The following is a 57,671-nucleotide window of genomic DNA, read 5'->3' on the forward strand; positions in this document are numbered from 1 at the left end:
TAAACTTTATGAGAAAACCCCAAATTAAACACAAGATTAGATGATTCTTTGTTTACGTCAAATCCTATACCAACGATTTCAATTTTTTTAATAAACATATTTTTTAAACCTAAAATCATATTCGCTAATAAGGCTCTAGTAGTACCATGAATTTTTTTCATAAAAAAATCATTGTTAGGTCTAGAAATAGTAATTAAATTTTCTTTTACACTAATATTCAATAAAGGATTAAAATGATATTTTAAAATATTATCTGATGATCTTACTTTTATTAAATTTTTATCTTCAATATCTACTTTTATTCCTTCTGGGATTATAATTATCTTTCTTCCTATTCTTGACATTTATTTTTTATTATTAACTAATTACCAAATATAAGCTAATAATTGACCTCCAATCCTTTTGGATAAAGCCTCATAATCAGTCAAAACACCTTGAGAAGTTGAAATTATAGCAATTCCTAAACCATTCAATACTCTAGGTATTTTTTTTACTGAAACATATCTTGAAACTCTTTTTAATCCTAAAATACTTCTTTCCTTCAAAGAATTGTATTTTAATTTAATAACAATATCTTTTTTTTTAATAATAAAATCCTTTATGAATCCTTCTCTTTTCATAATTTCTAAAATTTTTAATTTTAACTTAGAATTAGGCACTAAAACTTTTTCATAATTCATTATATTAGCATTACGAATTCTAGTTAATAAATCAGCAATAGGATCTGTTACCATAATTGATTATTCACCTTTCTTTTAATTACCAACTAATCTTTTTAACACCAGGTATTTCACCTTTATTAGCTAAAAAACGAAATTTAATTCTGGACAAACCAAATTTTCTCATATAACCTCTAGATCTTCCATCTATTTGATCTATATTTTTTAAACGTACAGAAGATGATTTAATAGGTAATTTGGATAATCCTATATAATCTTTTCTTTTTTTTAATTCTAATCTTTTTTCCCTAAATTTCATAAATAATTCTCTTTGTTTTAGGTTTTGAACGATTTTAGATTTTTTTGCCATAATTTTCTAACACAAATATTCCTTTCTTTTATACAATATAATTTTTATTTAATTATTTTTTAAAAGGCATACCATAAAATTCTAATAATTTTTTAGCATCATAATCATTTTTTGCTGTAGTAACTATACAAATATCCATTCCTTGTACTTTTTTAACTTTATCTAAATCAATTTCAGGAAAAACAATTTGTTCTTTTATACCAAAACAATAATTTCCTTTTCCATCAAAAGATTTGTTTGATAAACCTCTAAAATCTCGTATCCGAGGAAAAACAACTTTAATTAATTTATTTAAAAAAAATTCTTTTTTGACTCTTCTTAAAGTAACTTTTAATCCAATTGGCATTCCTTCTCTTAATTTAAAGTTAGAAATAGACTTTTTAGCTCTAGTAATAACAGGTCTTTGTCCACATATTAAAGTAAGTTGTTCTGAAAAATCATCCATAACTTTAATATTTGAAATAGATTCACGAATACCCATATTTACTACTATTTTTTCTACTTTAGGCAATTGCATTAAAGATTTAAAATTAAAAATTTCTTTTAAAGTCAAAAAAGAATTTTCACTATTATTTAAAATATTATCTTTTTTCATTTATCCAAAACCTTACTTTGATTCAAAATTATCTAAAACATTTCCTGTTTTTTTACTATAACGTATTTTTTTATTAGATTCTATACGAAAACCAACTCTTGTAGGAATTTTTTTATCAGGATCTATTAAAGCAACATTAGAAATATGAATAGGCACTTCTTGCTTAAGGATACCACCTTTATCTTCCTTATTCAAGGGTTTTTGATGTTTAGTTATAATATTAACACCTTCGACTAAAACTTTTTGTTCTTTAAAAAAAATTTTTAAAACTTTACCAATTTTATTTTTTTTTATACCGTCTTTATCAATAAAAAAACGATCTTTTCCTGCGATAACAGCAACTATATCTCCGACTTTAATATACATTATCATTTCCCCTACTTAATATTTAGTTTTAAACTATGAACACTTTTTCTGCTAGAGAAAGAAACTTAGAAAAATTAATACTTTTTAATTTATTATTTCTTACTACTGGTCCAAAAATTCTTGTACCTTTAGGTGTTAAATCATCTTTAATAAGGATAACAGCATTATCACTAAATTTAATGTAAGAACCATCAATTCCATTAGCTCCTGACTTAGTTCTTAAGATTATAGCTTTTGATTTTTCACCTTTTTTAACTATACCAGAAGGAAAAGCTTTTTTAATAGAAACAATAACAATATCGCCTATATTCGCATAACGTCTCTTACTAGCTCCAGGAATATCGATAACTAGAACTTCTTTCGCTCCACTATTATCAGCTACATTTAAACGACTATTTCTTTGAATCATATTGTACTTCCTTATTTTTAATATTTTTAGATATATCTTTATGCAAAATATTCAATAGTCTAAATCTTTTATTTTTAGATAAAGGTCTTGTTTCTATAAATTCAACTAAATAACCAACTTTTGCTACTTCTGTTTCATCATGGACATAAAATTTACTAGTTTTTTTAATTTTTTTATCATACAAAAAATGTTTTTTATAATAATCTACAGCTACAGTTATTGTCTTGTCCATTTTATCAGAAACAACATAACCTTTTAATATTTTTCTACTATTACGCATATATTTTATTCTCCCTTCTTAATAAATTTTCTTATTTTTCATTTCTTTTTTTTGATTTCATTAAGAACTGTTTTCATTCTGGCTATTGTTTTTTTATACTTACGAATAACTGAAGTATCCTTTAATTTGGATAAATCTAATTTAATTTTTTTATCAAAAAGTTCTTTTTGTATAACAAAAATTTTATCTTCTATTTGTTTTTCTGATAATTTACGAATTTCTTCTATTTTCATGGATTATTCTTGACCTCTTTTTACAATTTTAGTCCTAATAGATAATTTATGAGATGCAAGTCTTAAAGCTTCAATTTCTAATTTATCAGAATTGTTCACATCACTTACTTCAAAAATCACTTTTCCTTTTTTAACAACTGCAACCCATAATTCAGGAGCTCCTTTACCAGAACCCATTCTCACTTCTAAAGGTTTTCTAGTTAAAGATAGATGAGGAAAAATATTTATCCAAACCTTTCCTTCTCTTTTCATATGACGAGTCATAGCTATTCTAGCAGCTTCAATTTGTTTATTAGATATCCAATTACCTGTTTTTGCAATAAGACCATAATTACCGTTAATAATTTTATTTTTACCTTTAGATTTTCCTTCGTAACTTAAACGATGAGGACGACGAAATTTTGTCTTTTTAGGAACTAGCATATTTTTACCTCTTTTTTTAAAATTAAAATCATTCTTTTAAATAACTAAAAAAATTAATTATTAATTAATAACTTCTTTTATTTATTATTATTATTATTTTTAATAGGCAAAATTTCATCATTGAAAATCCAAACTTGTATACCTATAACGCCATAAATAGTTCTTGCTTCATCAAAAGCATAATCAATATCTGCTCTTAATGTATTCAAAGGAACTAATCCTAAAGAAATATTTTCTCTTCTTGCTATTTCTGCTCCTCCTAAACGGCCTGAAACAGAAATTTTAACACCTTTAGCTCCTTTTTTTAGAGCTTTTTGAACAGCCATTTTTTGAGCAACTTTAAAAAAAACTCTATTTTCTAATTGCATAGCGATATTTTGAGCAACTAAAGAAGCATTTTTTTCAAACATTTTTATTTCAAAGACATTTATTTCGATTTTTTTTCTAATCAATTCTTCTATTTTTTTAATTAAATTATTTTTTGTTTTATTTTCGGCTCCTTGAATCAAACCTATTTTAGAAGTATAAATATCGATTTCTATCTGTTCACTATCAGATTTCTTTAAACGTTTTATTTCTATTTTACCAATAATTCCTTTAGGATAAAATTTTTTAATTAAATTTCTGATATTAAAATCTTCCAAAACTAAAATAGGGACTTTTTTATCATCAGAATACCATCTAGATTCCCAATTTCTAATAATACCCAATCTTAATCCATTTGGATTACTTTTTTGACCCATTGTTGATCTCCTTATTTTTATTTTCTACAGAAGAAACGGATATAGTTATATGACTAGTTCTTTTTTTTATTTTATCAGTTTTACCTTTTGCTCTCGGAAAAAATCTAGTTAAACGTAAACCTTCGTTAACAAATATTTGATTAATGTATAAATCATCCTCATTAAATTTATAATTGTGAACAGCATTAGCAACAGCACTTTTTAAAAGTTTCAAAACAACAGAAGATGCTGTTTTGCGAGTAAACATTAAAATAGATTGTGCTTCTTTAATTCTTTTTCCTCTGACTAAATCAATTACTAAACGAACTTTTCTAGGAGTAATAGGGATTTTATTTGCAATAGCTTTTATATTCATTTAAAATTACCTTCTTATTATTTTTTTGGTTTTTTCTTATCTTCTTTAGCATGGCCACGAAAATTACGAGTAGAAGAAAATTCAGATAATTTATGACCTACCATATCTTCTGTTATAGAAGAAATAATATAATCTTTTCCGTTATAAACAGCTATTTTATGACCTATAAAATCAGGCAAAATAGTGCTTCTACGAGATCTTGTTTTAATAACTTTTTTTTTTTTACTTTGATTTTGTTTTATTATTTTAGATAATAAATTTTGGTCACAAAACGGTCCTTTTTTTACAGAACGAGACATTTTAATTATACCTCTTTTTTTTATTTATTTATTTTTTTTTACGATTTTTAATAATTAATTGACTATGAACTTTGCCGCTTTTACGTGTTTTAACACCACGAGCTTTTTTACCCCAAGGAGTCATAGGAGATTTTCTTCCGATAGGAGCACGACCTTCACCACCACCATGAGGATGATCATTAGGATTCATGGCAGAACCTCTTACTGTAGGTCGAAAAGATAAATAACGTGTTCTACCTGCTTTTCCGTTTCTGATTAATTTATAAGATTCGTTTCCGACAACTCCTATAGTTGCTTTGCAAACTCCTAAAATTTTTCTAATTTCTCCTGAAGGTAAACCAATAACAACATATTTGTCTTCTTTTTTAATAATCTGAACTGACATTCCCGCACTACGTGCTAATTGGCCACCTCTTCCGGGTTTTAATTCAATATTATGTATAAAAGTACCTACAGGAATATTTTTTAAAGGTAAAGCGTTTCCAACTTTAATATCAACTTTAGAACCAGAACAAATTTTATTTCCTACTTTTAATTCTTTTGGAGCTAAAATATATCTTTTTTCTCCATCTATATAATGAATCAAAGCAATATAACAATTACGATTTGGATCATACTCTATTGAAGCAACTTTTCCAATAATATCATCTTTATTTCTTTTAAAATCAATAATACGATACTTTTGTTTTGCTCCGCCTCCTCTATGTCTTACAGTTATTTTTCCTTGATTATTTCTTCCTCCAGTTTTTTTTTGAAAAACTAAAAGTTTTTTTTCAGGCTTAGAAGTAGTAATTTCATCAAAACTTTGTAAACGCATATTACGATGTCCGTTAGATGTAGGATTATATTTTTTTATAGACATTCAAATAGTAACACCTTTCTTTTTTTAAAAAAAAATTAAATTTTTAATTCTTTTTAATTCTTTTATTATTTCAAAAAAATAAAAATAATTAAAAAAATTTTATTGATCATTGAAAAATATCAATTTTTTGACCTGGAAATAATTTAACCATAGCTTTCTTATAAGAAGAAGTATAACCAATATATTTCCCTTTTCTCTTTAATTTAGGCAAAACATTAATAGTACGAACTTTTTGAACTTTTACTAAAAAAAATTTTTCTATAGCTTTTTTAATTTCTTTTGTATTAGTTTTTTTTTCAACATTAAAACTATATTCATTTTGAAATTCAATTTTTTTATTTGAAGTTTCAGTTATAATAACAGATTTAATCAATTTATAATAATTAGACATCATTTAAAAACCTCTTCAAAATATAAAATAGATTCTTTAGTCATAACAAGATAATTTGTATTCATTATTTGATAAACACTAACATGAGAAACACTTTCTAAAGTTACATTAGACAAATTATTAGTAGAACGTATTAAATTTTCATCTAATTCTTTAACTATAAATAAAATCTTTCCTTTTACATTTATATTATTTAAAAAAATTTGAAATTCTTTTGTTTTAAAACTTTCCATTTTAAAATCATCTATAATAATCAAATTTTTTCTTTTTGTTTGTATGGATAAAGCAGAATAAAAAGCAATCTTCTTTACTTTATCATTAATTTTAAAATCATAATTTCTAGGTTTTGGTCCAAAAACAACTCCACCACCTCTCCATAAAGGTGAACGTATAGAACCGTGACGAGCATTACCAGTTCCTTTTTGTTTCCAAGGTTTTCTACCTCCTCCAGAAACAGAAGACCTATTTTTAGTTGAATGCGTACCTTGACGCATTGCTGCTCTTTGTTTATTTATTACATCATAAAGTACTTGCTGATTAGGTTTTATTCCGAATATTTTTTCTAATAAAACTATTTTAGATAAAATTTTACCTTCTGGATTTAAAACATCATATTGAAGCATTTTGAGACTCCCTTATTTTTTGTTTTATAGCTGATTTAATAACAATAAAACTTTTTTTAGGACCTGGAATATTACCTTTAATTAAAAAAAGTTTATTTTTAACATCTACAGACACAATTTTTAAATTTTGAATAGTAACTTTGGAGTTACCCATTTGTCCAGGAAGTTTTTTGCCTTTTATATTTCCTTTTATAGGACCCATAGAACCTGGTCTTCTATGATATCTAGAACCATGTGTTTCAGGACCTCTTCTCTGATTATGTCTTTTAATACATCCAGAAAAACCCTTCCCCTTGCTAATACCAGTTATATCTACAATATCACCAGATTTAAAAAGATTATCAATTTCTAAATTTTGTCCTTCTTTTAAATTTAATAATTTGTTGTTACAATTATCACAAGAAGAAAAACTAATTTCTTTTATAAAGTATTTTGGAATTGATTTTGTTTTATCAAAATGACCTAAAAGAGGTTTAGTTAAAGATTTTAATCTTTTAGTTCCGAATCCTAACTGAGTAGCTAAATAACCATCTTTTTCTTTTTTTTTTTGTTGTAAAACGATATTATCAGCTACATCTATAATAGTCACAGGGATAGAATAACCTTTTTCATCAAATATCTGAGTCATACCGATTTTTTGACCTAAAATTCCTTTTTTTTCCAAAATTAAATATCTCCATTTTCATTAAAATTTAAATTATTTATTATTTTATGTATTTTTCTTATGTTTATTTATATTAATTAACAAAAATTTTAACCAAAAACTATTTTTTTAAAAAAATATTTACAGCAGAGGATAAATTAATATGTTTTAAAGCTTCAATTGTTTGAGCATTAGGGTTAATAATTTGTATTAAACGTTTATGAGTGAAACGCCCAAATTGTTCTCGACTGTCTTTATTAACAAAAGGAGAACGTAAAACAGTAAAAATTTCTCTTCTAGTTGGTAACGGAATAGGCCCTTTTACTTTAGCCCCTGTTTGTGATACAACATAAATAATTTTTTTAGCAGCTTGGTCAATTAAATGATAATCATATGTTTTCAAAAGGATTTTGAAAATTTCCTGTTCTTTAACCATTTTTGGATACCTTTCATTAAAATTAAATTTACTGAAATCAATCTATTGAAACATTAAAATTTAACAAAACAAAATAAAAATTATAAAAAAAAAGCATAATTTGTCTAAAATACTAAGTTCAATAATAAAGTAAATCAATATAAAATAAATTTACAATTTGCGTCTTATCTTAAAAAAATAGAAAATTTAATATTTTATACTTTTCTATTTATACTGTTGTTTTAAACTTAAATTAACTTTATTTTTTACTTTTAAAAATTAAAAAATTCTTTTAAAATTTTATTAAATTTTAAAACAAAAAAAAGTAATTTAAATTTAAAAAATAAGAAAAAAACAATTAAATATATATTCAAATATATTCTTAAGATAGAAAACAAGCAATTTTATTATATCTGAAAAATTATGCTATTGCAAATAAAATTAAATTTTGTAATAATGAAAAATATATATATAATAAAAATAAAAATAAATTAAAGATAACAAAAAAATATTATGAAAAAATAAAAAATTTATTTCAAATTTTATTTCAAATAATATTAATATATGCTTTATTTTAACAAAAACATAATAAAATGTTATATTCAATATTCAAAAAATTTTATATTTTTTCAACAACTCTTAACTTAGCAGATGAACTACGATAGTTTTCTAATATTTCTTCTTTACTAGGGTAAATAGGCTTTTTAGTAATTATAGATAATAAAGGTTGTGGTATATCTTTTTCTTTTATAGGTAATTTTGAATCAATCATAAATTTACTATTATTTTTAAAAAAATGTTTAACTAAACGATCTTCTAAAGAATTAAAAGAAATCACAACAATTCTACCTTTTTTATTTAATAACTCAAGGCTTTGAATTAAACCACTTTTTAAACAATTTAATTCTTGATTAACTTCTATTCTTAAAGCTTGAAAAATTCTTTTAGCGCTATGTCCTCTATTATTTTTGTATCTATATTTTTTATTATAAAATTGATCAGTAATAGAAACTAATTCAGAAGTATAATACAAAGGTCTTTTTTTAACAATTTCTTTAGCAATAGAATAAGATTTAGGCTCTTCACCATATAATAAAAAAATATCTTTTAATTGCTCTAAACTATAATTATTAATAATTTTAAAAGCAGTTTGAGATTGTTGTTTTTGATTCATTCTCATATCTAAAAAACCATTTTTTAAATAACTAAAACCTCTTTTAACATCATCTATTTGAAAAGAACATAATCCTAAATCAAAAATAATGCCATCAATAGAAAAAACATTTTTTTTATTTAATTCATTTTTTAAATTAGCAAAATTAGAATGAATTAAACAAATTTTATCATAATTATTATTAAATTTTTTTAAGCAATATTTTATTGATAAAATATCTTGATCAAAAGAGTACAAAAAACCATTTTTTAAATTTTGAATAATAGCATAACTATGCCCTCCACCTCCTAAAGTAGCATCTACATAAATACCTCTAGGATTTATATTAAGATACTTAATCACTTCTCTAGTCATTACAGAAATATGTTTAAATAACATTATTTTTTAAAACTTTCTTTTTACAAATATAATTATTTAAAAATAACTTCGAAATTATCATTGATAATTTCTAATAAAGCTTGACTTAAAACTTTTTGACTATCAATTTTATTATCATTTTCTAATTTAATAATATCTAGTTTTGTTTCTTCTATAATATGTGCTATTTTACTAGACAAATAAGCTAATTTATATTTAGAATCTATTTTTTTTAATAATTCATCAATAGAAGGAAAATTCAAACCTACGTTTTTATCTTTTAACATAATTTATTTTATTCAATCCTCTTCTTTTACAATTTTTTTTAAATAATAACTAATACTATTTTTAGTTTTAGAATGTTCAGCTATAATTATAGATATAATTTTATCAACAACATTTTCAACTTCATCATTTACCACTATATAATCATATTTAAAAGCAAATTTAAGCTCTTCATCAGCTTTGGCTAATCTTTGTTTTAAAATTTCCTCACTTTCTGTATTTCTTTTCTTAAGACGCTCATATAAATGTTTTTTAGAAGGAGGAGTTATAAAAATAAAAACACTTTTTTTGCCTAAATAATGATTTCTGATTTCTAAAGCTCCTTGAATATCTAGTTCTAAAATAATTTCTTTACCTTTATTTAAATATTCTATTATTGTTTTGTAAGGAGTTCCATAATAATTATTAAGAAATTTTTTATACTCTAAAAAGTAATTCTCTTTAATTTTTTTTTGAAAATATTCTTTTGTAACAAAAAAATAGTCTTTTCCCTCTTGTTCACCCTTTCTAGGTGATCTATCAGTTACAGAAACAGAATAAAAAAAATTATGACCTGGTCTCTTAAATAAAGATTTTCTAATTGTTCCCTTTCCAACTCCTGATGGACCTGAAATTATTATAATTAATCCTTTTTTATGACACTTCATATATATTTTAATATTCTTTCTTAAATTTATTAAATATTTATTTTTTTCTTTTTAATATTATTATTTCTTTAAATTTTTTTGTCTTTATTATTATGGCTACAGGTAACAAAATTAAATAATCTATCTTTAATATAAATAATCTTAACAATCTTTTTATTTTTTATAAAAAAACTAATTTTAGAATGATCCAATATTTTTTTTAAAATAGTATTTTTAGTTTCGTTTTTATCAACAAAAAAATCTATTTTAAATTTTCCATCAATTTGAACAATTATTTTTTTTTTATTTAAATTCAAATCAGATGATATAAAATTAGGTGGCTTTATTAAATTAAAAGATGGCCATTTTGAATAAACTAATTCTTCTTTATTAGATAAGAAAGAAGAATTTAATTCTTCTGTTATATGTGGAGCTATAGGATTTAATAACTGCAAAAACAACCTAATTTGATTTTTGCTTATTTTTTTTAATTTATAAACTCTATTAACAAAAATCATAAGTTGACTTATAACTTTATTAAATTTTAAATTTTCATAATAATGAGTTACTTTTTCAATAGTATGATTCAATTCATCATTTAAAGGTATGAATTCATCTGATGAAATTAAAAATAAATCAAAAATTTTATATATTCTATTTAAAAATCTCTGAATACCTTTTAAACCTTTTTCTGTCCAAGACTTATTTTCTTCTAAAGGGCCTAAAAACATAATATACATCCTTATGACATCCGCGCCGTATTTATCCAAAACTAAACTAGCGCTAATACTATTTTCTTTTGATTTACTCATTTTCAGATTATCTTCTCCTAAAATCATACCTTGATTTACTAATTTAAAAAAAGGTTCTTTAGTTGATACTAAATTCAAATCATACAAAAATTTGTGCCAAAAACGAGAATACAACAAATGGCCAACTGTATGTTCTCTTCCGCCAATATAAATATCTACAGGTAAAAAATAATCTAACATTTTCTTAGCTTCTGAATTGTTCAAAGGTATCATTCCTAAATAATTTTTTAAAATATAACCAATATAATACCAAGAACTACCTGCTACCTGAGGCATAGTATTAGAATCTCTTCTATATTTTTTCCCTTCTTTTTGAAAATATATCCAAGAAGTAATTTTTGATAAAGGAGATGTTCCATCTCCTGAAATTTCAATTTTTTCTATAAAAGGTAATTTCAAAGGTAAATTACTATCTTTTTCTAAATAAATATTATTTTGTTCATCATAAAAAACTGGAAAAGGTTCACCCCAATATCTTTGACGAGAAAAAATCCAATCATGAATTTGATAAGTAAAATAAACATAACCTTTATTTTTGTCTTTTGATAATTCAATTATTTTCTTTTCTGCTTCTTTAAAAATTAAACCATTTAAAAAAGAACTATTAATAAAAACAACATTTTCAAAATTATTTTTTTCAATATAATTTACTTTTTCTAATACAGACATATTTTTTTTATCAAAATTATCATCTGAAACAATATTAATAAATTCTAAGTTAAATTTTTTAGAAAATAAATAATCTCTTTTATCACAAGAAGGAACACACATAACAACTCCGGTGCCATAATGAATTAAAACATAATCAGAAATCCAAATAGGAATCTTTTTGTTATTAAAAGGGTGTAAAGCATAACTACCTGTAAAAATACCTGTTTTGTTTTGATTTTTTTGTTTTTCCAAATTAGTTTTTTTACGAACTTGTTCAAGATAAAAATTCACTTTAGAAATATTTTCTTCAGAAACTAAAAAATCAATTAAAGGATGTTCAGGTGCCAAAACTAAAGCATTAACTCCAAAAATAGTACTTGGTTTGGTAGTGAAAACTTCTATAAAATTATCATCTTTTTTATTATTTTCTAATAAAATAAAAAAATTAAAAATAAAACCTTCTTTTTTTCCTATCCATTTCTTTTGAATTTCTTTTATATCTTCTTTCCAATCTAAGAATTTTAAATCTTCTAAAAGTCTTTCAGCATATTTGGTAATTTTTAAAACCCATTGTTTCATTTTTTTTTTAATAACAGGAAAATTACCTCTTTCTGAAACAATACCTTCATGAGTTTGTATAATTTCATCATTAGCTAATACAGTTCCCAATTTTTCACAAAAATTAACTTCTACATCTTCTAAAAAAGCTAGTTTTTTTTCATAAAGTTTTTTAAAAATCCATTGTGTCCATTGATAAAAATAATCATCTGATGTTGCTAATTCTTTGGACCAATCTACACTTTTACCTAACAATTCTATTTGTTTTTTAAATTTAGAAATATTTTCATAAGTAAAATCACGAGGGTTTTTTCCTGTTTTCAATGCATATTGTTCTGCAGGCAAACCAAAAGAATCCCATCCAAAAGGATGTAATACATTATATCCTTGCATCCTCTTGAATCTACTAATAATATCGCTTGCAGTATATCCTACAATATGTCCTACATGTAACCCTTCGGAAGAAGGGTAAGGGAACATATCAAGACAATAAAATTTTTTTTTTTCAAAATCATAATTAACTTGAAACGTTTTTTTTTTTTTCCAATGTTCTTGCCATTTTAATTCTATTTTTTTAAAATCATAAAGTAACATAAAATAACCTACTTTTTAACAATTATTATTAAATTATAAAACTATAATTACTATATTCATGATATTTTATAAAAATATACAAATAAATAATAAATAGATAAAAAAATATTATAATAGTAATCAAAAAAATAAAAATATTTTTTTAATTAATTTGAAAAAAATAAACGAAATAAAAAATAAATCTAACATATTTTATTTTTTAGATATTTAAATTTAAAAAATTAAAACATTTTTTAAATAAAATATTTGTTATAATATTTTAGTAAATATTAAAAATAATTATTGTGTTAGTATTATTTTGTTATTTTTTTATCAAGAATAAAAGTTATATCTAAATAAAATTTTTTATATAATTTATAAAAAAATTATATAGAAGTAACAAGGAGTTTTTTAAAATGAATAATCAAAAAATTTTTAGAAAAAACAACTATATTATCGAAAGTATTAAAAAAAAATCTAAAGAATCTAAAATAAATAATTTAAAATTCGAAAATGACAAAATCTGTTCTTTTAAATCAATATCTTTAAAAACATTTATACTTTTTTGTTGTACTATTTTAAGTGTTTTAACTTCTTATACTATATTAACAGAATATATGATAGCTAATATAACGTCAATTAGTAAAATAAATATATTTATTAAAACAGTTTTTTTATCTTGTTTTTTAATAGAATTAATTTTGTTTTTCTTAAGTAACATAGTTTCTTTACAATATCAAAAAACAATAGCTATAAGTATAGCACTAACAGAAGGTATTACTTTAGGATTTTTCCTAAATTTATTAAAATTATATTATTCTAATTTTATGTATGGTATTGCATTTGCATTTATTTCAACAATTATGTTATTTATGATAGTTCATCTTCTATATACTAATAATATTATCACAGTAAATAATAAATTTAGAATGTTTTTCATTATTTCTTTATTAATTTTATTTATAACAAAATTATTGTTAAATTTAATATCTAGTTATAGCAATAACTCTCAAGATATGTTTATAAATGAACAGATATTTTTTATATTCTCTATATGTTTTTTAATTCTCGGTTGTATGAGTTTAGCTTTAGATTTTGATGATGCTAATTTTATAGTTTCTCAAAAAATTCATAAAGATAACGAATGGAGAGTAGCATTAGGGTTTCATATGAATCTTATTTATATTTTTATTCAATGTATTATACTTTTAATCAAATTAGGATTTTTCAAAAAAAAAGAATATTGAAAAAAATAAATAATATTCAATAAATAAATATTAAAAAAGATCTTTTTTAACAAAGATCTTTTTTTTTACAAAAAATGAAAAGAATTATTCAATAATTTTTAAAACGTGTCCAGCTCCAATAGTTCTGCCACCCTCACGAACAGAAAATTTAGTACCTACTTCAATAGCAACTGTTTTAATCAATTTTATTCTCACATTTATTAAATCTCCAGGTTGACCAAAAGGATTTTGAGCGCTTTCTCCGATAAATTCTTCAATTGAACCAGTAACATCAGTTGTTCTAAAATAAAATTGAGGTTTATAATTCGCATTAACTGGAGTTCTACGTCCTCCTTCTTTTTCTGTAAGAAGATAAATTTCAGATTCAAAAATAGAATATGCTTTTATTGAACCAGGTTTACACAAAATTTGACCGCGTTCAACACTTTCTTTCGGAATACCACGTAATAAAACTCCGATGTTATCACCCGCTATTGCAGTACCTAAATGTTGGTCGAATGTTTTCATACTAACTACAACTGATTTTTGAGATTCTTTGCCTAAACCAACTATTTCAACTTCATCATTAACACTTATTTGTCCTCTTTCGACACGTCCTGTAACTGTAGTGCCTCTACCTGAAATAGTCAAAACATTTTCTATAGGCATTAAAAAAGGTTGATTTATATCTCTTACTGGATCTTTAATATATGTATCTAATAAATGTATTAATTCTTCTATTTTTTTAGAATAAATTTTTTCACCTTTATAATCTGGTTCGGATTCTTCAATAGCCTTTAAAGCAGAACCAGTAACAATTGGAGTATTTTCATAATCAAAATTATATTTTTTAAGTAATTCTCTAACTTCTAATTCAATTAATTCTAAAATATCATCAGTAACATCAGAAAAATCACATTTATTGATAAAAACTATTAAACTAGGAACTCCTACTTGTTTCGCTAATAATAAATGTTCTGAAGTTTGAGGTTTAGGACCATCTTTACCAGAAACTACTAAAATAGCAGCATCCATTTGAGAAGCACCAGTAATCATGTTTTTAATATAATCAGCATGACCAGGACAATCAATATGTGCATAATGCCTTTTTTCTGTAGAATATTCTATATGAGCAGTATTAATAGTAATTCCCCTTTCTCTTTCTTCTTGATTACTATCTATTTCATCATATTTTTTTCTTTCAGCTAAACCTTTTGCGTGTAAAACAGTTGTGATTGCTGCTGTTAATGTAGTTTTTCCATGATCTACATGACCAATAGTACCTACATTAACATGAACTTTATCTCTTTTTAAATTTTCATTTTCATTAGCCATTATTATAAGGCCTCCTTTTTTTTTTAATTAAAAAAAATTTTTTTATTTTTTTTAAAATCTTTTTAAAATATTAAAAGATTTAGAATTTATGTTTTTTTAATAATATTAATACTACGTTCTTGAATAATACTATCCTGAATATTTTTAGGAGCTTTTTCATATTTTTTAAATTCCATACTAAAATTTGCTCTCCCTTGAGTATTAGAACGTAAAATAGTAGCATAACCAAACATTTCTGATAAAGGAACTAAAGCTTGAATAACAATTGCAACACTATCTTTATTTTCTTGTTTTTCTATCTTTCCTCTTCTAGACATTAAATCACCCATTACACTACCTAAATATTCATGTGGAGTTATTACTTCTAATTTCATAATAGGTTCTAAAACTGCAATGACACCTTTGTCTTTAGTAAAACTTAAAGCATTTTGAGTAGCTCTTTGAAAAGCATAATCATTAGAATCAACTAAATGAATTGAACCATCAAATAAAGTTGCTTTAAAATCAATCAAAGGATAACCAGCTACAACTCCTTGTGTAGAAATATCTTCTAAACATTTTCTTACAGTTTCAATAAAATTATGAGGAATAACACCTCCTACAATTTTATTAATAAATTCAAAACCTTTACCTTCGTTATTCGGTTCAAAAATAATTTTAACATGTCCATAATTACCGCTACCTCCAGTTTGACTTATATATTTTCCTTCTGTTTCTATTCTTTTAACAAAAGTTTCTCTATAAGAAACCTGAGGATTAGCAGTATTAATTTCTACTAAAAATTCACTTCTTAAACGACCTATGATAATATCAAGATGCAATTCACCCATACCAGCAATAATAGTTTGGTTTGTTTCTTCATTCGTATAAAACTTAAAAGTTGGATCTTCTTCTGCTAATTTTTTTAAAGCAGAAGTAATTTTACCTCTATCGCTTTTATTTTTAGGTTCGACTGCGATTTCTATTACCGGATCTGGAAAATTCATAGATTCTAAAATAATAAAATTATCTTCTAAAGTTAAAGTATCTCCAGTAATAGTTTCTTTTAAACCTATAACGGCTACAATATCACCAGTATAAACTTCTTTAATTTCAGTTCTTGTATTAGCATGCATTTGTAGTAAACGAGAAACACGTTCTTTAATAATTTGTTTTTTGGATGTATTATAAATATAAGAACCTATTTTAAGATGACCAGAATATACCCTTAAAAAAGTTAAACGACCAACAAAAGGATCTGACATAACTTTAAAAGCTAAAGCTACAAAAGGTTCTGAATCAGAAGGTTTTACAACTATTTCTTGTTGATTTTGATCAAAACCAATTATAGAAGATACTTCAATAGGAGAAGGTAGATAATCAATAATTGCATCTAAAATTTTTAAAATACCTTTATTTTTGAAAGAAGAACCACATAAAACAGGAAAAAAATTAATATCCAAAGTTGCTTTTCTTATTACTTTTTTTAAAATATCAGAGTTAATTTCCTTATTTTCTAAAACTAAATTCATTAAATTATCGTCAAAATCAGACAAAATTTCTATTAATTCTTGTCTCTTTAAATAAACTAATTCTTTCATTTCTTCTGGAATATCGATAAATTTTCCATTTTCATTAGGCGAACCATCATATTCAAAAGCAGTCATTTCTATTAAATCAATAATACCACGAAAATTATTTTCTTTTCCTATAGGTAATTGAATAGCAGCCACTTTTATTCCAAGCCTATTTTTTAAAGTTTCAATAGCATATTCAAAATTAGCTCCTATCTTATCCATCTTGTTTACAAATATAATTCTTGGTACTTTATATTCAGTCGCTTGTCTCCAAACAGTTTCTGTTTGTGGTTCTACTCCTGCTTGAGCATCAATAATAGCTATTGCACCATCTAAAACTCTTAAAGAACGAGAAACTTCTACTGTAAAATCAACATGTCCAGGAGTATCAATAATCTGAATTTTATTATCTTTCCAAAAAACGGTTGTAGCAGCAGAAGTAATAGTTATTCCTCTTTTTTTCTCCTGTTCCATCCAATCCATTTGAGAAGCCCCATCATGCGTTTCACCTATTTTATGTATTTTACCAGCATGAAATAAAATTCTTTCTGTTGTAGTGGTTTTACCAGCATCAATATGAGCCATAATACCTATATTACGCATTTTATCTAGACTAAATTGACGTCCCATATACTTCTTTTATCCCCTTTATATTAAATTTTAATTACCAACGATGATGTGCAAAAGCTTTATTAGCTTCTGCCATTTTATATGTATCTTCTTTTTTCTTAATAGTTAAACCAATACCATTAGAAGCATCAATTATTTCTTTAGCTAATTTTTCTTCCATACTTTTACCATTACGTTTTTGAGCATATTGTATTAACCATTTTAAACCTAAAGAATGACGTCTTTCAGGACGTACTTCTGAAGGTACCTGATAATTTTGACTCCCTATAGTACGTGTTCTAACTTCTAAAATAGGCATCGCATTACTTAAAGCTTTATTAAAAACATCTATAGGTTCTTTTTTTGTAATTTCTTTTATTTTATCAAAAGCTCTATATAAAATATTTCTAGCAACACTCTTTTTACCATCTTTCATAATAGTATTAATTATTTTGGTAACTAATTTAGAATTATACACTGGATCTGGCGATATATCTCTTTTATATATACGTTTCTTACGAGACATAATTTTACTTCACTTTCACTTTCTTATTTTTATATTTTAATATTATTTTTTTTTAAATTTATCGTTAGAATTTGTATTGTTAACTTTTTTAGCTCCATATTTTGAACGTCCTTGTTTTCTGTTTTGTACTCCAGTAGAATCTAAAGTACCTCTAACTATATGATATCTTACACCAGGCAAATCTTTTACCCTTCCTCCACGAACTAAAACTGTACTATGTTCTTGTAAAGAATGACCAATTCCCGGAATATAAGAAGTTATTTCAACACCATTACTTAAACGAACTCTAGCAAATTTTCTTAAAGCTGAATTAGGTTTTTTAGGAGTCATAGTAGAAACTTTAATACAAACTCCTGATTTTTGTGGAGAATTGTAATATACATTTCTTTTCTTTAAACTACTGAAGCTATATCTTAAAGCAGGAGACTTAATTTTAGAAACCTTAGAAATTCTTTTTTTTCTAATTAATTGTGAAATAGTAGGCATTCGATTCACCTTTCTTTTTTTTATTATATCAAAGCAAATTTTTATTATATCAAAGCAAATAAGATAATTTATTATAACTTTTTTTTATAAAAAAATCAATATTATCAAATTTCGAATCATTGTATTAATTTAAAAAATTTTAATTAAATTAATAACTATCAGAAATTTTATTTTTATCTTTAGGATATTTAAAAGATATAGTTTCTAAAATACCTGTTCCTGCAGGAATAAGACCTCCTACAATAACATTCTCTTTTAATCCATATAAATAATCTGTTTGACCTTTAATAGCTGCATCAATTAAAATCTTGGTTGTTTCTTGGAAAGAAGCAGCTGATAATAAAGAATCGCTTTTTAGAGAAGCTCTCGTTATACCTAACAAAATAGGGCGAGCCACAGCTAAAGTTTTTTTATTTTCAATCATTTTTAAATTTTCTTTACGAAAATCTTTTATTGAAACTTCTAAACCAGGCAATAAATTTGTATTACCTTCAAAAATAACTAAAACTTGTTTAAACATCTGGCGAATAATAATTTCAATATGCTTATCACTAATAGTAACGCTTTGAGATTGATAAACTTTTTGAACTTCTTCTAAAATATATTTCTGAGTTTCTTCAACGCTAGTAATTCTTAATAATTCTCTCAAATCGATAGAACCATTAGTTAATTTTTGTCCAGCTTTAATATTCATACCTTTAGAAACTAAAATTTCTGAATTGAATAAAGCATTATAAACAAATTCTTTTTTTGAATCTGTTTCAGATACAATAGTTATTTCATAAAATTGAGAATTAATATTTTTAATATCCTTAACAAAACCATTATATTCACTAATAATTGCTTTTCCTTTAGGTTTTCTAGCTTCAAATAATTCCTGAATTCTAGGTAACCCTTGAGTAATATCAGAAACAGCAAGAACACCTCCAGTATGAAAAGTTCTCATAGTTAATTGTGTTCCTGGTTCTCCAATAGACTGTGCAGCAATAACACCAACAGCTTCACCTATTTCAACATTTTTATTTGTAGCTAAATTTAAACCATAACATTTGGAACAAATACCATGATCAAAATTACAATTTAAAATGCTTCTAATTTTAACTTTTTTAATATCTAATTGAATAATTTTGCTTACGATATCTTTTGTAATTAATTCATTTTTTTTCAAAATAATTTCTTTATTTTTAGGATTAATAATATTTTCTGCTGCAAAACGACCAAAGATACGTTGAGATAACGAAACAATTTCTTTTTCATCTCTATAAATAGGTTCGATAAATATTCCTTTATCAGTATAACAATCTTCTTTTGTAATAATATTATCTTGAGCAACATCTACTAATCTACGTGTTAAATAACCAGATTCTGCAGTTTTTAAAGCTGTATCAGTAGAAACTTTACGAGCACCATGTGTTGAAATAAAAAATTCAGATACAGTTAATCCTTCTTTAAAAGAACTTTTAACAGGTATTTCTAAAATTTCTCCTTTTGGACTATTCATCAAACCTCTCATACCGGATAATTGAGAAAAATTGGAAGCATTTCCACGAGCTCCGCTATCACTTATCATAAATAAATGATTATTTTTATCAAATTCTTTCATTAAGCCTTCTTGAATTCTATCTCTAACATTTTTCCATTCTTGAATAACTAAATTTTTTTTCTCAGAAATAGTTAAAAAACCATTATCATACCATTGTTCTATTTCTGTTATTTTATCTTCTACTTCTGTTAATAACTCTTTTTTCTTTGAATAAACATTAATATCAAAATGAGAAATAGTAATGCCAGCTATTGTAGAATACTTAAAACCCAAATCTTTAATATTATCTAACATTTTAGAAGTTTCAGTAATATTACTCTTTTTAAAAACATGATCTATAATCATTGATAAAAATTTTTTTTTAAAAGGTTCTGTAATTGGTATATTAGGTAAAAAATCTTTAGGATTACCGTTTTTTGGAATAAAATAGATATCAGGAGTTTTTACTTCTAAATTAAATGTAGTTGGTTCTTGAATATAATTAAAATGAGAAGGTAAAATTTTATTAAAAATTAATTTTCCTAAAGTAGTAACTAAATACTTTTCTTTTTGTTCTTCAGTAAAATAAGAATCAATATTACAAACTTTAACTAAAATTCTAGTATGTAGTTCAATTTCTTTATTATAAAAAGATAATTCTGCTTCTTTTAAATCAAAAAATATTTTACCTTCATTTCTATTTGTATATTCTATTTGTTCGATATCTTTTTTTGTATTTTTAGAATCTGGAGCAATATAATATTTACTTTTTTCTATAGTTAAATAATAATTACCTAAAACCATATCTTGAGAAGGAGATAAAACAGGACTTCCATTTTTCGGATCTAAAATATTATGAGATACTAACATTAATAATCGTGCTTCAGCTTGAGCTTCGATAGATAAAGGTAAGTAAACTGCCATTTGATCTCCATCAAAATCAGCATTAAAAGCTGGAGTTACCAAAGGATGCAATCTTATTGCTTTTCCATCTATTAATTTTGGTTCAAAAGCTTGTATTCCTAAACGATGCAATGTAGGAGCTCTATTTAACAAAACCGGATGTTCTTTAACTACATCTTCTAAAATACTTAATACATACTCACTCATTTTTTCATATAAAGCAGTTGCGTTTTTTCTATCGATCCCTTTAACTTCTTGTAATTTATTTAAAATAAAAGGTTTAAACAAAATAAAAGCCATTTGTCTTGGTATTCCGCATTGATGTATTTTAAGATCCGGTCCTACAATAATAACTGATCTTCCTGAATAATCAACTCTTTTTCCTAAAAGATTTTGTCTAAAACGACCTTGTTTCCCTCTCAACATTTCTGACAAAGATTTTAAATTTTTATTTCTTTCTATATTAGAATTATTTTTTTTGCTTGTTTTAACATTATCAAATAAAGCGTCTACAGCCTCTTGAAGCATTCTTTTTTCATTTTTAATAATTAATCTTGGAGCTTTTTGTTTAATTTGTTTTTTTAAACGATTGTTACGATTAAGAATTCTTCTATATAAATCATTAATATCAGTAGTTGCAAAACGACCACCATCTAAAGGTACTATAGGTCTTAAATCTGCTGGTAACACAGGAATAACATCCATAACCATCCATTCAGGTTTATTATCGGATTGATTAAAAGACTCAATTATTTCTAACCTTTTAATAATATTATCTCTTTTTTGTTTCGATACTTTGTTTAAAAAAACTCTTAATTCCTTAATGATTAAGTCTAAATCTAGTTCTTCTAACATTTTTTTAATAGCTTCAGCACCAGTTAAAGCCACAAAACTATTTCCATAATGATCCAAATATTGGCCATACTGAATTTCACTTATTATTTGTTTTTTTTCTAAATTAGTTTTTCCAGGATTAAACACAATATAAGAAGCATAATAAACTATTTCTGATAATTCCTTAGCTTTTATACCTAACAAAATAGCTAATCTACTAGGAGAACTATTTAAATACCAAGTATGAACTATAGGAGATGCTAATTCAATATGACCCATTCTTTCTCTTCTAACTTTTTGCTCAGTAATTTCAACACCACACTTAGAACAAATTTGACCTTTTCTCAATGTTGTTTTTTTTGAACAAAAACATTGTAAATCCTTAACAGGTCCAAAAATCCTAGGACAAAAAAGACCACCTATTTCTGGCTTAGCAGTACGATAATTAATAGTTTCATAATTAACAATTTCTCCATAAGACCATTGTCTTATTTCATGAGGAGAAGCTAAACGAATTTTAAAATATTCATATTCACGGCTTCCATATTCTTTATTTTTGATTTGTTTTTGATTTGAATTAATAAGTTTATCTTTTTTGTCTTTAAATGAACTTTTTTTTTCATAAAATTTATTTTTGTTATTGTTATTAAATTTACAGTTATCTTGAACATTATAAAAATCCAAAATATTTTCTATTTGTTCTGCAAAAGCATTATCTTCAGAAACTATTTTTTTTAAAAAATTACTATTAAATTCTAAAATTGAATGTAAATCATTTATTTTATTTTTTTTTAAAATATTAACAAATTCTTTAGATAAATTTAAATTTTCTAAAGAAGAAGGTAAAAAAAATTTTTTCAAAATAGGAACAATATCTTCCAAAATTTCTTTATTTAATAAAGATTTCAAATTAGAAAGAGTGTAATAATTAAAATCTATTAACTTACTAATACCAATAGATTTCAAAACTTTTAAAGTTTTTTGTGAAGAAAAAAAATTTTCAATTTTAACATTTAAATTCATAATTTGAATTTGATTTACTCCTTATTATTCACTAAAGAATAATTCACTTTATTTTCCTTAGTATCTGATTTAATTAACTCAACATGTAAACCTAAAGATTGTAATTCTTTTGCAAAAACTCTAAAACTTTCTGGTATAGAAGGTTTAGGTAAAGGTAAACCATTAACTATTGCATTATAAGTTTTGTTACGACCAATTATATCATCACTTTTAACAGTTAGAAGTTCCTGCAAAGTATGTGCAGCACCATATCCATACAAACTCCAAACTTCCATTTCTCCAGTTCTTTGTCCTCCAGGTCCGCTATGACCTTGTCCACGTGTAGCTTGATTAGTTATTAAAGTATAAGGGCCTACATTTCTAGCATGTAATTTATCATCTACCATATGTGATAACTTAATCATATATATTATTCCTACTGAAATAGGATGATGAAAAGGTTCACCAGTTCTTCCATCATATAAAATACTTTTTCCATCTAAAGGTAAATCAGCTTCTTTCATAATATTATTCAAATCATCATTATTAACTCCATCAAATACAGGAGTTACAACTTTAATACCGATATTTTTAGCAGCAAGACCTAAATGCATTTCTAAAATTTGACCAATATTCATTCTGCTTGGAACTCCTAAAGGATTTAACATAATATCAATTGTAGTGCCATCAGACATATATGGCAAATCTTCTTGAGGCAAAATACGTGAAATAACACCTTTATTACCGTGTCTACCTGCTATTTTATCTCCTTCTTTTATTTTTCTTTTTTTTGCAATATAAACTCTAACACTTTCATTGATACCAGGAGTAGCTAAAACATCACCATTTTTAACAGAAAAATATTCTACATTTTGAACAATACCGTTTTCTCCAAAAGGAACTCTTAAAGAATTATCTTTATAATCACGAGCTTTTTCGCCAATAATAGTTTGAATTAATTTTTCGTATGGAGTAGGTTCGAAAACACCCTGAGGAACAATTTTACCTACTAAAATATCTCCTTCTTTAACTTCAGAACCTGGAATAATAATACCTCTATGATCTAAATTTTTAATAGCATCAGAACTTACATTAGGAACTTGTCTTGTAATTTCTTCTTTACCAGCACCTTTTTTTAGTTCTCTTATATTAATTTCATATTTATTTATATGAATAGAAGTATAAGCATCATTTTGTACTAGTTTTTCTGACATAATAATAGCATCTTCGTAATTATAACCATCCCAAGTCATGAAAGCAACTGTTAAATTTCTTCCTAGTGACAATTCTCCATTATTAGTAGCAGGACCATCAGCAATGATATCTCCCTTCTTTACATATTCATTTTTTTTAACAATAGGTTTATGTAAAATAAGAGTATTTTGATTTGATTTAAGAAAATTAGTTAATTCATAAGTTTTTTCATATCCTGATTCATCTTCTTTAATAATTATTTTTTGAGCATCTACATAAGATACAATACCATCTTTTTCTGCAATAACTAAACATCCAGAATCTTTAGCTATTCTATGTTCTACTCCTGTTCCTACAATAGGAGCTTCAGGAATCAAAAGCGGCAGAGCTTGACGTTGCATATTAGTACCCATTAATGCTCTTGAAGCATCATTATGTTCTAAAAAAGGAATAGAAGAAGTAGCAATAGATACTATTTGTTTAGGTGATACATCTATGTAATCTAATTGATCTTTATTAAATAATCCTGTTTCACCATTTTTTCGGGCAATTACTTTATTTTCTAAAAAAATATTATTTTCATCTAAAAGTGAATCTGCAGAAGCAATAATTTTACCTTCTTCTTCTGAAGAAGTTAAATATTCAAGTTGATTTAAAACTTTTGTAATACCATTTAATTGTGAAATTTTTAAAAAAGGTGTTTTAATAAAACCATATTGATCTACTTGAGCATAAGTAGCTAAAGAAGAAATCAAACCAATCGAAGGACCTTCAGGAGTTTCAATAGGACAAAGTCTTCCGTAATAAGAATTATGAACGTCTCTAACTTCAACACCAGCTCTATCGCGATCTATTCCACCATTTCCTAAAGCAGAAATTCTTCTTTTTTGAGTAAGCTCTGCTAAAGGATTAACTTGATCCATAAAATGAGATAAACGAGAACTACCAAAAAAAGTTTTAATTACTATTGATAATGAAGCAAAATTAACTAAACTACCAGGAGTAATAGAATCAAATTTACTTATAGACATTCTGTCCTTAATATTTTTTTCTGCTCTTGTTAAACCAATACGAAATTGATTTTTAATTAATTCCCCCACTAATCTTAATCTTCTATTTCCTAAATAATCAATATCATCTACTTTACCAATGTTCTGATAAAGATTTAAATAATAACTAATGCTTGCAATAATATCTGATAAAACAATACTTTCTTTCTTTTCTTCCTGATTATTACCAATAATTTTAATAAAATTTTTATTATTTTTGTCATCTAATAAATATACATCTAAGATTTCGCTTAAAACTATTTTATTTTCCGAATGTTTTTTTTTATTATTTTTTTTATTTGTAAAATGAGTAAAATATTTAATAACTTTTTCTTCTATATTTTCTTTATTCTTTTCTAAAATATTCATGACATCGTTATTTAACAAAGAATCTTTTTGAACTAACACTTCTCCAGTTTTAAGATCAAAAATATTTTCCTTAATATAAATATTTTCTTCATTATCTATTGTTTTTTTGTAAGTCCAAACTAATAAATTATCATCTAAATTTATTTTATTTTCTAAATTATCTTCTAAATTAATTAATTCTACTCTAAACAAATCGCGTTTATTCCTTAATTGATCAATAATGTCTTGAGTTAACAAAGTATCCTTAGGAAATAAAATTTTATTACTATTTTTATCTATTAAATCTTTAGCTAAAAAAGTATTTAATGCACGATCTAAAACATCCAGTTTTTTATTTAATTTGTATCTTCCAACAGAAGATAAATCATATTTTTTTCGATCAAATAATCTATTTCTAATAAATTCTCTTGAAGCATTTGCCGAAACTTTCTCGCCTTGATGTAGTTTAGAATATAGTTCTATAATAGCATCATTAGAATTAGAATCATCATCTTTTTCAAAACTTAAATTAAGAAGATTATTTTCTCCAAAAATTTTCTCAATATCTTGTCTATTATTAAAACCCAAAGCATGAATAAACTTAGTCAAAGGTATTTTTTTTGATCTGTCTAATTTAGCATATAAAACATCTTTATTGCTTTGTTCATATTCTATCCAAGCTCCTCTAGTCGGAATAATTTGTGCTTCAAAACGAATTTTATTAAATTTTAAATCAAATTTTTCAGTAAAATAAGCACCTGCTGAACGTATAATTTGTGATATCACAACTCTTTCTGTTCCGTTAATAATAAAAGTTCCAGAAGGAGTCATCAAAGGTAAATCTGTCATTAAAATACGACTTTTTTTAATCTCTCCTGTAAAAACATTTTCTAATCTTACATTAACAAACAACTCAGAACAATAACTAAAATCTCTTTTTTTAGCTTCTTTAACACTTAATTTTGGTTTTTCTAAAAAAAAGTCATCAAAATATAATTTTAAATCACCATTATAACTTTCAATAGGAGAAATATCTTCTAAAGATTCTTGAATACCTTTTTTTAAAAACAATTTGAAAGATTCAGTTTGGGTTTGAATTAGATTAGGTAATTCAATATCATAATTAATCTTAGAATAATTACGACGTTCTGTTTTGGTACCATATTTAACATTTTGATATTTTTTCATTATATCTGACTCCTAAATCTTTTTTTAAATAACAAAATAGTAAAAAAATAATTTTAAAATAATAAAAACCTAAGAGATTTTTATATTTTGTCCTTAGGTTTTTTTATAATATCGATATCTACTGAAAAAGTAACTTTTATTTTTATTCTTCTTTAAATTCTTCTAATTCTACAACAGCCCCTAATTTTTTGAATTGTTCTTTAATTTCATCAGCTTTTTCTTTTTCTAAGTTTTGTTTAATAATCGAATTAGCAGTCGTTACTAATTCTTTAGCTTCAAATAATCCTTTTTCAGTTATACTACGAACAAGTTGAATTATTGGTACTTTTTTGTCTGTTGTAACCTCTTTTAAAATAACATTAAATTTTTTATTTTCTACTTTATCTTCTTTTTGGTTTGAAGAATTTGATGAATTTACCATAATCGAAGATTCTATATTAAATTCTTTTTTTAAAGCATCTGTTAATTCTTTAATTTCTGATAAAGTCATTTTTTTTAAAGATTCTATAAAATCATTTTTATCTAATTTAGACATTTTAAGATTACCTTTCTTTTTTTTAAAAAATTAAAATTTAAAAATAAATAATTTATTAATATAATTTTATATTTTTTTAGATATCTGATCTAAAGTAAAAATTAAATCATTAATTGGATATAATATATTCATAATTAATGTAGATAATAATTCTTCTTTCGAAGGTAAAGTAGCTAAATTATAAATCATTTCTTGAGAATAAATTTTGTTATCTACAAAACCTGAAATAATCTTTAAAAATTTATTATTTTTTGCAAAATCAAATAAAATTTTTAAAGGTTGATTATCATCTTTATGACTTAGTAATAAAGCTTTAGAATCTTTTATTAAACTTTCTAACTTTTCTAAATCAGTTTGTTTAAAAGCTCTTTTTATTATATTATTAGAATATATTTTAATTTTGCTATCAAATTTTCTTAATTTGACTCTTAATTCTGTAAAATCTTGAACTGTCATTCCTTTATATTCAAATAAAAGAACTATTTTGGAATTGTTAATATCATTAACTAAATTTTCAACATGTTCTCTTTTTTGTTCGATAATATTCTGTGACATGAAAATTTTTTTATTTCCCTTCTATAAAAAAATTTTATTTCGTATTTAATTAAAATCCAAAATAATTTTTTTCTTCATATATTTTAATTTAAAATTGAGTATTTAAAAAATATTAAAAAAACTATAAAAAAGATACTTTCTTATTATCAATTGTTGTATGATCAATCTTAATTCCAGGAGCCATAGTTAAAGAAATATTCATTGATTTTATAAAATTACCTTTAACTGTCTTAGGTCTTATAGAAATTAAATTTTTATAGAAAAAAATTAAATTTTCTAATATTTTTTTATTATCAAAAGAACACTTTCCTAATACAACATGAATATTTCCGTTTTTATCTACTTTATATTCTATTCTTCCTTTTTTTATATCTTTAATTATTTGATTAATATTATCTGTAACAGTTCCTAATTTCGGATTAGGCATAAGACCTTTGGGCCCTAAAATTTTCCCTAATTTAGATATCATAGGCATCATTTCAGGAGTAGCGATCAATATATCAAAATCAGTCCAATTTTTAGAAATTTTTTCTAATAATTCTTTTTCTCCAAAATAATCAGCTCCATTTTCTTCTGCTTCTTTTAATTTAGCACCTTTAGCAATAACAGCTATTTTCCATTTTTTACCAATTCCTCGAGGTAAAATTAAAGAACCACGAATATTTTGTTCTGCTTTTTTTGGATCTAAATTTAAAGAACAATTACACTCTACAGTAGCATCAAATTTAGCTATATTAGTTTTTTTCATCAAATCTATAGCTTCAGTAACTTCATATAATTTTGTTGAATCTATTATTTTCATAACAGATAGATAATTTTTAGATCTTTTCATATAATTTTTAACAAAATAATAAACCTTTCGATAAATTTAATAAAAAAATAAATAACAAAAATAAAAAAATAAATAATTAATAAAATATAAAAAATTACTACTTTTCTATAATAATACCCATATTACGAGCGGTACCTTCGATAATTTTGCAAGCATCTTCTAAAGAATAAGAATTCAAATCAGGCATTTTTATTTTAGCTATTTCTTTAATTTGTTCATAATTTAAAGTAGCTATTTTGTTTTTAATAGAATCAGAAGATCCTTTTTCTACTTTAGCTGCTTTTTTTAAAAGATCACTAGCTGGAGGAGTTTTAATAACAAAACTGAAACTTTTATCAGTATAAACACTAATAACTACAGGAATCATATAACCTATTTTATCCTTAGTAGCCTCATTAAATTGACTACAAAACAAAGGTATATTCACTTGAGCTTGACCTAAAGCAGGACCAATAGGTGGAGCTGGATTTGCTTTTCCTGCCATAATTTGTAATTTTATATTTTTAAAAATCTTTTTAGACATTTTAACCTCTATTTTCAACCTATCATTATTATTAAAATTATTAAACAATATAATCAATTTTTTTCATTTTTAACAATTTAAAAGTTCTTTGAAATCATAAAAAGAAATTTCAATAGGAGTAGTTCTTCCGAATAAATCAATTTCTACTATTAACTTATTTTGATTATAATCTAAATAAGTCACTTTTCCTTTTTGTCCTGCAAAAGAACCATTAATAATTTCTACTTTTTTATTTATTAAATAATCATATTTTTTTTGTGTTTCTAAACCTATTTCCATTAAAATATGATCCATTTCATTTTTACTTACAGGAACAGGTCTTGAATCGCTACTACCTCTGATAGAACCTAAAAAATTAGTAACTTTAGGAATATTTCTTACAACAAACCAAGAATAATTAGTAACAATCATTTTAATAAAAACATAACCAGAAAACATTTTTTTTTCTTTCTCTTGTTTAGTACCATCAGCCTTTATTTTGAAATATTTTTTTTGAGGACAAATAGCATCAAAAATAAATTTAGAAATTTTAGTTTTACTATTAGTTAATTTTAACAAATCTTTTTTAACAGAATTTTCATATCCAGAATATGTTTGGATAATATACCATTTAGGTTCTTCTTGTTCTGCTTTTTTATCTAAATCTATTTCATCTTTATCGTCTTTTTTTTTGTTTATAAATTTATTCATCAAATTACCTTTTACAATAAAAAATAAAATTTAAAATATAAAAATTTATTTTAAACTAAAATTTAAAATCAAAAAAATCAAAATAATAAATATTATTTTTCTATAATAATGGAAATACTGGATCTACTTTATCATATAAATATGATAAAAAATAAATAACAACTTCTAAAATTAAAGTAAATAAAAAAACCTGAAAAATTTGCAAAAAAATCTGTTTATAAGATGGCCACGATATTAAATATATTTCTTTAAACATTTTATGAAAAAAAGGATAAATACCATATAAGAAGAAACAAAAAAACAAAAAAAACAAAAAAGAAAAAAATTTCTGAACATTATTTATACTACTATTAAGGTATGAATATTTTAAAGTTTGACATATTCCCATAAAAAGAATAGAAAAAAAAACCAAAAATATATCAAATAAATTATATTCTTTTTTTAAGACATCTAATATAGGAATATAATTTTTTTCTTCTTGATCTTTATAAACCACTTTAAACTCCTTCTTCTTTAATATTGTATATTTTTATCTAGTTTCTTCGTGCGAAAAATGCTTTTTACATGTAGAACAATATTTTTTTAAATTTAAACGCTTATCTTTATTATGGACAAAAATTTTATAATTGCGATTTAAACAATTACTACATACTAAAATATTTTTTTTTTTCATAAATAATCACTAAATTTATCAATTTTTATTTTTTAATATTTTTTTAAATTCCAAATTAAAAAAATAAACTATAATATTAATTTCACTTAGTCAATAAAATAACTTCTAAAATTTAAATTTAATTTATTATTTTCATATATAGATATCTAAAAAAACACATTACACTAATTTTAACATATTTTTTCTACTTATTAAAAAATAAATTTTATTTTTTTTCAAAAAAAGAATACATTATTAATGCAGCTGTGACGCTTACATTTAAAGAATTTATTTTACCTTTCATAGGTATTTTTACTAATAAATCACACGTTTGTTTCAACAAAGTTCTTATACCTCTGCCTTCGTTACCCAAAATAAATGCTAAAAATTTTTTATTTAACGATATTTTGGGTTCTAAATCTAATTTAGCTTTAGAATCTGTACCTATTATAGTAAAATTATATTTTTTTAATTTAGCAATAGTTTTGAATAAATTCTCAACCAAAAAAATATTAACATATTCTAAAGCACCACTTGAAGCTTTAGCTACTGTTCCGTTTAAAAAAACTTGATTTTTATTTCCTAAAATAACTCCATTAAAATCGGAAGCTTCAACCGTTCTTAATATTGCGCCTAAATTATGAGGATCTTGTATAGAATCTAGAATTAAAACTTTTTGAAAATCAGGTTTATTTAAAAAAGAATCTAAATTTTTATATTTGTAGTCTTCTACTTCAGCTACAATACCTTGATGATTACTATTATCTGACTTTTCATTTAATTGATGTTTATTTAAAAATTGAAAATTAATATTAAATTTTTTTAAAAAATTTAAAAAATGAAAATCTTTAAATTTATAATCTATATATAAATTATAAATAACTCTGTTTGCTTTAATAGCTTCTTTAATTATATTTTTTCCATAAATTATCATGAATCATTTTCACTACTTTACTATTTTTATAAATACAAAAAAATTTAATAAATAATAATTTTATTTTTTTATTTTTTTAAATCTAGATTTTAAAAATAAACAAAAAATAAACAAAATATTTAAAAATACTAAAAACAAAATTTGAATATTATTTTTATATAAAATAAATAATAATTCAACTTTTTCTTCATTAAAAATTTTTCTAAAAAATAACAAATAACTAAAAAAAATAAATCCTAATAACATAAATAAAACTAATATAATTTTCTTTTTATTAAAAGGAATACAACTTTTAATTAAAACTAACAAAAAAAACAGAGCAGTTATTATAATTAAGAAAAATTCTAAAAAAGATCTTGAAGTTATTTTAATAAAAAATAATAATAAAAAATAATTAATAGCTATAAGTAAAGAATAAGGAAAAGATTTTTTAAAAACACTCTTTATAAAATTTCCTTTTATTTTTTTCGTATTAGATTCCAAAGCTAAAAAAAATGAAGGAATTCCTATAAAAAAAGTATCTATTAAATTAAATTGTAAAGGATTAAAAGGGAAAAAAATTAAATTAGAAGTAAAAAAATTATTTATTATAATTATAATACCAATTAAAAAAGACAAAATAGTTTTCATCAAAAATAAAACAGAAATTTTGTTTAAATTATTAATAACTCTTCTACCTTCTGATACTACTTTAGGCAAAGAACTAAATTTAGAATCGATAAGAACTAAATTAGATACGTTTTTTGCTGCTTCACTACCAGAAGCCATAGAAATAGAAATATCTGATTCTTTAAAAGCTAAAATATCATTTACACCATCTCCTATCATGCCGACTTTACAACCATCTTTTTTTAAAGTTTGAATGATTATTTTTTTTTGTTCAGGAGATGATCTTCCAAAAACATCATATTTAAAACTATTTTTTTCTACTTCTTTTTTATTTAAACCTGACAAATCTAAAACTAACTTAGGATTTTTAATAATTCCTATATGATAAGCTATATAACCAATTGTTAAAGTATTATCTCCTGAAATCAACTTTATTTTTACATCATTATCTTTAAAATATTTAATAGTTTTTATAACATCAGGCTTTATTGTATCTTCTAATACAATTAAAGATATAATTTCATAATTATTTTGAAATTGGTTTTTTTTAGAAATATTTTTTTCTTTTTTACTATTTTTTTTAACAAGTACTATAACACGATAACCTAAAATAGCATACTTTGCTATATCTTTTTCAATTTCTTTATTTTGATCTTTTAAAATAAATTCTGGAGAACCTAAAAAAAAAGTTCCTATTTTTTCTATTTCAATAGAGCTATATTTTTTTTTACTAGAAAAATGTTGAATATTTTTAATTTTGTAAGAAAAATTATCTTTTTCTTGAATATAAAATTTTTGATATAAAGCATTCTGTGTAGGATTATTATTAGGAAAAGAAGTTATTATAAAAGATATTAATCCTGGAGAAAATTCATTATCATCTTTATATTTAATAATTTTTTTTACTGACATATTTCCATCTGTAATTGTACCGGTTTTATCCAAACATAAAACATTAATTCTAGCTAACATTTCAATACCGAAAAGATCTTTTATATAAGCTTTTTTTTGAGCTAATTTAACAAAACCTACTGCTAAAGTAATATTAGCTAAAAGAAATAAACCAGAAGGCATTAAACCTAACATAAATCCACAAAAACCCAATAAAAATTTATTTTTTTCAGTTAAATAAAGAGGTAATGAAGAATAAAATAAAGCTAAAGACATAGGCAAAAGTAAAACAATAATAAAAAATACAAGATAAGAAAAACTTTTGATTAAAGGAGTTTTTAATTTCTTATATTTTTTTGCTTCTCTAGTAATTTTAGAAATAAACATATCAGAACCTATAGAAATAACTTCTGCAAAAGCATTTCCAGAAATAACAAAACTTCCTGAATATAAAAAATCTCCTTCTTTTTTAAATACTGTTTTTGATTCTCCTGTTAAAAGAGATTCATTTATTTCTAAAATGCCTTTTTTTATTTTAGCATCTGCAACTATTTGCGATCCTAAACCTAAAAGCAAAATGTCACCTTTCACAATTTCATCAATCGAAACAGAATTTATATTACCATCTCTAATAACTTTAGTATTTTGAAAATTTAATAAAGATATTTTATCTAAAGTTTTTTTAACTTTTATTTCCTGAATAATACTTATTAATAAATTCAAAAAATTAATAAATAAAAAAAATAGTTGTTCATAATGTTTAGTTATAATTATTATAGTAGCAATTATCATTATTAGTAGATTTAAAAGATTAAATAAATTAGTAAAAATAATATCTTTAAAACTTTTATTAACATCATTTATTCTAAAATTATTTTTTTGCTCTCTTTGTCTTTTTTTAGCTTCCTCTGTTGTTAAACCATCAATATTAAGAATCAAATCTATTTTTTTTTCTTTATCAAAAAAATTAATTTTTTTGTTGTCATTTTCCATAATATTCAAAATTTACCTATTTCTAATAAATTCAAGTTTTTTGATTGTAAAAAAATATATAATAGAGAAATATTTAAACAAAAAATTATTTAAATAATCCCCTCTTTTTGTAAAAAAACTCTTAACAAATCAGCTTTTTTAAAATTTTTTGTTTTTTTGTAATCTTCCCACATAAAATACTTTTTTATATGTTCATTAGTGAATTTTTTTAAAACAATTACAATACCTAAATTATTCAATATATAAATAAGAGTATTTTGTAATTTGGATAAACAAAATAAATCTTTTTTTATTTTGTTTATTTCTTTTAATAATTTCTCTATTAAAGTTAAAACATTAGGAGTATTCAAATTATTTTGAATAATCAAATGAAATTTTTCAATATAAAAATTATTTATTTCGTAACATTTAATATCATGAAAAAGAAATTGAAAATTATTTTTATTTAATAAGAAAATTATTTTATTATATTTAACAACAAATTTCTCTATCAATTCCCAACTATAATTAATAGGTTGTAAAAAATGATAAGACAAAAAGAATAATTTTAATACATTAGGATGTATTTTTTTTAATAAATCTTTGACTAAAATAACATTACCTAAGGATTTACTCATTTTTTGATTTTTATATTCTACATTTCCTATATGTATAAAAAAATTCGCTAATTTCTTTTTATTTTCACTAACCCAAAACTGAGCTTGTTCATTTTCATGATGAGGAAATTTCAAATCATTACCACCACCATGTATATCTATAGTATCACCTTTAAAAAACTTTTTTATCATTACAACACACTCAGTGTGCCAACCCGGCCTTCCTTCAAACCAAGGGCTTTTATACTTAATACCAAAATTTGTTTTTTTCCATAAAATAAAATCTTCAGCAAATTCTTTATAATTATCGTTATCTTTTCTTACATTTTTTCTTAAATTATTTAATTTTTGTTTACTTAAAATTCCATAATTAGAAACTAAATGAACTCTAAAATAAATACCATCATCTCTAAAATAAGCAAATTTCTTATCAATGAGTCCTTGAATATAACTAGTAATATCTTTAATATGATCTGTAACTAAAGGAAAATAATCTATACTATTTATTTCTAATTTTTTTAATAAAAGAAAAAAATATTTTTTATATTTTAAAACAACTTCTTTTTCTGTCATTTTTAAATCAAGAGCTTTTTGAATTATTTTATCATCAATATCAGTAATGTTAACAACTAAATTAACTTCAGAAAAAAATAATTTCAAATATCTTTTCAACATGTCGAAAAAAATCAAAGTTCTTATATTTCCTATATGTAAATGATTATAAATAGTAGGACCGCAAACATAAATATTTACTTTTTGATTATTTATAGGAACAAAAATTTCTTTTTTTTTAGTTAAAGAATTATAAAAACTTAACATTAAAATTCTCTTTTCTGAATTTATTATTAATTTTGATAAATATTCTAATTTCTAATCATAATTTCTATTCAATAGATAAAATCTTTTTTATATTATTCAAAATTTTAGATTTTCCTAATAAATATAAATAATTTGCTAAACTAGGACCTTCAAATCTTGAAGTACAAGATATTCTTAAAATTAGAAATAAATCTTTCCCTTTTAATTGAGTTTTTTGACTAAAAAAACGAATTATTTCATTAATTTTATCTATATCAAATTTTTTTAAACCAGATAACATATCATATAATTGTCTTAAATAGTTAAAATTTATTTTATTTTTAATGAATAAAATATCTTTTAAATCTATTTTTTTTTCTTTAACAAAAAATTCATTATATAAATATATTATTTCTTTAATATAACTTATTCTTTCTTGAAAAAGAAGAATCAAATTTTTTAAAAACTCTTTTTCTAAAAAAATATTTTCTTTTTGAAAAAAAACATCTACTATATTAAATAATTCTGACAAAGGCATTTTTTTTATATACTGACTATTAATAAAAGATAATTTCTTATGATCAAAAATAGCTGGCGACTTACTAATCCTTTTTATATCAAATAAATCAATTAATTCATTTGGTTCTAAAATAGTCTTTTGGGTTTGAGGTGAAAAACCTAGTAAAGATAAAAAATTAAATAATGCTTTTGGTAAATAACCCATATCAATGTAATTTTGAATAAATTGTAATATGTTGTTAGAATCTCTTTTGCTTATTTTTTTTCTATTCTCATTTAAAATTAAAGAAATATGACCAAAAAAAGGAATAGACCAACCAAAAGATTCATATATCATAATTTGTTTTGGAGTATTAGTTATATGTTCTTCACCTCTAAGAATATGTGTAATATTCATTAAATGATCATCTATAGCAACAGCATAATTATAAGTAGGGAATCCATTCTCCTTAATCAAAATCCAATCTTCTATTTCTTCACTTTCAAAAGATAAACTACCTCTTACTAAGTCATTAAATTCATATTTCTTATTTGAAGGGACACGAAAACGAATAACAAAAACATCAGAATTTTCTTTTTTATATTCTTTATAAGCTTTTTTTTTATCTATTAATAATTGAGCATATTTTAAATAAATATTTAATCTTTCAGATTGTCTATAAGGTCCTAATGAACCTCCACAATCAGGACCTTCTTTCCAGTTAATGCCTAACCACTTAAGTTTGTCTAATTGATTTTGTTCGCTACTTTCTATATTTCTATTTAAATCAGTATCTTCAATTCTGATAATAAAATCTCCTTTATAGTGAGAAGCGAATAAATAATTAAATAAAGCAGTTCGAGCATTACCAATATGTAAAAAACCTGTAGGACTAGGCGCATAACGAACTCTTATTTTTTTATTCATTTTAAAATAAAACTCCTTTTTTTTTAAAAAAAATTAAAAAGTCATTTTGAATCTTAACAAAAGACTTTTTAATAACACTAACGTTTAGAAAATTGAGGAGCACGACGTGCTTTTTTCAATCCATATTTCTTACGTTCTACACAACGAGAATCTCTAGTTAATAAACCAGCTTTTTTTAAAATTGTTCTTAATTGTGGTTCTATTTTGATTAAAGACCTTGCAATACCTAATCTAATAGCTCCTGACTGAGATGTTATTCCACCGCCATGCACATTTACAATAACATCATATTTACTGTCAGTTTGTGTTAATTTTAAAGGTTTGATAGTTTCTAGACGAGTTTCATAATAAGGAATATAATTTTCTAAATGTCTATTATTAATTAAAATGTTCCCTTGGCCTAAAGTAAGAATAACTCTTGCTATTGAAGTTTTTCTTCTGCCAGTTCCAAAATACTGAATTTTATTCATTTTATTTATACCTCTAAAACAGTTATATTTTGTGATTTTTGCTTATGAGATTCATAAGGATAAACAAATAATTTTTTACGCATTTGATTTCCTAATTTAGTATGCGGTAACATACCAAAAACAGACTTTTCTAAAATACGAATAGGAAATTTATTCATTAATTCTAAAGCGTTAACTGTTTTTAAACCTCCTGGATAGCCAGAATGTCTATAATAATTTTTTTGTTTCCACTTTTTTCCTGTGAGCCTAATTTGAGACGCATTTATTACAATAACATAGTCTCCATTATCGATATTTGGTGTATAAGATGTTTTTAATTTTCCTTTTAAAATAGAAGCTATTTTAGTAGAAACTCTTCCTAATATTTTATTTTTAACATCAATTAAATACCATTTTCTAGACACTTTTTGTTTATTAATCGAAATAGTCTTGTTACTGTTATCTTTATCTTTTTTTTCTCTATTAGTTCTATTAGTTATTATTTTTTTTTCATTCTCTTTCATAATTAAACACTAAATTCCTTACTATGTTTTTGATTAAAATAAATTAATTTTAAAATATTTATCATAATAAAAAAAACAAAATAAAATTTACAATTAATATATATCAATATTTAATATTGATACTCCATTTTATGTTATATTTCCATTTTATGTTATATTTTCATATTAAAATTTTTAATAATTATTAATTTATATACCATATTGTTTTTAAAATATCATAAACTTAATATAAATCAATATATTTAAATTTTTAAATTTATTTTTTAAAGAATTAAGTTTTATTTTGATTCTTTTGAATTTTAACAATTAATTTAATTTTAATTATTTATAATTATTTACAATAATTAAGTTAATATATGCCTGTATAATATACCTCTTCAATTTGATTATAAATCAACATACAAATATACTCAACTGAGTTTATCAAAAAAATTACTGAAACAATAGTTTATTATTATAAATAATTATAAATAATTTAAGAACTTAAAATAAAAAAACTTAAAATAAAAAATGACAAAAATATAAAAAAATAAATATTAAATCCTTAACACAAGTCTATAAAAAAAAACAAAAATGTCAATTTTATAATTAACTAAGATAATAAAAAAACAATAAAACTTTCTTAATATTAAAATTTATAATAAAAAAATATAATGGAGCGAATGATGGGAATCGAACCCACATCTCTAGCTTGGAAGGCTAGGGTAATAACCATTATACGACACTCGCGTTTAAAAATGGTCGGGAAGACAGGATTCGAACCTGCGACCTCCTGGTCCCAAACCAGGCGCTATACCAAGCTAAGCTACTTCCCGAATAAAAAAAACAAAAAAATAAAAAAATGGCACACCCAAGAGGACTCGAACCCCTAACCTTCTGATCCGTAGTCAGATGCTCTAATGTAGATAGAAACGATACTAAATAAATATATTTCAAAAAATAATTATAATTTAGTAACGAGCCCCTACCCAAACCGGACAGGCATGTCTCCATGCATCCGGCTTTCCAAGTTCAACCTTTAAAATTAACTACTTTTTAAAAGTTTAGATACTAATTCTTCAAATATTATTTTGAAATAAAGAAATCTAAAAAAAAAATAACTTTCATTTTAAAGAAAGAAATAAGTTTATACTAGCTATCTATAAACAACTTATATCATTTTTCTTTTTTAAGATGTATCTCTATTTTTGAATAAAAGAATTTTTCTCTCTGCCTTCCTTCGCCTTGTAAAGAGTTTTCTCTTTTCCTTGGTAGGTCATAACTCCTACGACTACTATGTCAGCTCTGCAGCCATAATCTTGATTTTAATTATTAAACTAGTTATATCGTTTAATAAAAAGATCTTAGGCCTTCCTAGGTAGCTATAAATTAATAGGCGAATTAATAAATATCGGTTTGAGTCTTACAATAGAGAATTACCAAAAAAAATTTCTCTTGAAACAAGAAATATTTTACTAAATTAAATATTTATAAATTTAATTTTGTTGATAATCATAAATATTATTGGACAAATAATTATGTTTTCTTGTTTTAAATATTTAAAATATAATTAAATTTAAAAATAAATATTTAAAGGTTAGCTTTATAAAACCTTCATTCTTCGCTCTTCACATTATTTTTATAATATTAAACCTTTTTTTATTTTCTCTTTGATATTGCTAAAATTATAAAAACTTAAAAAAATAAATTAAAATAAATCATAAATAAAAAATCAAATGAAAAATAAGTGATAAAAAAATTTTCATATAATTAAATTTTTTTTAATTCTATATAACTACTCTTAATTTAATAAATTACAAAATATTTTAATTTTAAATACATTCTCATTTATTATCTATTATATCATCTATTTATATCTAATTTTTTAACTTTACAAATTTTAACAAATATTTTTTAGACATGCTATTTTCCCTTATATTTTTTCAAATATTAAGGTAAGTCTATCGAGTTCTTCCATTATCATAAGAAGAGAAGTGCCTTTTTTTGAAATTTATCCAATTTAGTAAGTTAATCTTCTTTAAATTTATGCTCGAACTAGCGCCCTCCAATTAAGCTATGGGTGTTAATTTTTTTTGAATAAAATTTGGTGACCCGTACGGGATTCGAACCCGTGAATGCATGCGTGAAAGGCATGTGAGTTAACCATTTCTCCAACGGGCCATATACATATTAATATTACTAAAATTAAGTTATGTTTACATCACAATATCATAATAAAATAATAAATTTTGTAATAAAATTATAACACAATTAATTTTATCATAAAAAAATTAATCTAAACAATATATTATCAAGTTTTTTTAATTTCAAATTTTTATCTTTTATTAAATATTAAATCAACAAAATTAAATCAATAAACAAACTTGTTATTAAAAATATAAAATGTTATAATTACCAACAGTTAGTGTAGAAATTAAATAGAAAAAAATAATAATATTAAACTTATAATTTTTAATAATAAAAGATGAGGTTTTATGAAAAAAAAAATATATTATTTACCAAAATTAGATTATGAATTTAATGAATTAGAACCTTTTATAGATAAAAAAACTATGGAATTACACTATGAAAAACATCATAGAAACTATTTTAATAATTTAAATATGTCTCTAGAAAAATATCCTAATTTAAAAGATGATTTAAGAACTATGTTAAAAAAACCTATTCTAATACCTGAAGATATAAAAACATCTATCCAAAATAATGGAGGAGGATATTTAAATCATATATTTTTTTGGAAAATATTAAAAAAAAGAGATAGCGAAAATAAACCTTCTCAAAAATTAAAACAATTAATAAATATTAATTTTCAAAGCTTAGAAAATTTTAAAGATAAATTTTCTAAAGAAGCTCAAAAACTTTTTGGTAGTGGTTGGGTATGGCTAATTTCAGATTTACAAAATAAACTTAAAATTATTTCAACAAAAAATCAAGATACAGTATTAAATATAGGAAACCCCATAATAGGTTTAGACGTTTGGGAACATGCTTATTATCTTTCTTATCAAAATCGTCGAATAGACTATATAGAAGCATTTTTTAATATTATAAATTGGATTCAAGCATCACAAAATATAGAAAAACCATTTTTTGAAAATATTGAAATATCCAAAGAAGTATAAATTAATATAATATAGTAAATATTCCAGTTTTTTTAGTTTTAATTTATTAAAATTTTATAATTCGATTTGAATTTTAAACTGATTTTATTCATTTTATTTAACTAAAGAAAGAAATTAATGTGTGTATTTATATTAGAAATATAGAAAAAAAAAAAATAGATATTATCAAAAGCTTATATCAATATGATTTTTATCAAGATGAACTAAAAAACAAAAATAAAAACATTTTACCAAATATTAATTTATTTAAGAATATAATTAAAAACATTAAATTAATTGATTGCATAATTAAAAAAAATTTATACAATTACAAAATAAATAGATTAAATAAGGTAGATAAAGCAATAATAAGATTTGCCACTATGGAATTATTAGAAAGAAAAAGATCACATAAGTTGATTATTAATGAAGCTATTGAAATAACTAAAGAATATTCTTCATTAGATAACCAAAAACAACATAAATTTAATAATAAAGTTTTACATCTTATCTATGAATATATAAAAAAAAATAAAAATGATTTTATAATTAAATATTAATTACTCATTTTTTTATTTAGTAATTGATTATTAATAAATAAAAAAAATAAGTGAAAAAAATGGAAAAATACATACAAGAAAAAATAGAAAAATTAAATTTTAAACAAATAACACCTATACAAAAAGAAATTTTTAAAAATTTTGAAACAAAATCAAATTTAGTATGTATATCCCCAACAGGAACTGGAAAAACACATGCTTATTTATTACCTATTTTAAGCAAAATAAAATGGAACAAAGACATTGTCCAAGCTGTTATAGTAGTTCCAACAAATGAATTAGTTTTTCAAATATTCGAAATGATAACAAAAATAGAAAATCAAAAAAATAAAATAAAAATTTTTTTTGGTGGAATGAACAAAATAAAAACAAATTCACAGCTCGACAAAAAACAGCCCATAATTATTATTGCTACTTTGAATAAACTATTTGAGTATGTTTATATACTAAAAAAGATAAATATACATAAATCTTCTTTTTTTATTTTAGATGAAGCTGATATGTTTTTTGAGCAAAAATCTTTACCTTTAATAAAAAATTTGTTGTCAAAATGGAAACCTAAAATTTTACTTTTATCAGCTTCTTTAACCAAAAACATGAAATCTTTCATAAATAAACATTTTGGAAAATCGATTTTTATTGATGTTAATAATAAAAGTAAATTAAATTTAAATTTTTACGCAGTAGAAAGTAGTGAAAAAAATCGTTTAAAAGATTTATTGTTTTTTTTGTATAAAATAAACCCATTCTTAGCTTTTATTTTTATATCCAAAAAAAAAGAACAACCATATGTATATAAAATACTAAAAAATAAAAAAATGAATGTTTTGGATTTTTCTTCTTATTTGTCAGTAAAAGAAAGAAGAAGAAAAATAATAGAGATTAAAAAAAACAAATATCAATATATTGTTACTACTGATATAGCATCTAGAGGATTAGACATTAAAGATATTTCTTGGATTATACATTATGATTTACCAAATAAAAACTTAGATTTTTTTAAACATAGAAGTGGTCGTGCAGGTAGAATGGGTAAAGAAGGTAATGTTATATTATTTTACGAGCAAAAAGAAAAAGAACTTTTATTGAAAATAGAAAAAAAAAACAATATAAAATTTAAAAAAATTTCATTAAGAAAGTCGCAAAAAAATGATAAAAATTGGTAGTCATGTTTCTTTTAAACAACCTTTATTATATTTAGGTTCTTTAAGGGAAGCTTTATATTTTGATTCTAATACCTTTATGATTTATACTGGAGCTCCTCAAAACACAATAAGAGTAAATTTAAATGAAACAAATATCAAACAAACTATAAAAGAAATTAAAAAAAATAATATTGATATAAATGATTTAATAGGTCATGCTCCTTATATAGTAAACTTAGCTAATCCTATATTAAAAAAAAGGCAATTTTCTATTGATTTTTTAACTCAAGAAATTTTGAGATTTTCCAAAATGGAAATCACAACAATGGTTTTACATCCTGGAAACGCTATTAATCAAAATAGAATAGAATCAATAAAATGGATATCAGAAGGCATAAATCAAATAATAAAAAACACTCCTCTGATTAAAACAAAAATAGCTTTAGAAACTATGTCTGGAAAAGGAAACGAAATAGGTTATTGTTTCGAAGAAATTAAAGATATCATAAATTTAATTGAAAATAAAAAAAGAATTTCAGTTTGTTTTGATACTTGTCATGTTTTTGATTCAGGTTATGATATAAAAAATAATTTTGAATTAGTAATGAATGAATTTAATTCTATAATTGGTTTTGAATATTTGAATGTTTTTCATATTAATGATTCTAAAAATTATTTAGGTAGTAAAAAAGATCGCCATGAAAATATTGGTTTTGGAAAAATAGGTTTTGATGCTTTAATCAAAATAATTTTTGAACCTAAATTTATAAAATTACCAAAAATACTAGAAACACCATTTATAAATGGATATCCACCTTATAAAGAAGAAATAGATATGATTAAAAAAAAAAAATTTAATTATAATCTAAAAAAATGAAACTAGAAAAAAAATTTTGGACAATAATGATATTTATTATTTTTTATAGGCTCATAATAAGCAATCCATTTATAATTCTCATCTAAAACAATAAAAGGTTTATATGTTTTTATCTGTCTATAATCTAAATAAATACCATTTCTAACTAATTTAATTAAATAACTACTTAAAATAATTTTCAAACAATTTTTAAAAAATTCTTTTTCATCAATCAAATCTTCTTTTGAGATTGTAAATAAACACTTAGATTTTTTCAAACAATATTCCCCTATACAAACCCTCACTAATTTTTTTAAAAATCCATAAGTATTCATTTGTGCAGCTATATCTCTTACTAAACTTCTAATATAAGTCCCTTTTGAAACTTTAGAATAAAAATAAACTTGATTTTTTAAAAAAAAAGATAATATCTTTAATTCATAAATATGGACTTCTTTAGGCGGAATATCTATTTTAATTCCTTTTCTAGCTAAATTATACATTTTTTGACCTCTAATTTTAACAGCAGAATACATAGGAGGTATTTGTAAATACTTCTTTTGATGAAAAAAATTAAAACTTTTTTGAATCATATCTAAATTCAAAATAATATCAAAATTCTCATTTATTAATTTTCCTGTAATATCTAAAGTATCGTAATTTTTATTAAAAACCATTATACCTTCATAACTTTTGTGTAATTTTTCAAATAAAAAAGATAATTTAGTAAAATTGTTTACCAAAACAATCAAAAGCCCTTCAGCAAAAGGATCTAAAGTTCCTGTATGTCCAACTTTTTTTAAATTAAATTTTTTTTTTATTTGTCTAATAGTATCATGAGATGTAATTCCTTTTTTTTTATAAACCAAAAAAAAACCATTCATAAAATATAAAAACCATACAACCTTTTCAAAATTTAAAAAAATAAAATAAATTACTTTTGATCAATAAAATTTAATAATTTTTCAAAAGAACAATAACCTATTTGTCTATTAATTTCCTTTCCTTTTTTATATAAAATTAGAGTAGGAAAACTTTTAATATTATTTGTAAAAACTAAATCTTGATACAAATCAACATCAATTTTAACTATTTTTATATCAGTTCTTTTTTCTTCTATTTTTTTTAAAATAGGCATTAACTGAATACAAGGAGAACACCAAGAAGCAAAAAAATCTAACAAAACATTTTCATTAGAAATAATAATTTTTTTTAAATCTATTTTATTATTTTCCATTAACTAAAACCCCTTTAAATATAATTTTTTTTGAATTAAATTAAATTAAAAATCACATAATTTTAATATTTTGTATATAATGATAAGATAATTGTTATTTTTTTTATTTTTTAAATGTTTTTTTATATATTCATTATATATTGAATTTCATAAATTTATTTAAAATATTTGATTGAATGGACTTGATATAAATAAACAACTATATTAGTTATATTAATGAAATTTAATAATTATTTAAAAAAATTTTTTAATTTTTAAAATAATATTTTTATTTATTAATATTTTATATAATTAAAAAATATAATTTTTTAGTCTAATTTAAAAATATACTAATAAAATCATAAAATAGAATGGCAAGTAAAAAAAATGATTAAATTAAAAAAAGTAAGCAAAATATATTTTGATCAAAAAACCAAAAAAAAAAAAATTGCTTTAGACCAAATTTCACTTAATTTACCAAATAAAGGAATAATATTTATTTATGGAAAATCAGGTTCTGGAAAAACTACTCTTTTTAAAATTATATCAGGATTAGAAAAAATAAGCTATGGAGAATTATACGTTAACAATATTCTGATATCTAATTTTCAACAAAAAAAGATAGATGATTATAGAAACGGTATGATAGCTTTTTCATTTCAAGATAATAATTTAATAGAACATTTAACTGTTTACGACAATATAATTTTAGGAGCAGAACTACAAGGAAAAAAAATAGAAGAAACATTTATCAATTCTCTTTTTAAAGAATTTGATTTAGATATTGAATTGAAAAATACAAAAGTAGAACAATTATCCGGAGGACAAAAACAAAGAATAGGTATTATACGTGCTCTTTTAAAAGATTCTGATATTGTATTAGCTGATGAACCTACATCAAATTTAGATGAAAAATCAAGCCAAAAAATTCTAAATAAATTTAAGGAAATATCAAAAGAAAAACTAGTAATAATTATTTCTCATAATTTATTAAATGCTTATGAATATTCAGATCGTATAATAGAAATAGAAAATAGTTGTATAAAAAAAGATATCACAAAAAAAGAATTAAGTAATATTGAACAAAAAGAAATAAATGATAAAATCAAAAAATCAATTCAAGAAAATATAGATAATAATTTTTATGAATTATATCTTAAATTAAATGAAAATTTATTTGAAGAAACAAAAGAAAAAAAAGATTATACAGATACTAATTATTTCAAAAAAATTAAATTAAAACCAAGTAATTTAAAATTCCGAAGTATCTGTAAAATAATTTCAAGAAGTTTTTGGAGAAAAAGAAAACTTAATAGTTTGTTTGTATTTATAATATTATTTTTTGTACTTTTTCCATATTCTCAATTTGCTATAAATATTAAAACTTACGCTTTTTATCAAAAAAAATTTTTTCTTCAAACTCTTTTAGAAAAAATAGCAAGTTCACTTAAAACACAAAACATGGATTCTACATTTGTAATGAAATCTTTAAAATTATTTTACACTTGTCTTATATTAAACAGTTTTTTTATTGTATTATCCAATAACAAAGAAGAAGAAATTAAAACTATTCAGTATATGGGAGGAAACATTTTTACTATTATAAAAATATTTCTTATAGAATCCCTTTTTTTTAGTATATTTATATCAATTGTACATATATTATTTATTTTATTTTATTGTTCGATAGCCTTACCTATCTTTTATTATCAAAATACCGAAGAGATTAAATTTTTTAATTATTTAACATCTTATTTTCCTTTAGAAAAATATCTAATAAAATATAAATACTTTATAAATAAAGAAAATTTGAGTGAACATCAAATATGGTTAGAATCAATTGGACCAAAAATTTTGTTTGTTCTTCAAAAATACAAAAATCAGCAAATAAATTCAATATTTGAAGTTAACGATTTTTTTAACAATTTAGAATTATCTTCTTGTTCTTTGTTCCAAACAATAAAAAATATTTGGTCATACAATAATGCTGATTTCATAATTAACTTTTTTTCTCTAAAACCATTATATAGAATAATAAACTTAATAATAAGTATATTTATGTGTTTATTTTTAATTTTATTTCTTGCAAATTTAATAACATTCTTTTTATCTCGTATAAAAAAAAAGAATCATAAATTAAACTAAACTAAAATAAAATGATGAAATCACAAAATTAAATTAAATCAGGTTTATAAAAACATTTTTTTGATAAAACATTTAAAGGTTCTGTAAAAGTACCTTTTTTTATTTCTTCTAATTTTTCACCCAAAGTATTCATTTTAGAATCAATATCATCTAAAAACCATAACAAAAGAGCTTCACTAATTTGGGGTTTTTTAGCAGAACCATATTCTAATAAACCATGATGCGAAATAAGTAAATGCTTTAAAAGTAAAATCTCTTCACTATCTTGAACACCTAAACACAAAGCCTCTTCATGAATACTATTAACACCTAAAATTAAATGACCTAACAAAATACCTTCCTTATTATAAACTTTTTCCTCAAAATTAAATTCACTAACTTTAGCCATATCATGTAATATAATACCAGAATAAATTAAATCAGCATTTAAGTATGAATATTTTTTTAAGAAAACTTCAGACATTTCTAACATACTTAAAGTATGATATCCTAATCCTCCATAATAAACATGATGCATTTTAAAAGCTGCTGGAGTTATTAAAAATTTATTTTTATTTTTTTTATATAAATTAGAAGTAATTTGAAATAAAATTTTATTTTTGATTAAAGACAAAAAATATTCTATTTTTGAGCCTATATTATTAAAAGAAATAAGTGAACAAGGGAAAAAATATGAATAAAACTTATAAATTTTATCTAAATCAAAAATTTTTTCAATAAAACAATTTTTAATAGATACAAAAAATTTTTTTTCTTTTTCTAATGAATAAATAGTTTCAAAAAAATAAATTCTCTCTTTAAAAATTTTTTCTGCAAAATCTTCTATTTTAATATTTATTACGAATTTTTCCGGTAATAAAATATCAACATTATAAAAATTATCTCCTTTATTAATGTTAACTATTTTTCCTATAAAGGAATATTTTTCTCCAACTTTCTTATCTTTTAAAAAATCTTTTTTTATTTTACACATTATCAATTTTACTCTTCTTTGAACTGTTTCAACAAAATAGTACTATTACAAAAATACGTTTTTTAAAATTTTAGCTATATTTTTTATTCTTTTTTTATAATTATTTATTAAAAAATACTAAAATTTTTTACTTAACTGTCCTTATCATAACTCAAAACAATAAAAAGTCAACTACTAATTAAAAGATTTTTAAAAAAATAAAAAAAAATTCAGACAAAAGTGCTTTTACAATATTAATAGGAATAGTATTACCAATTTGACAATAAATAGAAATGATATTTAAGCTAAATTTTCATTGATCTGAAAAAGATTGAATACGATAGTATATTTTCTAATAGTTAAAGGTCTTGTTTCGAATGAATAGTATCTTTCAATTTGTTTTTGTTGGCAGAGGTATTTAAGGTTAAAAAATAGTTCGTCCTAAGATAATCTTATGGTTATTCCTGTTTTCCACCATTTTGATAATAATTTTACCCATATAAATTTTAGCTATTTCAATGGGTAAATGACAATGACAACCTCATCCTGGAAGCACTAATATTGGTAAAGACAATTCAAACTTAAAATTTAAATATTTTCTAATAACGACAAAAAAAACTCTTTTTTTTTTTTTTTAGTTAATTGATAATCCCGATCATTTAATAATTAATATTATATTTTATAATTACTTTTTATTAAAGCGTGTAATATTATTCAAGTATTTTTTTTTAAGTGAAAATAAAAAATAATAAGACTTTATATTTAATTCTAATACTTATTTTTGATATAATTTTTTCTTAAAAAAGTCAGCATAAATAGTTACTTTTCTTTTTTTTAGATATAATACCAGTAGTTAATAAATAATTTGACTATTTTAAAAAAAGAAAATAAAAAAATTTTATTTCTTTTTTTTCAGTCAAAATAGTTTTTCTCGCGGTACACTTTTTTTGGGCCATATTCTTGGGTATGGTTTTTTTTGAAAATAAGATTACATTCTTGTTTTAAGTTCTCTTTAAAAATAAAAGTTGGTTAAAATTCTGCTTTTTTTTATGTTTATAACATGTCGGTTTAATAGTTGAAGACGACGAGATTTTCTAAAGGATTTACGGTTTAATCTTTTTAAAGTTCCTAAGTTTGAATATTTTTAGTTATAATTTCGTAACCTTTTTTAAAAGATGTTTAAAGTTGCCTAAGCTTCTTAGAATTTATTTCGAATAACACTATAGATGTTTGGAAAGAACTTCCATGAGAAACTATCAGTTCAGTCTGGTTCGGTCTAATTTAACTATAAAATATCATAAAATATAATGTTCGATAAATAAAATAATCAAATAAGTGGTTAATTATTATTTATTTACAAATATTATTCCATTTATTTTTCTGAATTTAAATTTATTAATAAGATATAAATTTATTCTATCTTCTAATTCTAATAATTTATTTTCTAACTTACTTAAAATATCTACTATTTTTTTTAAAATGTCTACTATTTTTTTTTTTGAATTCGAACTTAAACTTATTTTTTTTTGATAACTCGAAAAAGAAACAGCAGCAATATTTTTATTTTTATTCATTGCAAAAATATAATTTGGATGATAAAAAATAGAAATTAAAATAACTAAAATAGTAGAAAATATAAATATCAAAAAATTATTTTTGTGTTTCATTTTGTTTATTTTAAATTTCATATTTATTTTTAAAAAATCCTTTCTTTTTAAAAAAATATCTCAAAAATATCTTGTTATTGTAATGATTTTTTATTAAAATTTAACTATTTAAATAATTGTTAATCTCATGAGAAAAATAATAATTCAGGTCAAAATAAAATTGAATTAAAATAACCAAATAAATTTTATCAATTAATAAATAAAATTAAATTATTAAAAATTAGAACGAATAGACTATATAAGATTATAGTCTTTATTATATTTAATTTTACAAAATTTTACTATTATTATTATTTTTATATTACATTTATATTAATTAAAATTTTTTTCATAATTTTTCAATTTCCGAAAGTATAGGAAAACAATTTTTCAATTTTCTTAAAAAAACAATAGCATTAGTTTTTTTAATGTCTAAAAAAGCTTTTTTTAAATATTTTTGACTAAAAATTTTTTTCAATTCTTCTATTAATATTTCGTTTTTAATTTTTTCTAATAAAAAAATATTTTGAATTAAAACTTTTAGAGTATTAATTTCTATATCAAAATTTAATTTAGCTTGTAAATAAAAAATCCTTAGCATTCTTACAACATCTTCAGTTAATTTTTGATAAGGATCACCAATTGTTCTTATTTTTTTTTTTCTTAAATCTTCACAACCATGAAAATAATCAATTAAATTATTATTTTCATCCATTAAAATACTATTAATAGTGAAATCACGTCTATAAATATCTTCTTTTATATCAGAAATAAAACAAATATAAGAAGGATGCCTATAATCTAAATAAGGACCTTCTTTTCTATAAGAAGTAATATCAAAATAAATTTTTTCAAAATAAACTTTAACTGTACCATATTTTTCTCTGAAACTTTTTTTTATATATTCAAAATTTTTTTTAATTTCTTCAATTGAAGCATTCGTTGTAATATCTATATCATCAAAAGAGATATTAGAAAGAAAATCTCTAATTGCTCCTCCTACTATATAAGCTTCAAAACCTTTTTTTTTAAGTATTTTTAATAATTCTTGACTTTTTTTTATTTTATATTTAGATTCAGAAATCAAAATATTTTTACTCAACTTTAAACTCCTAAAAAAATATCAAAATTTAATAATTCCTACACCAATTACATTATTTCCTAAATGAGCTAATATTGATGATGAAACAGGTATTTCTAAGATATTATTTATTTGAAACTCTTTTTCTAAACTTTTTTTGAAACTATCTTTTATTTTATCTTCATATAAAACATATAGCAAATAAATTAAAAAATTTTTTTTATTAACTCCTTCGATATAATCTTTTATTTTTTTAATAATAAAAGAAAAAGCACTTTCCAATTGTATTTTTTTACTAATAATGTTTATATCACAATTTTCATTAAGCTGCAAAATAGGTTTTATTCTAAATAAACGTCCAAAAAAACCTTTAGTTTGGTTTAAACGACCGCTAAAAATCAGACGGTCTAAAGAATTAACTATAAAAAAAATAGTATTATTTTTTTTTAGCCAATCTAGATGTTTAATCACCTTTTCTACTGAAAAGCCATTTGAAAAAAGACGTTCAGCTTCAATAGCAAAATAACCTTCTGAAAAAGAAATAGTATTTGTATCATAAGGAATTATCTCAAATTTTTTAACTTCTCTTTGTAAAATTTTTTTAGCTTGAACAACAGTATTGTAAGTTCCGCTGAGTTTCGGAGAAAGAGTAGGGATAAAAACTTTTTTATAGCCTTTTTTAAACAAATCTTTAAAATAAGTAATCAAATCACCTAAAGATGGTTGTGAAGTCTTAATTACAATTTTATAATTTTCTTTTAATAATTTAGAACAATAAGATGGTGTAATATCTTTGCCATCTATATATTCCTTATTATCAATAAAAATTTTAATCCTTATTAAATCAATATTTTTTGGTTTATCTTTATAATAATCCAAACAACTTGTGGATATAGAAGATACTTTTATATTTATATTATCTTTATGATCTTTTTCTGAAAATGATTGCATATTTTCCTCGCAAACTTAGTATATTTTTTTTATATTCAAATAAAAAAATAAAAATGAATTTTAATAAAATTTTCAACATTTCTTTTTTTTAATAAATGTTTTAATAAAGTTTAATAAATTCTTCTGACTATAGGAATTTAACAAAATCTTCAGGTTCTAATTTGAAAGATTTTTTAACTATTTCTTCACTTTCAACTTTTTTACCAATAGCAATTAAAATAATTGGTAAATAATTAAAAGGAATATTGAATAAATTATTCAATTTATTAAAATGACAACCACCAATATAACAACAATTATATCCTAAATCTTGTGAAGCTATAATAAAATGAAGAGAAATAATACCTAATTCTAGAAAAAGTTCATTTTTTAAACTATTTTGGTCTAAAAAATTATACTGTTTTCTTATTTGTTCTAATATAAATTTCTTTTGATCAATCGTAATTTCTTTATTCTCTAATCTGGAATTATAAATCTTTTCACTTAAATCTATTTTATTCATGTTTCCACATAATAAAACCATAGCAGAACTAGTTTCTAATTGAACTTTATTACCTATCAAACATTCTTTTAATTTATTTTTATTAAATTCGCTTTCAATAACAAAAAAAAACCAAGGTTGTAAATTAAAAGAAGAAGGAGTATAACGAATTTCTTTAAAAATTTTAGTCCAAATATATTTAGGTATTTTATGTTGTTTTTTAAAACATCTTATTGTTTCTATATTCATAATACTAATTTTTCCTATTAATTACTTATTTTTTATTTAACATTTTCATTTTAAATTTAAAATTTTAAAATTTTATTATAAACAAAAATTTTTATATAAGAAACAATTTCGAATAATTTCATAATTATTATCTAATATTTCGATATTTTCTTTGAATATAATCTAGTTTTTAAATATAGATTTGAATAATATGTTTCTAATTATGATTAATTAGTTATAATACTAGTTATAGTTAATAAATAAAAAATTAAATAAAAATATAAACAAATATAAAATTTTTTTAAATTTAATTAACTAAATAAAGTATACCTATAATATACATATTTTGGTCTAAATTATAAACAAAAATATATAAAAAACAAATAATATTGAAACAAATAAAAAAATAAATATTAAAAATAATAAAATAATTTAAAATTTAAATTAAGAAAAAATATATAGTGAAAATTTTACTCTCTTACTGATTCAACAATATCAATTAAATATAAAATAAGAGTATTAATTTTATAATATCATTATTTAATTTTAATAAGGTTTAAATTAATATATTATTCATTTACTAATTAAAAAAAAATAAAAAGAAAATTAGAATAGAAAATAATATGGCTTTATCTGAATTATTCAAAATTATACCCAACAATTTTTTTCAATTACTTACATCTACTAATAAAAATATTTATGTTGATTGTTTACTTATTTTAGAAAAATTACTGAATCAAACAGAATATTCTCATATTGATAAAAATGTAGCTATTAAAGCCTTAGAAAATTATTTTAATAATAAATCTGATCTTATATTAGAAGATGAAAATTATAATAAAGAAGTAATTATTAATAATAGACAAAAAGCGTTTAAAATTATTTATATGTTAAAAAAAAATGGTTGGCTAGGAGAAGAACGAATTAACCATAGTACTATAAACTTAAATTTTTTCGATTATAGTTTAGAAATGATAAACTTTTTTAAAAAAACACTAAATGATATAAAAAAAGAATCTATAGGAGATATTTATAGTATTTATTCTTTATTAAAATTTTTTTTAATCGAAAAAAATTATGCAACATTTCATGAAGTTATTTTAAAAACACAAAATTTAATTATTAAATTACAAATTTTAAAAGCAAATATTTATCGTTTTTATCATCAATTGTTAAATATTAGTTTTAAAAACAATATTAAAGAAATATTAGAACAATTATTATTAGATTATAAAAAAAATTTTTTTGATTATTCATATTATTCGTTAAAAACAAATGATAATTTTTTCAAATATAAAAGAAAAATAAATTTTTTTTTAGAAAAAATTCAAAAAAACAAAGAATATAATAATTTTCTATACACAGAATTATTAAAAATTAATAATATTTCATTTTCAAAAGCTTCAGAAACAATAAATTTCGAAATAGAAAATATAAAACAAAATTTTATGAAAATTGATAAATTAATAGAAATTATAGATAAAAAAAACGAACAATATTTACAAAAAGCTTGTGAAAAAATATTATTTTTCAATAATCTTAGAGATAATTCTAAAAATATTTTAAATTTTATTATTAAAATTATTTTTGAAAACAAAATAGAATATCAAAAATTTTTTCATTTTCAATATATTAGAAATTTAGATAAAATGTCTCTATACAAACCTAGATTTTGTAAAAGAGAAATAAATATAAGTCCTTTAATACAAATAAATTCAAAAATAGAAAAAAATATAAAAAAAAAGAAAGATATTTTTTTAAATAAAGATTATTTCTATAACAAACAAAATATTAATATCTTCGTAGAAAAAATATTAAAAACAAAAAATCCTTTAAAAGCATCAGATATAAATTTAGAAAATAACAAAAATATAACTAGATTAATTTTAATTTATCTTTATTCCCATTCTACAAAAGAAAAAAATAATTATAAAATCAAACGTTTAAATAAAAAAGTATATTGTAAAAAAGTCAAATTTTATGATTTTCTAATTTTTAAAAAATAAAATAGTTTTTTTTTAAAAAAAAATAATAAATGATAAAATTACTAATGTAAGATTTTTTTTATGAATATTTTTTTATAAGTATTTCAAAAATAAATCTATTATAAAAATATATTTGAAAATATTTTTAATGTAATAATAAAATTAAACTTAATTTAATTTGAAATAAGAAAGGATTATATAAAATAAATTTTTGATAAATTATGATAAATTTTAATTTAAATATATTTGATTTTACCAATTAAATTAATTTATCAAAAATTAAATTAATATAAAAAAATATTTATTATGAAAGGATTAATGGTTTTACATAACAACTTCGAAGATTGCGAAGCGATAGTAACAAGAGCAGTTTTAATCAAATCAAATATAAAAGTTAAAACTGCAACACCCAATCCAAATTTAAATGTAACATCTTCAACAAAACTAAAAATCAAAACAGATATTTTAACAACAGAATTAAATCTCAATAATGATAAATATGATTTTTTAATTTTACCTGGAGGACCTTACGTTCAAGAATTGTTTTTAGAAGAAAATAAATCATATCTAAAAAACTTATTCAACATAATAAAATATTTTTCTCAAAATAAAAAAGTTATAGGAGCTATATGTGCTGCACCTTCTTTTTTAGGAAAAATAGGTTTATTAAAAAACAAAAAATTTACTTGTTATCCAGGATATGAAAAATATATTGATGGAATATATTGTCCTTTATCTAAAGCTATCACTAGTGATAATTTAATCACTTCTCGTTCTCCAGATACAGTTTTTCAATTTGCTGAACATTTAATAAAAAAACTAATTATATAAATACAACTTGTTGGGTTTTTATTTTATTTTTTTTTAATTTTAAAAAACTATTTTTTTTAAAAAAAAATTTTTTGAAAATAAAAATAGAAAAGGACAAATTCAAAAAATACTTATGAAAAAAAATCAAAAAAAAGAAATTTTGGGGTTACCAATAGTAACTGTTATTATTATTTTATTGATAAGTATTATCAATATAGCGATTTCTTACAATTATAAAAATTCATCTTTTGACAAATCATTTCATAACATTATATCTACAATAGTTTTTGCTATGTCTATTGGAGCCGTATTCAAAATAGTAGGAGAAAAAGTTCCTATTTTAAAAGATATAGGCGGAGGAGCTACATTATGTCTATTAGTTCCAGCTTTTATTTTTAATTATCAATTTACAAATTTTGGAAATGAGTTTATAAAATTTCAAAACGCATTCAAAGAAAAAGCGAAATTCCTAAATTCTAACTATATAAATAATGGTAATGGTATAGGTTTTTCAGATTTTTTTGTTGCTGGTTTAGTCGCAGGAAGTCTTTTAAGTATTCCTAAATGTTTAATTAAGAAAACTTTAAAAAAATTTCTACCACTTGTTTTAATTTCATTAACTATTTCAGCTACAATAGTAGCAATATTAGGTTTTTTATTTCAACCAATAAAAGGAATTGACGCTATTCCTGGATGTAATGCCGGAGGATGGGCAAATGCTATATTCTTTATTTTTGTACCAATTTCTTCAGGAGGAATAACATGCGGAATAGTCCCTTTAACACAAGTTTTTTCTCAAGGAAACTCAAATTACGTTGACTTATACAGATCTCATATTATATCTTCTTTATTAATTGGAGGTATTGCAAGTATTATGTTCAGCGGACTGATAAAAAAATTTTTTGGTAATTCAAAATACAATAGCAAAGAAGGTACTTTAGAAAAATATACAGAAAAAGAAAATCAAAAACAAACAACAATACTAAAAGAAAATAAAACAAAAATAATAAGTGATGAAAACAATATTTCTAATATAACAACAGGTTTATTTTTAACATTTGGATTATATACTTTAAGTAATATATTTAAAAATTTGTTATCTTTAATAAGTCCTTCTATTAAAAATTATATACCTCCTACAATTGTGTTCTTAGTAATGTTAATTATGTTCCTAAAAATATTTGATTTAATATCTAATTACTATACAAATTGTATACAAAAATCTTCTGAATTAATAACAAAAACTTTTTCTTCAGCAATACTTGTTATAGTCGGTATTGGTACAGATATTAACAAAATAATTTCAAGTCTAAGCAATATTTCTTTTTTATTAACTTGTTTAACTTGTGTCTTAACTACAGCTTTGGCAGCAGCTATAATCGGAAATAAAATAGGTTATTATCCAGTTCAATCTTCTATAGCGGCTGGTTTATGTGCTAATAGTATAGGAGGGGCTGGTAATTTAGCTATTTTAGAAGCATCATCAGAACCAAAATTATTACCTTATGCTCAAATATCTACAAGATTAGGCGGAGATATTATAGTTATCATAGCAAGCATTTTATTTCCTATTATTTTTAATCAACTACCATTAACAATAAAATAATTAATAAAAAGTATATATTAAGATATTAATGAAAACACAATTATCCCTATTTAAAATAAAAAAAAAATATTTATTTAACTTTTTTGAAAATTATACAAAAAAAGAATTAATAGAATTCGCTATTAAAATGATAGAAACAGAATTATATTGTTATCCTTCTTTAGGTTTAGTATCTTTTAAAGATTCTGGATGTCATTTAGATATGAATTTTAAAACTTTCTTAAAATCTAAAAATACTTTTTACCTTTTTTTTTACAAAATTTTTGATTTAGCCAAAAATAAAAAAAATCTTAATTTTGAAAAATTAAGAAATATCAGTATTAATCAAGAAAAAAGAATGTTCAAAATAACTAAAAATATTAATACACACAAAGGATTAATTTTTTCTTTTGGAATAATATTTTATATAGCTTCATATAGTTTAATTAATAAAATTTCTTTTTATTCATGGTCTGAATTAATTAAGAATTTTGTAAAACCTTTAGAAAAAGACTTTTTATTATTTAATAATAAAACTAAAGGAGAACAAATATTTAACAAATATAATATAAAAGGCGCCAGAGGTGAAGCTCTAAACGGATATAAAAACGTTTTTAATAAAGGAATCCCTTTTATCAAAAAATGCTTAAAAAAGTATCCAAATTTAAAAAAAAAAGACATATACTTATGTTTATTAATATTTTATTTAAAAAAAATAGATGATACTACTTTAATTTCTAAAATAGGATATACAAAAACAAAAAAAATAAAAAAAAAAGCAAAAATTTTAATTAATAATTTGATAACAAAAAATTTTTATTTTTTTAAAAAAAAAATTATGATAAAAAATGAATATTTTAAAAAAGAAAAAATATCTCCTGGAGGATGCGCTGATCTTTGTGTTATTACTTTATTTTTATTTTTTCTTTATTCTTTTGATCATAATTGAAAATAATTTTACATTTATTTTAAAATTTAAAAAAATTTAAAAAAATATATTAATTTTTAGATTAGATTAAAGATTATGACAAAAATAATAAAAGGAATAAATAAATTAAAAATGAACAAGATTAATAATCATATAGCAAAATTAAAAAAAATGCCTATAAGTGTAATAGTAAGAACTAAAACATTTGAAGATGCACAAAAAGTTTTAAAAAATACAATTGAAAACGGATTTTTTTTTGCAGAAATAACATTAACTATTCCTAATGCATTTCAATTAATTTATGAAACAAAAAAAAAATACAATAAAATTATGATAGGAGCTGGAACAGTTCTTACTTTAAAAGAAGCTGAAAAATCAATAAAATTAGGAGCCGATTATCTAGTTTCTCCTGTTTATAATGAAGAAATTTTAGAATGGTCATTAAAAAAAGACATTTTATATATTCCTGGAGTGATGACTGTAAATGAAATGTATAATGTTACTAAAAAAGGCG

At 22.0% G+C, this 57,671-nt stretch carries 58 protein-coding genes and 3 tRNA genes (2 of these 61 cut by a window edge); 11 read left to right on the top strand and 50 right to left on the bottom strand.

Going from position 1 to position 57,671, the window contains the following annotated elements; genetic code table 11:
* The 21 genes from rplF to leuS all read right to left on the bottom strand — a co-directional run.
* Positions 1 to 344, bottom strand: the 5' portion of a protein-coding gene (rplF, locus tag F1741_RS00280) for a 50S ribosomal protein L6 (RefSeq protein WP_152309616.1). Its footprint begins 199 nt before the window's first position; the window shows 344 of its 543 coding nt (coding positions 1–344); the start codon lies at positions 342 to 344; its stop codon lies off the left edge, out of view.
* A 21-nt stretch (positions 345 to 365) separates the two neighbouring features.
* A complete protein-coding gene (gene rpsH / locus F1741_RS00285) occupies positions 366 to 737 on the bottom strand; it encodes a 30S ribosomal protein S8 (protein WP_152309617.1) in 372 nt (123 codons plus the stop codon).
* A gap of 22 nt (positions 738 to 759) precedes the next feature.
* Positions 760 to 1,029, bottom strand: a complete 270-nt coding sequence (gene rpsN / locus F1741_RS00290) for a 30S ribosomal protein S14 (protein WP_152309618.1) — start codon at positions 1,027 to 1,029, stop codon at positions 760 to 762.
* A 52-nt stretch (positions 1,030 to 1,081) separates the two neighbouring features.
* On the bottom strand, positions 1,082 to 1,624 hold the full coding sequence (rplE, locus tag F1741_RS00295) for a 50S ribosomal protein L5 (protein WP_152309619.1): 543 nt from the start codon (positions 1,622 to 1,624) through the stop codon (positions 1,082 to 1,084).
* Positions 1,625 to 1,636: 12 nt separating this feature from the next.
* Complete coding sequence (gene rplX / locus F1741_RS00300; protein WP_152309620.1) at positions 1,637 to 1,990, bottom strand: 50S ribosomal protein L24; 354 nt, start codon at positions 1,988 to 1,990, stop codon at positions 1,637 to 1,639.
* Between the two features lie 28 nt (positions 1,991 to 2,018).
* Entirely contained in the window at positions 2,019 to 2,399 is a 381-nt protein-coding gene (gene rplN / locus F1741_RS00305) for a 50S ribosomal protein L14 (protein ID WP_152309621.1), read from the bottom strand.
* A complete protein-coding gene (gene rpsQ / locus F1741_RS00310; protein WP_152309622.1) occupies positions 2,383 to 2,679 on the bottom strand; it encodes a 30S ribosomal protein S17 in 297 nt (98 codons plus the stop codon). Before rpsQ ends, rplN begins: the two co-directional genes overlap by 17 nt.
* 38 nt (positions 2,680 to 2,717) lie before the next feature.
* Positions 2,718 to 2,912: a 50S ribosomal protein L29 gene (gene rpmC / locus F1741_RS00315; RefSeq protein ID WP_152309623.1), complete on the bottom strand. Its 195-nt coding sequence runs from the start codon at positions 2,910 to 2,912 to the stop codon at positions 2,718 to 2,720.
* Between the two features lie 3 nt (positions 2,913 to 2,915).
* Positions 2,916 to 3,335 (bottom strand): 50S ribosomal protein L16, encoded by a 420-nt coding sequence (gene rplP, locus F1741_RS00320; RefSeq protein WP_152309624.1) that lies wholly within the window; start codon positions 3,333 to 3,335, stop codon positions 2,916 to 2,918.
* 77 nt (positions 3,336 to 3,412) lie between these two features.
* Positions 3,413 to 4,078, bottom strand: a complete 666-nt coding sequence (gene rpsC / locus F1741_RS00325; protein WP_152309625.1) for a 30S ribosomal protein S3 — start codon at positions 4,076 to 4,078, stop codon at positions 3,413 to 3,415.
* Positions 4,062 to 4,433 (bottom strand): 50S ribosomal protein L22, encoded by a 372-nt coding sequence (rplV, locus tag F1741_RS00330; RefSeq protein ID WP_152309626.1) that lies wholly within the window; start codon positions 4,431 to 4,433, stop codon positions 4,062 to 4,064. Before rplV ends, rpsC begins: the two co-directional genes overlap by 17 nt.
* A gap of 17 nt (positions 4,434 to 4,450) precedes the next feature.
* A complete protein-coding gene (gene rpsS / locus F1741_RS00335; protein WP_152309627.1) occupies positions 4,451 to 4,732 on the bottom strand; it encodes a 30S ribosomal protein S19 in 282 nt (93 codons plus the stop codon).
* Positions 4,733 to 4,760: 28 nt separating this feature from the next.
* The gene (gene rplB / locus F1741_RS00340) at positions 4,761 to 5,594 is read right to left on the bottom strand and encodes a 50S ribosomal protein L2 (RefSeq protein WP_152309628.1); all 834 of its coding nucleotides are present in this window, start codon (positions 5,592 to 5,594) and stop codon (positions 4,761 to 4,763) included.
* A 106-nt stretch (positions 5,595 to 5,700) separates the two neighbouring features.
* On the bottom strand, positions 5,701 to 5,985 hold the full coding sequence (gene rplW / locus F1741_RS00345) for a 50S ribosomal protein L23 (RefSeq protein WP_152309764.1): 285 nt from the start codon (positions 5,983 to 5,985) through the stop codon (positions 5,701 to 5,703).
* Positions 5,985 to 6,608: a 50S ribosomal protein L4 gene (gene rplD, locus F1741_RS00350; protein WP_152309629.1), complete on the bottom strand. Its 624-nt coding sequence runs from the start codon at positions 6,606 to 6,608 to the stop codon at positions 5,985 to 5,987. The genes rplW and rplD overlap by 1 nt, the downstream gene beginning before the upstream one ends.
* Positions 6,595 to 7,272 (bottom strand): 50S ribosomal protein L3, encoded by a 678-nt coding sequence (rplC, locus tag F1741_RS00355; protein ID WP_212380285.1) that lies wholly within the window; start codon positions 7,270 to 7,272, stop codon positions 6,595 to 6,597. The genes rplD and rplC overlap by 14 nt, the downstream gene beginning before the upstream one ends.
* A gap of 100 nt (positions 7,273 to 7,372) precedes the next feature.
* Positions 7,373 to 7,687: a 30S ribosomal protein S10 gene (gene rpsJ, locus F1741_RS00360; RefSeq protein ID WP_152309630.1), complete on the bottom strand. Its 315-nt coding sequence runs from the start codon at positions 7,685 to 7,687 to the stop codon at positions 7,373 to 7,375.
* 598 nt (positions 7,688 to 8,285) lie between these two features.
* Entirely contained in the window at positions 8,286 to 9,218 is a 933-nt protein-coding gene (gene rsmH, locus F1741_RS00365; protein WP_152309631.1) for a 16S rRNA (cytosine(1402)-N(4))-methyltransferase RsmH, read from the bottom strand.
* Between the two features lie 32 nt (positions 9,219 to 9,250).
* Entirely contained in the window at positions 9,251 to 9,484 is a 234-nt protein-coding gene (gene rpoZ / locus F1741_RS00370) for a DNA-directed RNA polymerase subunit omega (RefSeq protein WP_152309632.1), read from the bottom strand.
* Between the two features lie 12 nt (positions 9,485 to 9,496).
* A complete protein-coding gene (gene gmk, locus F1741_RS00375; RefSeq protein ID WP_152309633.1) occupies positions 9,497 to 10,129 on the bottom strand; it encodes a guanylate kinase in 633 nt (210 codons plus the stop codon).
* A 68-nt stretch (positions 10,130 to 10,197) separates the two neighbouring features.
* A complete protein-coding gene (gene leuS / locus F1741_RS00380) occupies positions 10,198 to 12,723 on the bottom strand; it encodes a leucine--tRNA ligase (protein ID WP_152309634.1) in 2,526 nt (841 codons plus the stop codon).
* A 395-nt stretch (positions 12,724 to 13,118) separates the two neighbouring features.
* Between leuS and F1741_RS00385 the strand changes: the two genes are divergently transcribed.
* The gene (locus tag F1741_RS00385; protein WP_152309635.1) at positions 13,119 to 13,949 is read left to right on the top strand and encodes a Bax inhibitor-1/YccA family membrane protein; all 831 of its coding nucleotides are present in this window, start codon (positions 13,119 to 13,121) and stop codon (positions 13,947 to 13,949) included.
* Positions 13,950 to 14,033: 84 nt separating this feature from the next.
* Here F1741_RS00385 and tuf read toward each other — a convergent pair whose 3' ends face one another.
* The 22 genes from tuf to F1741_RS00495 form a co-directional block, all read right to left on the bottom strand.
* Complete coding sequence (gene tuf, locus F1741_RS00390) at positions 14,034 to 15,263, bottom strand: elongation factor Tu (protein ID WP_152309636.1); 1,230 nt, start codon at positions 15,261 to 15,263, stop codon at positions 14,034 to 14,036.
* Between the two features lie 86 nt (positions 15,264 to 15,349).
* Positions 15,350 to 17,449, bottom strand: a complete 2,100-nt coding sequence (gene fusA, locus F1741_RS00395; RefSeq protein WP_152309637.1) for an elongation factor G — start codon at positions 17,447 to 17,449, stop codon at positions 15,350 to 15,352.
* Positions 17,450 to 17,483: 34 nt separating this feature from the next.
* The gene (gene rpsG / locus F1741_RS00400; RefSeq protein ID WP_152309638.1) at positions 17,484 to 17,954 is read right to left on the bottom strand and encodes a 30S ribosomal protein S7; all 471 of its coding nucleotides are present in this window, start codon (positions 17,952 to 17,954) and stop codon (positions 17,484 to 17,486) included.
* A 42-nt stretch (positions 17,955 to 17,996) separates the two neighbouring features.
* The gene (gene rpsL, locus F1741_RS00405; RefSeq protein ID WP_152309639.1) at positions 17,997 to 18,440 is read right to left on the bottom strand and encodes a 30S ribosomal protein S12; all 444 of its coding nucleotides are present in this window, start codon (positions 18,438 to 18,440) and stop codon (positions 17,997 to 17,999) included.
* A 148-nt stretch (positions 18,441 to 18,588) separates the two neighbouring features.
* The gene (gene rpoC / locus F1741_RS00410) at positions 18,589 to 22,731 is read right to left on the bottom strand and encodes a DNA-directed RNA polymerase subunit beta' (protein WP_425305176.1); all 4,143 of its coding nucleotides are present in this window, start codon (positions 22,729 to 22,731) and stop codon (positions 18,589 to 18,591) included.
* Between the two features lie 5 nt (positions 22,732 to 22,736).
* A complete protein-coding gene (locus F1741_RS00415; protein WP_193310867.1) occupies positions 22,737 to 26,480 on the bottom strand; it encodes a DNA-directed RNA polymerase subunit beta in 3,744 nt (1,247 codons plus the stop codon).
* A 142-nt stretch (positions 26,481 to 26,622) separates the two neighbouring features.
* Positions 26,623 to 27,015: a 50S ribosomal protein L7/L12 gene (rplL, locus tag F1741_RS00420; protein WP_152309641.1), complete on the bottom strand. Its 393-nt coding sequence runs from the start codon at positions 27,013 to 27,015 to the stop codon at positions 26,623 to 26,625.
* Between the two features lie 66 nt (positions 27,016 to 27,081).
* The gene (gene rplJ / locus F1741_RS00425; RefSeq protein ID WP_152309642.1) at positions 27,082 to 27,570 is read right to left on the bottom strand and encodes a 50S ribosomal protein L10; all 489 of its coding nucleotides are present in this window, start codon (positions 27,568 to 27,570) and stop codon (positions 27,082 to 27,084) included.
* A gap of 121 nt (positions 27,571 to 27,691) precedes the next feature.
* A complete protein-coding gene (gene rplA / locus F1741_RS00430; protein WP_152309643.1) occupies positions 27,692 to 28,402 on the bottom strand; it encodes a 50S ribosomal protein L1 in 711 nt (236 codons plus the stop codon).
* 97 nt (positions 28,403 to 28,499) lie between these two features.
* Positions 28,500 to 28,925 (bottom strand): 50S ribosomal protein L11, encoded by a 426-nt coding sequence (rplK, locus tag F1741_RS00435; RefSeq protein WP_152309644.1) that lies wholly within the window; start codon positions 28,923 to 28,925, stop codon positions 28,500 to 28,502.
* A 69-nt stretch (positions 28,926 to 28,994) separates the two neighbouring features.
* Positions 28,995 to 29,615 carry a transcription termination/antitermination protein NusG gene (nusG, locus tag F1741_RS00440; RefSeq protein ID WP_152309645.1) on the bottom strand — a complete coding sequence of 207 codons (621 nt, stop codon included), beginning with the start codon at positions 29,613 to 29,615 and terminating at the stop codon, positions 28,995 to 28,997.
* A gap of 100 nt (positions 29,616 to 29,715) precedes the next feature.
* A complete protein-coding gene (secE, locus tag F1741_RS00445) occupies positions 29,716 to 30,111 on the bottom strand; it encodes a preprotein translocase subunit SecE (protein WP_152309646.1) in 396 nt (131 codons plus the stop codon).
* A 33-nt stretch (positions 30,112 to 30,144) separates the two neighbouring features.
* Positions 30,145 to 30,288 carry a 50S ribosomal protein L33 gene (gene rpmG, locus F1741_RS00450; RefSeq protein ID WP_152309647.1) on the bottom strand — a complete coding sequence of 48 codons (144 nt, stop codon included), beginning with the start codon at positions 30,286 to 30,288 and terminating at the stop codon, positions 30,145 to 30,147.
* Between the two features lie 205 nt (positions 30,289 to 30,493).
* Entirely contained in the window at positions 30,494 to 31,201 is a 708-nt protein-coding gene (rlmB, locus tag F1741_RS00455) for a 23S rRNA (guanosine(2251)-2'-O)-methyltransferase RlmB (RefSeq protein WP_152309648.1), read from the bottom strand.
* Positions 31,202 to 31,261: 60 nt separating this feature from the next.
* Positions 31,262 to 33,694, bottom strand: coding sequence for an HAD-IC family P-type ATPase (locus tag F1741_RS00460; protein ID WP_152309649.1), 2,433 nt, complete (start codon positions 33,692 to 33,694; stop codon positions 31,262 to 31,264).
* Positions 33,695 to 33,783: 89 nt separating this feature from the next.
* Entirely contained in the window at positions 33,784 to 35,109 is a 1,326-nt protein-coding gene (cysS, locus tag F1741_RS00465; protein ID WP_152309650.1) for a cysteine--tRNA ligase, read from the bottom strand.
* Between the two features lie 64 nt (positions 35,110 to 35,173).
* Positions 35,174 to 36,514, bottom strand: coding sequence for a glutamate--tRNA ligase (gene gltX, locus F1741_RS00470; protein ID WP_152309651.1), 1,341 nt, complete (start codon positions 36,512 to 36,514; stop codon positions 35,174 to 35,176).
* Between the two features lie 77 nt (positions 36,515 to 36,591).
* Positions 36,592 to 36,984, bottom strand: coding sequence for a 30S ribosomal protein S9 (gene rpsI / locus F1741_RS00475; RefSeq protein ID WP_152309652.1), 393 nt, complete (start codon positions 36,982 to 36,984; stop codon positions 36,592 to 36,594).
* Positions 36,985 to 36,989: 5 nt separating this feature from the next.
* Entirely contained in the window at positions 36,990 to 37,487 is a 498-nt protein-coding gene (gene rplM / locus F1741_RS00480; RefSeq protein WP_152309653.1) for a 50S ribosomal protein L13, read from the bottom strand.
* A 654-nt stretch (positions 37,488 to 38,141) separates the two neighbouring features.
* A tRNA-Gly gene (locus F1741_RS00485) sits at positions 38,142 to 38,216 on the bottom strand.
* A gap of 9 nt (positions 38,217 to 38,225) precedes the next feature.
* Positions 38,226 to 38,302 (bottom strand) — tRNA-Pro (locus tag F1741_RS00490).
* Positions 38,303 to 39,571: 1,269 nt separating this feature from the next.
* A tRNA-Glu gene (locus F1741_RS00495) sits at positions 39,572 to 39,647 on the bottom strand.
* 314 nt (positions 39,648 to 39,961) lie between these two features.
* On the opposite strand from F1741_RS00495, the gene F1741_RS00500 reads away from it, so the two are divergent.
* The 4 genes from F1741_RS00500 to F1741_RS00515 all read left to right on the top strand — a co-directional run bounded on the left by F1741_RS00500 (position 39,962) and on the right by F1741_RS00515 (position 43,170).
* Positions 39,962 to 40,609, top strand: a complete 648-nt coding sequence (locus tag F1741_RS00500) for a superoxide dismutase (RefSeq protein WP_152309654.1) — start codon at positions 39,962 to 39,964, stop codon at positions 40,607 to 40,609.
* 119 nt (positions 40,610 to 40,728) lie between these two features.
* Complete coding sequence (locus F1741_RS00505; protein ID WP_244609555.1) at positions 40,729 to 41,148, top strand: transcription antitermination factor NusB; 420 nt, start codon at positions 40,729 to 40,731, stop codon at positions 41,146 to 41,148.
* Positions 41,149 to 41,207: 59 nt separating this feature from the next.
* On the top strand, positions 41,208 to 42,314 hold the full coding sequence (locus tag F1741_RS00510; RefSeq protein WP_152309656.1) for a DEAD/DEAH box helicase: 1,107 nt from the start codon (positions 41,208 to 41,210) through the stop codon (positions 42,312 to 42,314).
* Entirely contained in the window at positions 42,298 to 43,170 is an 873-nt protein-coding gene (locus F1741_RS00515) for a deoxyribonuclease IV (RefSeq protein WP_152309657.1), read from the top strand. Before F1741_RS00510 ends, F1741_RS00515 begins: the two co-directional genes overlap by 17 nt.
* Before the next feature lie 2 nt (positions 43,171 to 43,172).
* On the opposite strand, the gene truB is transcribed toward F1741_RS00515, so the two are convergent.
* Both truB and F1741_RS00525 read right to left on the bottom strand, forming a co-directional pair.
* Positions 43,173 to 44,033, bottom strand: coding sequence for a tRNA pseudouridine(55) synthase TruB (gene truB, locus F1741_RS00520; RefSeq protein WP_152309658.1), 861 nt, complete (start codon positions 44,031 to 44,033; stop codon positions 43,173 to 43,175).
* Between the two features lie 50 nt (positions 44,034 to 44,083).
* Positions 44,084 to 44,386 (bottom strand): thioredoxin family protein, encoded by a 303-nt coding sequence (locus F1741_RS00525; protein ID WP_152309659.1) that lies wholly within the window; start codon positions 44,384 to 44,386, stop codon positions 44,084 to 44,086.
* A gap of 366 nt (positions 44,387 to 44,752) precedes the next feature.
* Between F1741_RS00525 and F1741_RS00530 the strand changes: the two genes are divergently transcribed.
* On the top strand, positions 44,753 to 46,510 hold the full coding sequence (locus F1741_RS00530) for an ATP-binding cassette domain-containing protein (protein ID WP_152309660.1): 1,758 nt from the start codon (positions 44,753 to 44,755) through the stop codon (positions 46,508 to 46,510).
* Between the two features lie 28 nt (positions 46,511 to 46,538).
* Here the strand turns inward: F1741_RS00530 and F1741_RS00535 are convergent, their stop codons facing one another.
* The 5 genes from F1741_RS00535 to F1741_RS00555 all read right to left on the bottom strand — a co-directional run bounded on the left by F1741_RS00535 (position 46,539) and on the right by F1741_RS00555 (position 51,870).
* A complete protein-coding gene (locus tag F1741_RS00535) occupies positions 46,539 to 47,483 on the bottom strand; it encodes an HD domain-containing protein (protein ID WP_152309661.1) in 945 nt (314 codons plus the stop codon).
* A gap of 1,325 nt (positions 47,484 to 48,808) precedes the next feature.
* A complete protein-coding gene (locus F1741_RS00540) occupies positions 48,809 to 49,150 on the bottom strand; it encodes a hypothetical protein (protein WP_152309662.1) in 342 nt (113 codons plus the stop codon).
* 307 nt (positions 49,151 to 49,457) lie between these two features.
* Positions 49,458 to 50,210: a CCA tRNA nucleotidyltransferase gene (locus F1741_RS00545; protein ID WP_152309663.1), complete on the bottom strand. Its 753-nt coding sequence runs from the start codon at positions 50,208 to 50,210 to the stop codon at positions 49,458 to 49,460.
* Between the two features lie 21 nt (positions 50,211 to 50,231).
* Complete coding sequence (locus F1741_RS00550; RefSeq protein WP_244609556.1) at positions 50,232 to 51,140, bottom strand: DegV family protein; 909 nt, start codon at positions 51,138 to 51,140, stop codon at positions 50,232 to 50,234.
* 127 nt (positions 51,141 to 51,267) lie between these two features.
* Positions 51,268 to 51,870 (bottom strand): nitroreductase family protein, encoded by a 603-nt coding sequence (locus tag F1741_RS00555; RefSeq protein WP_152309664.1) that lies wholly within the window; start codon positions 51,868 to 51,870, stop codon positions 51,268 to 51,270.
* Between the two features lie 602 nt (positions 51,871 to 52,472).
* On the opposite strand from F1741_RS00555, the gene F1741_RS00560 reads away from it, so the two are divergent.
* The 5 genes from F1741_RS00560 to F1741_RS00580 form a co-directional block, all read left to right on the top strand.
* Positions 52,473 to 53,855 carry a Wadjet anti-phage system protein JetA family protein gene (locus tag F1741_RS00560; RefSeq protein WP_152309665.1) on the top strand — a complete coding sequence of 461 codons (1,383 nt, stop codon included), beginning with the start codon at positions 52,473 to 52,475 and terminating at the stop codon, positions 53,853 to 53,855.
* Positions 53,856 to 54,140: 285 nt separating this feature from the next.
* On the top strand, positions 54,141 to 54,665 hold the full coding sequence (locus tag F1741_RS00565; RefSeq protein ID WP_152309666.1) for a DJ-1/PfpI family protein: 525 nt from the start codon (positions 54,141 to 54,143) through the stop codon (positions 54,663 to 54,665).
* 112 nt (positions 54,666 to 54,777) lie between these two features.
* The gene (locus F1741_RS00570; protein WP_152309667.1) at positions 54,778 to 56,250 is read left to right on the top strand and encodes a 2-hydroxycarboxylate transporter family protein; all 1,473 of its coding nucleotides are present in this window, start codon (positions 54,778 to 54,780) and stop codon (positions 56,248 to 56,250) included.
* Positions 56,251 to 56,278: 28 nt separating this feature from the next.
* On the top strand, positions 56,279 to 57,178 hold the full coding sequence (locus F1741_RS00575; protein ID WP_152309668.1) for a triphosphoribosyl-dephospho-CoA synthase: 900 nt from the start codon (positions 56,279 to 56,281) through the stop codon (positions 57,176 to 57,178).
* Between the two features lie 111 nt (positions 57,179 to 57,289).
* Positions 57,290 to 57,671, top strand: partial view of a bifunctional 4-hydroxy-2-oxoglutarate aldolase/2-dehydro-3-deoxy-phosphogluconate aldolase gene (locus F1741_RS00580; RefSeq protein WP_193310868.1) — the 5' portion only. It continues 269 nt past the right edge of the window; the window shows 382 of its 651 coding nt (coding positions 1–382); it begins with the start codon at positions 57,290 to 57,292; its stop codon lies beyond the right edge, outside the window.

This window comes from 'Cynodon dactylon' phytoplasma (genome assembly GCF_009268075.1).
Classification (GTDB): Bacteria; Bacillota_I; Bacilli_A; order Acholeplasmatales; family Acholeplasmataceae; genus Phytoplasma; species Phytoplasma cynodontis.

Excerpts from the sequence above, each read along its gene's own strand:
- F1741_RS00575 (WP_152309668.1), top strand. The coding sequence starts at position 56,279 with ATGAAAACACAATTATCCCTATTTAAAATAAAAAAAAAATATTTATTT.
- rplW (WP_152309764.1), bottom strand. The coding sequence starts at position 5,985 with ATGTCTAATTATTATAAATTGATTAAATCTGTTATTATAACTGAAACT.
- rsmH (WP_152309631.1), bottom strand. The coding sequence starts at position 9,218 with ATGTTATTTAAACATATTTCTGTAATGACTAGAGAAGTGATTAAGTAT.
- rpsN (WP_152309618.1), bottom strand. The coding sequence starts at position 1,029 with ATGGCAAAAAAATCTAAAATCGTTCAAAACCTAAAACAAAGAGAATTA.
- fusA (WP_152309637.1), bottom strand. The coding sequence starts at position 17,449 with ATGGGACGTCAATTTAGTCTAGATAAAATGCGTAATATAGGTATTATG.
- F1741_RS00530 (WP_152309660.1), top strand. The coding sequence starts at position 44,753 with ATGATTAAATTAAAAAAAGTAAGCAAAATATATTTTGATCAAAAAACC.
- rplB (WP_152309628.1), bottom strand. The coding sequence starts at position 5,594 with ATGTCTATAAAAAAATATAATCCTACATCTAACGGACATCGTAATATG.
- F1741_RS00555 (WP_152309664.1), bottom strand. The coding sequence starts at position 51,870 with ATGAATATAGAAACAATAAGATGTTTTAAAAAACAACATAAAATACCT.
- rplL (WP_152309641.1), bottom strand. The coding sequence starts at position 27,015 with ATGTCTAAATTAGATAAAAATGATTTTATAGAATCTTTAAAAAAAATG.
- rpsG (WP_152309638.1), bottom strand. The coding sequence starts at position 17,954 with ATGTCTCGTAAGAAACGTATATATAAAAGAGATATATCGCCAGATCCA.
- rpoZ (WP_152309632.1), bottom strand. The coding sequence starts at position 9,484 with ATGTTAAAAGATAAAAACGTAGGTTTGAATTTTCCTTCTATTGATGAA.
- rpsS (WP_152309627.1), bottom strand. The coding sequence starts at position 4,732 with ATGTCTCGTTCTGTAAAAAAAGGACCGTTTTGTGACCAAAATTTATTA.
- F1741_RS00560 (WP_152309665.1), top strand. The coding sequence starts at position 52,473 with ATGGCTTTATCTGAATTATTCAAAATTATACCCAACAATTTTTTTCAA.
- F1741_RS00500 (WP_152309654.1), top strand. The coding sequence starts at position 39,962 with ATGAAAAAAAAAATATATTATTTACCAAAATTAGATTATGAATTTAAT.
- rplJ (WP_152309642.1), bottom strand. The coding sequence starts at position 27,570 with ATGTCACAGAATATTATCGAACAAAAAAGAGAACATGTTGAAAATTTA.
- truB (WP_152309658.1), bottom strand. The coding sequence starts at position 44,033 with ATGAATGGTTTTTTTTTGGTTTATAAAAAAAAAGGAATTACATCTCAT.
- rpsJ (WP_152309630.1), bottom strand. The coding sequence starts at position 7,687 with ATGGTTAAAGAACAGGAAATTTTCAAAATCCTTTTGAAAACATATGAT.
- nusG (WP_152309645.1), bottom strand. The coding sequence starts at position 29,615 with ATGAATAAATTTATAAACAAAAAAAAAGACGATAAAGATGAAATAGAT.
- F1741_RS00550 (WP_244609556.1), bottom strand. The coding sequence starts at position 51,140 with ATGCAATCATTTTCAGAAAAAGATCATAAAGATAATATAAATATAAAA.
- rpmC (WP_152309623.1), bottom strand. The coding sequence starts at position 2,912 with ATGAAAATAGAAGAAATTCGTAAATTATCAGAAAAACAAATAGAAGAT.
- rpsL (WP_152309639.1), bottom strand. The coding sequence starts at position 18,440 with ATGCCTACTATTTCACAATTAATTAGAAAAAAAAGAATTTCTAAGGTT.
- F1741_RS00525 (WP_152309659.1), bottom strand. The coding sequence starts at position 44,386 with ATGGAAAATAATAAAATAGATTTAAAAAAAATTATTATTTCTAATGAA.
- F1741_RS00460 (WP_152309649.1), bottom strand. The coding sequence starts at position 33,694 with ATGGAAAATGACAACAAAAAAATTAATTTTTTTGATAAAGAAAAAAAA.
- rplE (WP_152309619.1), bottom strand. The coding sequence starts at position 1,624 with ATGAAAAAAGATAATATTTTAAATAATAGTGAAAATTCTTTTTTGACT.
- rplK (WP_152309644.1), bottom strand. The coding sequence starts at position 28,925 with ATGTCTAAAAAGATTTTTAAAAATATAAAATTACAAATTATGGCAGGA.
- leuS (WP_152309634.1), bottom strand. The coding sequence starts at position 12,723 with ATGTTACTTTATGATTTTAAAAAAATAGAATTAAAATGGCAAGAACAT.
- F1741_RS00540 (WP_152309662.1), bottom strand. The coding sequence starts at position 49,150 with ATGAAATTTAAAATAAACAAAATGAAACACAAAAATAATTTTTTGATA.
- rplV (WP_152309626.1), bottom strand. The coding sequence starts at position 4,433 with ATGAATATAAAAGCTATTGCAAATAAAATCCCTATTACTCCTAGAAAA.
- rplA (WP_152309643.1), bottom strand. The coding sequence starts at position 28,402 with ATGAAAAGATCTAAAAATTATCTATCTGTTATGAAAATAATAGATTCA.
- gltX (WP_152309651.1), bottom strand. The coding sequence starts at position 36,514 with ATGAATAAAAAAATAAGAGTTCGTTATGCGCCTAGTCCTACAGGTTTT.
- F1741_RS00510 (WP_152309656.1), top strand. The coding sequence starts at position 41,208 with ATGGAAAAATACATACAAGAAAAAATAGAAAAATTAAATTTTAAACAA.
- rplM (WP_152309653.1), bottom strand. The coding sequence starts at position 37,487 with ATGAAAGAGAATGAAAAAAAAATAATAACTAATAGAACTAATAGAGAA.
- gmk (WP_152309633.1), bottom strand. The coding sequence starts at position 10,129 with ATGAAGTGTCATAAAAAAGGATTAATTATAATAATTTCAGGTCCATCA.
- rpmG (WP_152309647.1), bottom strand. The coding sequence starts at position 30,288 with ATGAAAAAAAAAAATATTTTAGTATGTAGTAATTGTTTAAATCGCAAT.
- F1741_RS00570 (WP_152309667.1), top strand. The coding sequence starts at position 54,778 with ATGAAAAAAAATCAAAAAAAAGAAATTTTGGGGTTACCAATAGTAACT.
- rlmB (WP_152309648.1), bottom strand. The coding sequence starts at position 31,201 with ATGATAATTTATGGAAAAAATATAATTAAAGAAGCTATTAAAGCAAAC.
- F1741_RS00415 (WP_193310867.1), bottom strand. The coding sequence starts at position 26,480 with ATGAAAAAATATCAAAATGTTAAATATGGTACCAAAACAGAACGTCGT.
- rpsI (WP_152309652.1), bottom strand. The coding sequence starts at position 36,984 with ATGAATAAAATTCAGTATTTTGGAACTGGCAGAAGAAAAACTTCAATA.
- rpsQ (WP_152309622.1), bottom strand. The coding sequence starts at position 2,679 with ATGCGTAATAGTAGAAAAATATTAAAAGGTTATGTTGTTTCTGATAAA.
- rpsC (WP_152309625.1), bottom strand. The coding sequence starts at position 4,078 with ATGGGTCAAAAAAGTAATCCAAATGGATTAAGATTGGGTATTATTAGA.
- rplD (WP_152309629.1), bottom strand. The coding sequence starts at position 6,608 with ATGCTTCAATATGATGTTTTAAATCCAGAAGGTAAAATTTTATCTAAA.
- rplX (WP_152309620.1), bottom strand. The coding sequence starts at position 1,990 with ATGTATATTAAAGTCGGAGATATAGTTGCTGTTATCGCAGGAAAAGAT.
- F1741_RS00385 (WP_152309635.1), top strand. The coding sequence starts at position 13,119 with ATGAATAATCAAAAAATTTTTAGAAAAAACAACTATATTATCGAAAGT.
- tuf (WP_152309636.1), bottom strand. The coding sequence starts at position 15,263 with ATGGCTAATGAAAATGAAAATTTAAAAAGAGATAAAGTTCATGTTAAT.
- F1741_RS00565 (WP_152309666.1), top strand. The coding sequence starts at position 54,141 with ATGAAAGGATTAATGGTTTTACATAACAACTTCGAAGATTGCGAAGCG.
- F1741_RS00515 (WP_152309657.1), top strand. The coding sequence starts at position 42,298 with ATGATAAAAATTGGTAGTCATGTTTCTTTTAAACAACCTTTATTATAT.
- rplN (WP_152309621.1), bottom strand. The coding sequence starts at position 2,399 with ATGATTCAAAGAAATAGTCGTTTAAATGTAGCTGATAATAGTGGAGCG.
- F1741_RS00535 (WP_152309661.1), bottom strand. The coding sequence starts at position 47,483 with ATGTGTAAAATAAAAAAAGATTTTTTAAAAGATAAGAAAGTTGGAGAA.
- cysS (WP_152309650.1), bottom strand. The coding sequence starts at position 35,109 with ATGTTAAGTTTTTATAATTCTTTAACTAAAAAAAAAGAAATTTTTGTT.
- rplP (WP_152309624.1), bottom strand. The coding sequence starts at position 3,335 with ATGCTAGTTCCTAAAAAGACAAAATTTCGTCGTCCTCATCGTTTAAGT.